The 57,671-nt window shown below is 61.6% G+C and carries 51 protein-coding genes and 2 pseudogenes (1 of these 53 running past the window's edge); 14 read left to right on the forward strand and 39 right to left on the reverse strand.

The annotated features are described in order from the left end of the window. The 3 genes and pseudogenes from AC5XE7_RS18910 to AC5XE7_RS18920 form a co-directional block, all read right to left on the reverse strand. Positions 1-138, reverse strand: a pseudogene (locus AC5XE7_RS18910) (3-oxoadipyl-CoA thiolase); the annotation flags it as partial. A gap of 1 nt (position 139) precedes the next feature. Next, positions 140-811 (reverse strand): 3-oxoacid CoA-transferase subunit B, encoded by a 672-nt coding sequence (locus AC5XE7_RS18915; RefSeq protein ID WP_495367259.1) that lies wholly within the window; start codon positions 809-811, stop codon positions 140-142. Next, positions 808-1,530 carry a 3-oxoacid CoA-transferase subunit A gene (locus tag AC5XE7_RS18920; protein ID WP_495367258.1) on the reverse strand — a complete coding sequence of 241 codons (723 nt, stop codon included), beginning with the start codon at positions 1,528-1,530 and terminating at the stop codon, positions 808-810. The genes AC5XE7_RS18915 and AC5XE7_RS18920 overlap by 4 nt, the downstream gene beginning before the upstream one ends. 136 nt (positions 1,531-1,666) lie before the next feature. Between AC5XE7_RS18920 and AC5XE7_RS18925 the strand changes: the two genes are divergently transcribed. After that, positions 1,667-2,428 carry an IclR family transcriptional regulator domain-containing protein gene (locus AC5XE7_RS18925; protein ID WP_495367257.1) on the forward strand — a complete coding sequence of 254 codons (762 nt, stop codon included), beginning with the start codon at positions 1,667-1,669 and terminating at the stop codon, positions 2,426-2,428. A 66-nt stretch (positions 2,429-2,494) separates the two neighbouring features. Here AC5XE7_RS18925 and AC5XE7_RS18930 read toward each other — a convergent pair whose 3' ends face one another. Beyond that, a complete protein-coding gene (locus AC5XE7_RS18930) occupies positions 2,495-4,060 on the reverse strand; it encodes a 4-hydroxyphenylacetate 3-hydroxylase N-terminal domain-containing protein (protein ID WP_495367256.1) in 1,566 nt (521 codons plus the stop codon). A gap of 159 nt (positions 4,061-4,219) precedes the next feature. Between AC5XE7_RS18930 and AC5XE7_RS18935 the strand changes: the two genes are divergently transcribed. From AC5XE7_RS18935 to AC5XE7_RS18950, 4 genes are all read left to right on the forward strand, one after another. Then, positions 4,220-4,846, forward strand: a complete 627-nt coding sequence (locus tag AC5XE7_RS18935; protein WP_495367255.1) for an FAD synthetase — start codon at positions 4,220-4,222, stop codon at positions 4,844-4,846. After that, the gene (locus tag AC5XE7_RS18940) at positions 4,843-5,364 is read left to right on the forward strand and encodes a flavin reductase family protein (RefSeq protein WP_239800673.1); all 522 of its coding nucleotides are present in this window, start codon (positions 4,843-4,845) and stop codon (positions 5,362-5,364) included. Before AC5XE7_RS18935 ends, AC5XE7_RS18940 begins: the two co-directional genes overlap by 4 nt. Positions 5,365-5,380: 16 nt before the next feature. Next, positions 5,381-6,325 (forward strand): LysR family transcriptional regulator, encoded by a 945-nt coding sequence (locus AC5XE7_RS18945; RefSeq protein ID WP_495367254.1) that lies wholly within the window; start codon positions 5,381-5,383, stop codon positions 6,323-6,325. Between the two features lie 97 nt (positions 6,326-6,422). After that, positions 6,423-7,571 (forward strand): muconate/chloromuconate family cycloisomerase, encoded by a 1,149-nt coding sequence (locus AC5XE7_RS18950; RefSeq protein ID WP_495367253.1) that lies wholly within the window; start codon positions 6,423-6,425, stop codon positions 7,569-7,571. On the opposite strand, the gene AC5XE7_RS18955 is transcribed toward AC5XE7_RS18950, so the two are convergent. Both AC5XE7_RS18955 and AC5XE7_RS18960 read right to left on the reverse strand, forming a co-directional pair. Continuing rightward, positions 7,572-8,459, reverse strand: coding sequence for a LysR family transcriptional regulator (locus AC5XE7_RS18955; RefSeq protein ID WP_495367252.1), 888 nt, complete (start codon positions 8,457-8,459; stop codon positions 7,572-7,574). 131 nt (positions 8,460-8,590) lie between these two features. Next, entirely contained in the window at positions 8,591-9,466 is an 876-nt protein-coding gene (locus tag AC5XE7_RS18960) for a dioxygenase family protein (protein ID WP_495367251.1), read from the reverse strand. A 256-nt stretch (positions 9,467-9,722) separates the two neighbouring features. Here AC5XE7_RS18960 and AC5XE7_RS18965 point away from each other — a divergent pair, with 256 nt between their 5' ends. Continuing rightward, positions 9,723-10,109 (forward strand): hypothetical protein, encoded by a 387-nt coding sequence (locus AC5XE7_RS18965; protein ID WP_495367250.1) that lies wholly within the window; start codon positions 9,723-9,725, stop codon positions 10,107-10,109. Further along, complete coding sequence (locus AC5XE7_RS18970) at positions 10,106-10,942, forward strand: alpha/beta fold hydrolase (protein ID WP_495367249.1); 837 nt, start codon at positions 10,106-10,108, stop codon at positions 10,940-10,942. The genes AC5XE7_RS18965 and AC5XE7_RS18970 overlap by 4 nt, the downstream gene beginning before the upstream one ends. 29 nt (positions 10,943-10,971) lie before the next feature. Here AC5XE7_RS18970 and AC5XE7_RS18975 read toward each other — a convergent pair whose 3' ends face one another. The 7 genes from AC5XE7_RS18975 to AC5XE7_RS19005 form a co-directional block, all read right to left on the reverse strand. Continuing rightward, positions 10,972-12,177 (reverse strand): NAD(P)/FAD-dependent oxidoreductase, encoded by a 1,206-nt coding sequence (locus AC5XE7_RS18975; protein ID WP_495367248.1) that lies wholly within the window; start codon positions 12,175-12,177, stop codon positions 10,972-10,974. Positions 12,178-12,254: 77 nt separating this feature from the next. Then, positions 12,255-13,274, reverse strand: coding sequence for a hypothetical protein (locus tag AC5XE7_RS18980; protein WP_495367247.1), 1,020 nt, complete (start codon positions 13,272-13,274; stop codon positions 12,255-12,257). Positions 13,275-13,367: 93 nt separating this feature from the next. Beyond that, complete coding sequence (locus AC5XE7_RS18985) at positions 13,368-13,682, reverse strand: hypothetical protein (RefSeq protein WP_495367246.1); 315 nt, start codon at positions 13,680-13,682, stop codon at positions 13,368-13,370. Next, complete coding sequence (locus tag AC5XE7_RS18990) at positions 13,679-15,973, reverse strand: FdhF/YdeP family oxidoreductase (RefSeq protein WP_495367245.1); 2,295 nt, start codon at positions 15,971-15,973, stop codon at positions 13,679-13,681. Before AC5XE7_RS18990 ends, AC5XE7_RS18985 begins: the two co-directional genes overlap by 4 nt. 160 nt (positions 15,974-16,133) lie before the next feature. Beyond that, complete coding sequence (locus tag AC5XE7_RS18995; RefSeq protein ID WP_495367244.1) at positions 16,134-16,433, reverse strand: DUF6522 family protein; 300 nt, start codon at positions 16,431-16,433, stop codon at positions 16,134-16,136. Continuing rightward, positions 16,430-17,671, reverse strand: coding sequence for an NnrS family protein (locus AC5XE7_RS19000; protein ID WP_495367243.1), 1,242 nt, complete (start codon positions 17,669-17,671; stop codon positions 16,430-16,432). Before AC5XE7_RS19000 ends, AC5XE7_RS18995 begins: the two co-directional genes overlap by 4 nt. Continuing rightward, on the reverse strand, positions 17,668-18,135 hold the full coding sequence (locus tag AC5XE7_RS19005; protein ID WP_495367242.1) for a group III truncated hemoglobin: 468 nt from the start codon (positions 18,133-18,135) through the stop codon (positions 17,668-17,670). The genes AC5XE7_RS19000 and AC5XE7_RS19005 overlap by 4 nt, the downstream gene beginning before the upstream one ends. A 399-nt stretch (positions 18,136-18,534) precedes the next feature. Between AC5XE7_RS19005 and AC5XE7_RS19010 the strand changes: the two genes are divergently transcribed. The 4 genes from AC5XE7_RS19010 (at position 18,535) to AC5XE7_RS19025 (ending at position 23,065) form a co-directional block, all read left to right on the forward strand. After that, entirely contained in the window at positions 18,535-19,644 is a 1,110-nt protein-coding gene (locus AC5XE7_RS19010; protein WP_495367241.1) for a TRAP transporter substrate-binding protein, read from the forward strand. A 616-nt stretch (positions 19,645-20,260) separates the two neighbouring features. Further along, entirely contained in the window at positions 20,261-21,118 is an 858-nt protein-coding gene (locus tag AC5XE7_RS19015; protein ID WP_495367240.1) for a crotonase/enoyl-CoA hydratase family protein, read from the forward strand. 34 nt (positions 21,119-21,152) lie between these two features. Continuing rightward, entirely contained in the window at positions 21,153-22,058 is a 906-nt protein-coding gene (locus AC5XE7_RS19020; protein ID WP_495367239.1) for a hypothetical protein, read from the forward strand. Next, on the forward strand, positions 22,055-23,065 hold the full coding sequence (locus AC5XE7_RS19025; protein WP_495367238.1) for an NAD(P)H-dependent flavin oxidoreductase: 1,011 nt from the start codon (positions 22,055-22,057) through the stop codon (positions 23,063-23,065). The genes AC5XE7_RS19020 and AC5XE7_RS19025 overlap by 4 nt, the downstream gene beginning before the upstream one ends. Positions 23,066-23,209: 144 nt before the next feature. On the opposite strand, the gene AC5XE7_RS19030 is transcribed toward AC5XE7_RS19025, so the two are convergent. The 13 genes from AC5XE7_RS19030 to AC5XE7_RS19090 form a co-directional block, all read right to left on the reverse strand. Beyond that, the gene (locus tag AC5XE7_RS19030; protein WP_495367237.1) at positions 23,210-24,934 is read right to left on the reverse strand and encodes an AMP-binding protein; all 1,725 of its coding nucleotides are present in this window, start codon (positions 24,932-24,934) and stop codon (positions 23,210-23,212) included. A gap of 23 nt (positions 24,935-24,957) precedes the next feature. Continuing rightward, entirely contained in the window at positions 24,958-25,830 is an 873-nt protein-coding gene (locus AC5XE7_RS19035; protein ID WP_495367236.1) for an ABC transporter permease, read from the reverse strand. Beyond that, entirely contained in the window at positions 25,827-26,786 is a 960-nt protein-coding gene (locus AC5XE7_RS19040; RefSeq protein WP_495367235.1) for an ABC transporter permease, read from the reverse strand. The genes AC5XE7_RS19035 and AC5XE7_RS19040 overlap by 4 nt, the downstream gene beginning before the upstream one ends. A 26-nt stretch (positions 26,787-26,812) precedes the next feature. Then, the gene (locus AC5XE7_RS19045; RefSeq protein ID WP_495367234.1) at positions 26,813-28,396 is read right to left on the reverse strand and encodes an ABC transporter substrate-binding protein; all 1,584 of its coding nucleotides are present in this window, start codon (positions 28,394-28,396) and stop codon (positions 26,813-26,815) included. 36 nt (positions 28,397-28,432) lie between these two features. Next, the gene (locus AC5XE7_RS19050; RefSeq protein WP_495367233.1) at positions 28,433-29,440 is read right to left on the reverse strand and encodes an ABC transporter ATP-binding protein; all 1,008 of its coding nucleotides are present in this window, start codon (positions 29,438-29,440) and stop codon (positions 28,433-28,435) included. Next, positions 29,437-30,456 (reverse strand): ABC transporter ATP-binding protein, encoded by a 1,020-nt coding sequence (locus AC5XE7_RS19055; RefSeq protein ID WP_495367232.1) that lies wholly within the window; start codon positions 30,454-30,456, stop codon positions 29,437-29,439. The genes AC5XE7_RS19050 and AC5XE7_RS19055 overlap by 4 nt, the downstream gene beginning before the upstream one ends. Before the next feature lie 318 nt (positions 30,457-30,774). Beyond that, on the reverse strand, positions 30,775-31,473 hold the full coding sequence (locus AC5XE7_RS19060; protein WP_495367231.1) for a GntR family transcriptional regulator: 699 nt from the start codon (positions 31,471-31,473) through the stop codon (positions 30,775-30,777). A gap of 174 nt (positions 31,474-31,647) precedes the next feature. Continuing rightward, complete coding sequence (locus tag AC5XE7_RS19065) at positions 31,648-34,986, reverse strand: carboxyl transferase domain-containing protein (RefSeq protein ID WP_495367230.1); 3,339 nt, start codon at positions 34,984-34,986, stop codon at positions 31,648-31,650. Positions 34,987-35,133: 147 nt separating this feature from the next. Beyond that, positions 35,134-36,204 (reverse strand): acyl-CoA dehydrogenase family protein, encoded by a 1,071-nt coding sequence (locus AC5XE7_RS19070; RefSeq protein ID WP_495367229.1) that lies wholly within the window; start codon positions 36,202-36,204, stop codon positions 35,134-35,136. Between the two features lie 3 nt (positions 36,205-36,207). Beyond that, a complete protein-coding gene (locus tag AC5XE7_RS19075) occupies positions 36,208-37,395 on the reverse strand; it encodes an acyl-CoA dehydrogenase family protein (RefSeq protein ID WP_495367228.1) in 1,188 nt (395 codons plus the stop codon). Positions 37,396-37,465: 70 nt separating this feature from the next. After that, positions 37,466-38,263: an SDR family NAD(P)-dependent oxidoreductase gene (locus tag AC5XE7_RS19080; protein WP_495367261.1), complete on the reverse strand. Its 798-nt coding sequence runs from the start codon at positions 38,261-38,263 to the stop codon at positions 37,466-37,468. 2 nt (positions 38,264-38,265) lie between these two features. After that, positions 38,266-39,039, reverse strand: a complete 774-nt coding sequence (locus AC5XE7_RS19085; RefSeq protein WP_495367227.1) for an SDR family NAD(P)-dependent oxidoreductase — start codon at positions 39,037-39,039, stop codon at positions 38,266-38,268. Positions 39,040-39,041: 2 nt separating this feature from the next. Then, a complete protein-coding gene (locus AC5XE7_RS19090; RefSeq protein ID WP_495367226.1) occupies positions 39,042-40,358 on the reverse strand; it encodes an acyl-CoA dehydrogenase family protein in 1,317 nt (438 codons plus the stop codon). A gap of 704 nt (positions 40,359-41,062) precedes the next feature. On the opposite strand from AC5XE7_RS19090, the gene AC5XE7_RS19095 reads away from it, so the two are divergent. Together AC5XE7_RS19095 and AC5XE7_RS19100 are read left to right on the forward strand one after the other, a co-directional pair. After that, positions 41,063-41,911, forward strand: coding sequence for an enoyl-CoA hydratase (locus AC5XE7_RS19095; protein WP_495367225.1), 849 nt, complete (start codon positions 41,063-41,065; stop codon positions 41,909-41,911). A 57-nt stretch (positions 41,912-41,968) separates the two neighbouring features. Further along, positions 41,969-43,072: a phosphotransferase family protein gene (locus AC5XE7_RS19100; protein ID WP_495367224.1), complete on the forward strand. Its 1,104-nt coding sequence runs from the start codon at positions 41,969-41,971 to the stop codon at positions 43,070-43,072. 47 nt (positions 43,073-43,119) lie between these two features. Here the strand turns inward: AC5XE7_RS19100 and AC5XE7_RS19105 are convergent, their stop codons facing one another. Beyond that, a complete protein-coding gene (locus AC5XE7_RS19105; RefSeq protein ID WP_495367223.1) occupies positions 43,120-43,749 on the reverse strand; it encodes a TetR/AcrR family transcriptional regulator in 630 nt (209 codons plus the stop codon). Positions 43,750-43,954: 205 nt separating this feature from the next. Here AC5XE7_RS19105 and AC5XE7_RS19110 point away from each other — a divergent pair, with 205 nt between their 5' ends. Further along, positions 43,955-44,749 carry an enoyl-CoA hydratase gene (locus AC5XE7_RS19110; protein ID WP_495367222.1) on the forward strand — a complete coding sequence of 265 codons (795 nt, stop codon included), beginning with the start codon at positions 43,955-43,957 and terminating at the stop codon, positions 44,747-44,749. Positions 44,750-44,860: 111 nt separating this feature from the next. Here AC5XE7_RS19110 and AC5XE7_RS19115 read toward each other — a convergent pair whose 3' ends face one another. The 12 genes and pseudogenes from AC5XE7_RS19115 to AC5XE7_RS19170 form a co-directional block, all read right to left on the reverse strand. Beyond that, entirely contained in the window at positions 44,861-44,998 is a 138-nt protein-coding gene (locus AC5XE7_RS19115) for an AMP-binding enzyme (protein WP_495367221.1), read from the reverse strand. A 7-nt stretch (positions 44,999-45,005) separates the two neighbouring features. Further along, positions 45,006-45,281, reverse strand: coding sequence for an AMP-binding protein (locus tag AC5XE7_RS19120; protein WP_495367220.1), 276 nt, complete (start codon positions 45,279-45,281; stop codon positions 45,006-45,008). Between the two features lie 15 nt (positions 45,282-45,296). Further along, positions 45,297-45,980, reverse strand: a pseudogene (locus tag AC5XE7_RS19125) (hypothetical protein); the annotation flags it as partial. Between the two features lie 209 nt (positions 45,981-46,189). Next, complete coding sequence (locus tag AC5XE7_RS19130; protein WP_495917932.1) at positions 46,190-47,716, reverse strand: class I adenylate-forming enzyme family protein; 1,527 nt, start codon at positions 47,714-47,716, stop codon at positions 46,190-46,192. Between the two features lie 142 nt (positions 47,717-47,858). Then, positions 47,859-48,293, reverse strand: a complete 435-nt coding sequence (locus AC5XE7_RS19135; RefSeq protein WP_495367219.1) for a PaaI family thioesterase — start codon at positions 48,291-48,293, stop codon at positions 47,859-47,861. A gap of 1 nt (position 48,294) precedes the next feature. Continuing rightward, positions 48,295-48,963: a histidine phosphatase family protein gene (locus AC5XE7_RS19140; protein WP_495367218.1), complete on the reverse strand. Its 669-nt coding sequence runs from the start codon at positions 48,961-48,963 to the stop codon at positions 48,295-48,297. Between the two features lie 77 nt (positions 48,964-49,040). Then, positions 49,041-49,514, reverse strand: a complete 474-nt coding sequence (locus AC5XE7_RS19145) for a MaoC family dehydratase (RefSeq protein ID WP_495367217.1) — start codon at positions 49,512-49,514, stop codon at positions 49,041-49,043. 555 nt (positions 49,515-50,069) lie between these two features. Beyond that, complete coding sequence (locus AC5XE7_RS19150; RefSeq protein WP_495367216.1) at positions 50,070-51,776, reverse strand: TRAP transporter large permease; 1,707 nt, start codon at positions 51,774-51,776, stop codon at positions 50,070-50,072. Then, positions 51,773-52,357: a TRAP transporter small permease subunit gene (locus AC5XE7_RS19155; RefSeq protein WP_495367215.1), complete on the reverse strand. Its 585-nt coding sequence runs from the start codon at positions 52,355-52,357 to the stop codon at positions 51,773-51,775. The genes AC5XE7_RS19150 and AC5XE7_RS19155 overlap by 4 nt, the downstream gene beginning before the upstream one ends. A 175-nt stretch (positions 52,358-52,532) precedes the next feature. Further along, positions 52,533-55,568, reverse strand: a complete 3,036-nt coding sequence (locus AC5XE7_RS19160) for an aminotransferase class III-fold pyridoxal phosphate-dependent enzyme (protein WP_495367214.1) — start codon at positions 55,566-55,568, stop codon at positions 52,533-52,535. Positions 55,569-55,653: 85 nt separating this feature from the next. Then, entirely contained in the window at positions 55,654-56,517 is an 864-nt protein-coding gene (locus AC5XE7_RS19165; RefSeq protein ID WP_495367213.1) for a helix-turn-helix transcriptional regulator, read from the reverse strand. A 64-nt stretch (positions 56,518-56,581) separates the two neighbouring features. Then, positions 56,582-57,671, reverse strand: partial view of a cysteine desulfurase-like protein gene (locus AC5XE7_RS19170; RefSeq protein WP_495367212.1) — the 3' portion only. It continues 167 nt past the right edge of the window; the window shows 1,090 of its 1,257 coding nt (coding positions 168-1,257); its start codon lies off the right edge, out of view; its stop codon occupies positions 56,582-56,584.

Genomic DNA, 57,671 nt, shown 5'->3' on the forward strand with positions numbered 1-57,671 from the left:
CCAGTCGACGGACGCGTTGCGCTCCATCAACGCCTTCAGCGGCACCGCGCCGAGATCGTCGGCGCGCACCGACGACAGCGAACCGCCAAAACGCCCGATCGGCGTGCGGATATAATCGCAGATATAGGCTTCACGCATGTCAGAGCTCCGGAACAGAAAGATCGGCAATGGTTTCCTCGACGACCAGTCCGGCTCCGGTGAGCCCCTGCAATTCGTCAAGACTGATGGCTGCCAGCTTTTCGCGCACAACGAAGCGCTGCGCAACGATGTCGATGACGGCAAGGCTGGTGTAGACGCGCGTCACGCAGCCGACGCCGGTGAGCGGCAGGCTACAGGATTTGACCAGTTTCGGGCGTCCGTCCTTTGTGACGTGATCAGTGATGACGGCCACGCGCTTCGCGCCATGCACGAGGTCCATCGCTCCGCCGACAGCCGGCACGCCCTTCGGCCCGGTGCTCCAATTGGCGAGGTCGCCGGTCTCTGCCACTTCGAAAGCGCCGAGGATCGCGACATCGAGATGGCCGCCGCGCACCATGGCGAAGCTGTCGGCATGGTGGAAGAAGGACGCGCCGGGGTTCAGCGTCACCGCCTTCTTGCCGGCATTGATGAGGTCCCAGTCCTCCTCACCCTCGGGCGGGGATTTGCCGAAATTGAGAATGCCGTTTTCGGTATGGAAGATCGCCTGTTTGCCGGGCGGCTGGTATCTGGCGACCATTTCCGGAAAGCCGATGCCGAGATTGACATAGGCCCCGTCCTCGATGTCCTGCGCTGCGCGCCAGGCGATCTGGGCGTTGGTGAGCTTGGTGGTCATGCGTATTCCACTCCCGCGCGGATCAGCGCTTCTTCCTGAGCCGCTTCGCGAACCTCGACGACACGGTCGACGAAAATGCCGGGCGTCACCACATGTTCGGGCTCGATCTGGCCGGCAGCAACAATTTTCGACGCCTGAACGATGGTGGTGGCAGCCGCCATCGCCATCAGCGGTGAGAAGTTGCGCGCCGCCTTGCGGTAGGTGAGGTTGCCGTGAGGATCGGCCAGTTCGGCCTTGATCAGCGCCACATCGGCCTTCAGCCAGCGTTCCTGCACATAGTTTCTGCCCTCGAACTCAGAGACGGGCTTGCCCTTGGCAAGGTCGGTTCCGTAGGTGGTAGGCGTGTAGAAGGCGGGAATGCCCGCACCGCCGGCGCGGATACGCTCGGCCAGCGTGCCCTGCGGCACCAGCTCCAGCCCGATCTCGCCGGCCAGATATTTTTCCGTGAAGGCGCGCGGATCGGACGAGCGCGGGAACGAACACACCATCTTCGCCACCATGCCTTCGTCGATCATGGCAGCGATGCCGATGCGACCATTGCCGGCATTGTTGTTGATCACCGTCAGGTTCTTCGGGCTTCCGGTGGCGCGAAAGCGGTCGATGAGGGCGTGGATCAGTTCAATGGGGGCGCCCGCGCCCCCGAAACCGCCGATCATCACGGCCATGCCATCCTCGATGCCGGCGATCGCTTCTGGAAGGCCGGCGACTGTCTTGTCCATGTCAGCATCCTTTCCGGACGGGCGAAATGAGGCCGGTCCTGCGCGCGCAGACTAGGCAGCGGCAGCCTCTTCCGGCAATGGCATTTGTGCGATATAGTGTATTTGTTGACTTATCGCACAAATGAAAAGGCAGGGCATGACCATTCAGGAGCGCGACATCATGGGCGGGCTGGCCAAGGGGCTGGCGGTGATCGAAACCTTCACAGCCGAACGCCCCCGCCAGTCGATCGCGGAAGTGGCGGTCGCCTCCGGGCTCGACCGGGCGACGGCGCGGCGCTGCCTGCTCACGCTCGCCCATCAGGGCTATGCCGATTACGATGGCAAGTTCTTCACGCTGAAGCCGCGCGTGCTGCGGCTCGGCACCGCCTGCCTCGCCACCATGCCCCTGCCGCAGCTTGTCCAGCCCCTGCTCGACGCGCTTTCCGAACAGCTCGGCGAAAGCTCCTCCGTGTCGATCCTCGACGGGACCGACATCGTCTACGTGGCCCGGGCTGCGCAGAAGAAGGTGATGTCGATTGCCCTGATGCCGGGCTCGCGCCTGCCGGCCTATTGCACCTCGATGGGGCGGGTGCTGCTTGCGGCCCTGCCCGGCGATCAGGCGCGCGCGCTCCTCTCGGCATTGCCTTTGCCCGCCCGCACCTCGCACACGCTGACCGACCCTGAAGCGATACTGAGCGAACTGGGCCGCGTGAAAAATCAGGGCTATGCGCTGATCGATCAGGAGGTGGAACTGGGGCTGCGCTCCATCGCCGTGCCATTGATCAGCGCGCGGGGCGTCACGGTCGCTGCCGTCAATGTCGGCGTCCCGGCCACGCAGGTCGGCGTGGAAGAACTGGTCCCTCTGTATTTCGAGGCTCTGCGCGGCCTTCAGTTCAACCTGCGCGCCGTTCTCAGATGACGACAAGAGCCCGCCACCGGAAACCGGCGGCGGGCTCTTTCACCTCCAGGCGATGCGAAGCGGAGGCTACTTTCCAGCCAGCGTGTGCAGCGCGTTGACGTCGTTCGGATTGATGAGGTCCTTGGCCACCCAGCCCTTGAGGTCGTATTCGGCCATGCAGCGGCGGGCCATGTCCTGCAGCATTTCAAGCTCGCCGGTCGCCTGCGCGGTCAGCAGCGTCTCGATACGCAGATTGTCCTGATTGCCGGCATAATTGCGCTCGTAGAGTTCGTGGCGTCCGCCGAATTCCGAGCCGATGGCGTCCCACAAAAGCTTGAGCAGCTTCACCCGGTCGATGGCCGCATAGCCGTTGGAGCCGCGCACGAAGCGGTCGAGATAGGGCCGGATTGCCGGGCTGGCGAAATCGGCCGCCGAAGACGGCAGGTAGATCAGGCCGGAGGCGACGTTCTGCTCGATCAGTTCCTTGATCTTCGGATAGGCCATGGCCGCCAGCACGCGATAGGCAAGGCCGTAATTCATGTTGGGCAGGTTGTAGCCATCGGTGCCCTGCCACGGGATCGGCGATTTCACCATCGCATCGGCAAGGCCGTGGAAGGTGTTGCGCCAAGCCAAAGCCTCGCCGACGGCCGCCTGAACCCCGCGGAAGGTGGACGAGCCGGTGGCCTCGACCGCCATGGAGAACAGGCCGGCGATGAAGTCGAGCTTCACCGCGAAGCGCGAGATGCCGTGCAGCGTGAAGCGCGGCACGAAGCCGGAGGCGGGGAAGAAGGCATTCACCTTCTCGGTGTCGCCATAGATGAAGATATTCTCCCATGGCACCAGAACCTTGTCGAAGACGAGGATGGAATCGTTCTCGTCGAGGCGTGACGACAGCGGATAGTCGAAGGGGCTGCCCATGACCGCCGCCTGCGCCTCATAGGACTGGCGGGCGATGAGCTTGACGCCGTCGGCATCCATCGGGACGGTGAAGATCAGCGCGAACTTCTTATCCTTGATGGGAATGCCGTAGTGGGCGATGAAATTGTAGTGCGTGAGCGCCGAGCCGGTGGCCACCACCTTGGCGCCTGATACGACCACGCCGGCATCGGTTTCGCGCTCCACATGCATGAACACGTCCGCCACTTCCTCGATCGGGCGGTCGCGGTCGATCGGCGGGTTGACGATGGCATGGTTCCAGTAGTCCAGCTTCTGCTGGGTGCGGCTGTACCAGCTGCGGGCATTGGCGGCATAGTCGCCATAAAAAGCCGAGTTCGCGCCCAGCGTGCCGAGAAAACTCGCCTTGTAATCCGGTGAACGGCCCATCCAGCCGAAAGCCGGCTGCTGCAGGTCCATAATGGCGTTCTTCGACCTCACCAGATCTTCCGAGGTTTTTGAACCGAGGAAGAAGGGATGAGTGAGCTTGTCCGACCCATTGTCGCAGGTCACGCCGATATCGGCCTTGTTGGCGTGGAAGCGGTCATACCAGCGCGCCACCATGCGCGCCGAATTGCGGAATGCCGGATGCGTCGTCACATCCCTGACGCGCTCGCCATAGATGTAGATCTCGCGGCCGTCGCGGATGCTTTCGAGGAATTCGCTGCCCGTATAGGCGTCTGTCTGGCCGGCGGTGATGTCAGGATTGATCTGGTCCAAGGTTTCCTCCCGTGCTGGATCGGGAAGAACTCTCTCATCACCCTCGCGCTTCCATAAGGTATCGTGCCTTACCTGTGCGGGCATTGCCGCAAGCTGCCTCCTCCGCCAGCCTGAAACCATCGGTGATCATGCCGCCAGCGTCGGGAAGGAGGAGTCCGGATGCCAGCATCGCTATCGCACACCCCGGTTTCAGCACGCCGCGCCAGAGGTGCATACCCCTCGGGTGCATCCATTGCCATCGGCGCCTTTGATGGCGTCCATCTCGGTCATCAGGCGGTGATCAGCGCCATGCTGCGCCGGGCGCGCTCACAGGGGCTGGCAGCTCTCGTTCAGACCTTCGACCCGCTGCCCAAGGTGGCATTCGGGCGGGGCCGGCCGATCTGCCCGCTCTCCGAACGGCTGGCACGCCTTTATGCCCTCGGCGTCGACCGGGTGCATGTGGCGGACTTCACGCCGGACTACGCCGCGCGCCCGGCCGAAGCCTTCCTCGACGATCTGAGCGAAATGGGCGTGCGGGAAGTCTATGTCGGCGAGGATTTCCGCTTCGGTTGCGGCCGCACCGGCGATCTTGCACTGCTGGCCACCCGCTTCTGCGTGACGACGGCCGAGAGCGTCACCTGCCCGCTGGGCGAGCGCATTTCCTCCACCCGCATCCGTGGCCTGCGCGCCAGCGGCCAGCCCGGCGCGGCCCGCGCCCTGCTCGGCCTTCTGCCCGGCGCCTTCGCCCTTGTGCAGGAAGCTGCGGCCCAAAATCTTTCTCCCCTCGATCTGGAGATGTTGTCGTGACCACACTGGCCCCAGCACCTGACGCCCCCGTTCTGGACGCCCCCGTTCTGGACGCCCGCGAATTCCGCAATGCCTGCGGCGGGTTCAGCACCGGCGTGACGGTGATCTCCACCCGCTGCGGCGAAGGCGACCATGCCATGACCGCCAACGCCTTCATGTCGATCTCACTCGATCCGCCGCTGATCGCCATTTCGCTGGCCGATACGGCGCGCATGTTGCCGAGGCTGCGCGCCGCAGGGGCTTTCGCCGTCAGCGTGCTGCGCGAAGGCATGGAGGATATCGCCTGGCATTTCGCCGGCAAGCCGCGCATCGAAGGTGCCGCCCCGTTCTCGGAACTCGGCGGACTGCCCGTCATCGATGAGGCGGCCACGGTGTTCGTTGCCGATGTCCACAGCGAGATGACGGCGGGCGACCATGTCATCGTCGTCGGACATGTGCATTCCATGCGCAGCGATCCGCAGGCGCGCCCCCTGCTTTTCCACGGCGGGCGCTTCGCCTGCCTGCCGGAGGTTGCATAACGATGCCTGGGACGAGATGAGCGCCGAGGATGGTGCCAACACGGCGCAGCCCTTCGACATAAGGCGGCTGCGCTACTTCCTCGCCGTAGCGCGCGAACTGCATTTCGGCCGCGCCGCCGACCGGCTCGGCATCGCCCAGCCGCCGCTGTCGCGCATGATCGCGCAGCTCGAACGCGATCTCGACGTGCAGCTCTTCGACCGCAGCCGCAGCCAGATCGGGCTCACACAGGCGGGCGAACTCCTGAAGACGCGGGCAAGCTACATTACCGAGGAAATCGAGCGTGCCGTGCGCGATGTGCGCCTTGTCGGAAAGGGCGGCTCGGGCGTCTTGCGCGTCTCCTTCGTCGGCTCGGCTACCCACGGCCCCTTCCCCACGCTGATCAGGCGCTTTCGTTGCGCCTTCCCGGAAGTGGATCTGCGGCTCAGCGCCATGAACAATGCCGAGTCCCACGAACAGCTCATCACCCGTGCCATCGACGTGGCCGTGGTGCGGCCCTGCCTCGACGACGCCACCCTGCGCCAGCAGCTTTTCGCGGAAGAGCCACTGGTGGCGGCCCTGCATGAAAACGCCGCCAAGGAGCTTGGCGGTTCTATCCGCCTCGCCGCGCTGAAGGACCAGCCTTTCGTGCTGTTTCCGCGCAAGCCGCGTCCCTGTTTCGCCGACATGGTGCTCGGCCTGTGCGGCGAGGCCGGCTTCCAGCCGCCGCACATCGTGTGGGCCCCGGATTACCAGACCGCCATCAGCCTCGTGGCCGTGGGCGAAGGCATCTCCATCGTGCCGGCCTGTTGCGAGGCCGCGCATCGGCCCGGCGTCAGCTTCTGCCATCTCAGCGACGCGCAGGCCCGCACCCGGCTGTCGATCTGCGCCCGCACCGACAACCAGAGCCCGCAGGTGTTCAAGTTCCTCGACTTCGCCCGTTCCTTCGCGCGCTCCCTCGCCAGCGGGCAGGCAGCGGCATGAGGTGGGCGGTATCGCGTCAGACCTGCCGAGTATTGGACAATCGACCGCACCAGCCCGAAACTCACGGCATTGATTGCACTGAAGAACTGGACGTGACGTGACCACCATTGATCATATCGAAAGCATCATCATCGACGTGCCGACCGTGCGCGGTCATGTCCTGTCGATGACGACGATGATGACCCAGTCGGTCGTTCTCGTGCATGTCCGCTTTTCGGACGGATCGGAAGGCTGGGGCGAAGGCGCATCGATCGGCGGCCTCTCCTACGGCCCCGAAAGCGTGGAAAGCATCAAGCTCGCCGTCGACAGCTACATTGCGCCGGTGCTGCTTGGAAAGGACGCCGACCGCATCGCGGCGGCTTGCGGGCTGATGGCGCGCGCGGTGAAGGGCAATCATGCCGCCCGCGCGGCCGTGGAAACGGCGTTGTGGGACGGGCTAGCGCACCGGCTCGGCACATCGGTGGCGCAGCTTTTCGGCGGCCGCATCCATGAGCGGCTGCCGGTGGCGTGGACGCTTGCTTCCGGCAACAGCGAGACCGACATTGTCGAAGCCGGGCAGATGCTTTCCGAACGCCGGCATCGCGATTTCAAGCTGAAGATCGGCAAGCGCAAGGTGAAGGACGATCTCGCCCATGTCGCGGCCATCGCCCGCGCCGTCGGAGATCGCGGCACCATCCGCGTCGACGTCAATCAGGCGTGGAGCCTGACCGAGGCCCGCTACGGAGTGAAGGGGTTGCAGGAGATCGGCTGCGTGCTGGTCGAACAGCCGGTGCCGCGCGAACGTCTCGACGGCCTGCGCGCCCTTACACAGGGCTACGAGATCGCCATCATGGCCGATGAGGTGCTGCAGGGCCCGGCGGATGCCATGCACGTCGCCTGCGAGCGCGCCGCCGATGTGTTTGCGGTCAAGGTGTGCCAGTCCGGCGGGCTGCTTCCGGCCGCCGAGGTCATCGCCATTGCGCGCGCCGCCGGCATCGGCCTCTATGGCGGTACCATGCTGGAAAGCGGGCTTGGAACTGCCGCTGCCGTGCAGCTCTTCTCCACCGTGCCGGAGCTGGCATGGGGCACGGAGCTGTTCGGCCCGCTGCTTCTGACCGAGGAAATTCTGGCCGAACCGCTGGACTATCGCGACTTTTCCGTCGCGGTTCCCACGGGCCCCGGCATCGGCACCATGCCCGACCCGGACAAGGTGAAATTCTATCGCCGCGACCGCAGCGACAGCCTGCGCGCCGTCGGCGCGCCCTGATCAGACCACCTTGCGCGCCACCTTCTGCGCCAGCGTCACGAAATTGTGGACGTGGATGCCCTGCTCGTCGATGCGGTGATTGACGGAAATGCCGGTGCGAACCGTCAGGCCCGCGATCTCGTGATAGCGCACGCCATGACGCTGCGCCGTGCCGACGGATGCCGGCACCAGCGCCACCCCCTCGCCCACAGAGACCAGTGCGATCGCCGTCTGGAAATCCATGGTGAAGACCCGGCGTGAAATGTCGGCGCCTACGCTTTCGCAGGCTTCGATCACCACATCGGCAAACGAGGGGCGCGGATATTCCGGGTAGAGAATGTAGGAAACAGCCCCAAGCCCGGGCAGAGAAACGGGTCCGGGCGCGGTGATCAGCGCATCGGGTGCGGCCAGCACCAGCGGCTCGTCGATGAGCTTGCGGGTGACAATCTCGCTGTCATTCAGCGCCGGGCGCGCGATGGCGAGGTCGATGTCGCGCCTGATCAGCGAGCGCTGGAGCTGGGCGTTGTTCATCGGCACCAGCGACAGGTTCACTTCCGGCCAGGAGGCGCGGAACGACTTCAGGATCGTCGGCAGCATGCCGTAGGTGGCCGAGCCGACGAAGCCGATGCGCAGGCGCCCCTCCGCGCCCTGTCCGATGCGCCGGATCTCCAGCCTTATGTCGCCAAGCTCTCCCAGCAGGGCCGAGCCGCGCTCATAGAAGCGCTCGCCGGCCTGCGTCAGCGAAATGGCGTTGCGGCCACGGTTGATGAGCTGGGCACCGAGATCGGCCTCGATCTGCTGGATCTGGCGCGACAGCGGAGGTTGCGCCATGCCCAGCCGTTCGGCGGCACGGCCAAAATGCAGCTCCTCGGCAAGGGCGATGAAATATTCGATCTGCTTCAGGTTCATGCATCTGCTCCCTGTGCTCCAAGCTGACGAAATGCCGTGTTGATGGCAAGCCGCGCGTCCGGGCCGGTCCCAACGCAAAATGCCGCGCCCTTCCGGGGCGCGGCATTCATATATGCTTGGGAAGGTGAAGCTTATTCGGCCGCCAGCCTCTGCGCTTCGGCGTGCGGCCGCAGCGTGAAATCGAAGCGGACGTAGAGGTCGGTGTCATCGCCCGGCCGGCCCTTCTCGAACTTCGCGACGAGGCTGTTCTTGACCGCGAACACGGAGTCTTCGTCCAGCCATGGGCTGTCGGCGTCGAAGACCTGACTGACCAGCGTGCGATAACCATCCTTGGCGAGGATGAAGTGGAGGTGGCCCGGCCGGTTCGGGTGATGGCCCATATAGCGGATGAGTTCGCCGGCGGTCTCGTTGTCCGGGATCGGATAGGGCACCGGCCGCACGGCGCGCAGAATGAAATGACCATCCTCATCGGTCTCGAAACGGCCGCGCAGATTGTATTCGGGCTGGTCCGGGTCGTGGTTCTCGTAGAGGCCGTTCGGCGCGTCTTCCCAGATGTCGAGCGTCACGCCGGCCAGCGGCTTGCCTTCCGTGTCGGTGACATAGCCTTCGACGAGTACGGTTTCCTCATCTTCGAAATGCTTCTGCACGGTCGACGCGCCCTTGGGCAGCACCGGCGGATTCTCGCGGTAGAACGGGCCGAGCACGGTGGATTCGCTCTCGCTGCCATCGATCGGATTCGACAGCATGTCGACCAGAACCTCAACGCCCAGAATGTCGCCGAGCAGGATGAATTCCTGACGCTTGTCGTCGCACACCTGGCCGGCCCGGGCGAGGTAATCGCAGGCCTGAAGGAACTCGTGGTGCTGGAGTTTCACATCGCGGCAAAAGCCATGCAGATGCTTAAGAAGCGACGTCATGATCTCGCGCTGGCGCGGCGGGATTTCGCCATGCCTGCCAAGCGAGTCGATGACGGCGTCGGTGACTGTGTCGATGGTTACGTTGCGCATGCCTATCCTCCCGGGTCTGCGATGACGGGCCCTGCCTGCCCGCTGTACCGTCCCAACTATTCACGCCTCCCCCGGCGCCGCCAATGCACCGGCCGGTATCGCCCGATACCCCGTCCTTCCCTGCCCTCCGGCGCCTGCGGCGCGCCGGTATCGGGACATACCCCGACCGGCATTGCCTCGGGGGTGCTGCTGCTCTTGATGGAATGATGCCGCATTGCTTCGGGCAGGTCGATGCGACTCGGAGGACAAACACATCATGCTTGAAACCCTGTTGACGATGCAGAAGCGCCACAACGCCTCGCCGCATATTCTGCGCCTCGGACGGCTGTTTTGCGAAACCGTGCTGATCGAGGTCGAAGACCAGTCGTTCTATCTTCAATTCCGCGACGGGCAACTCATATCGGTCACGCCCGGTCCTTCGGCAAAGACACCGTGGCGCTTCGCTCTGCGCACCGACAGGCAGGCGCTCGAAGCCTTCTGGGAGCCTCTGCCCGCACCCGGTTTTCATGACATCTTCGGCCTGGTGAAGATCGGCCGCGGCCGTATCGACGGCGACATTCTGGCGCTGGTGAAAAACCTGCGCTTCTTCAAGGAGTTCATGGTGCTCGGCCGCCCTGCAGCGAACGGGGAGCAGCCCGCATGAGTTTCGAGCCAATCACCGGACGCTACATAAACATCACCGTCGCCGGGCTCGCGCAGCGCATCTATGTCGAGATGGCCGGCGAAGGCCGTCCGGTCCTGTGCCTGCACACCGCGGGTGCCGACACGCGCCAGTGGCGGTATATTCTCAACGATGCGGAGCTTGCCGCCGGGCACCGCTTCTTCGCCTTCGACATGCCGTGGCACGGCAAATCCCTGCCGCCGCACGGCTTCGAGACTGACGAATATCTGCTCACCACGGAAGCCTATATGGAGACGGTTCTGGCGGTTGCGGATGCGCTTTCGCTGGAGAAGCCCATTCTCGCCGGCTGCTCGATGGGCGGGCGCATCGCGCTCCAGTTCGCTGCACTGCATCCAGAACGCTTTTCGGGCTTCATCGCCATCGAAGCCTCGGATTTCCAGCCGGCCTGGTACGACATCGACTGGTTCCACCGGCCCGACGCGCATGGTGGGGAAATGGGGGCAGCTCTTGTCTCGACCAACATTTCACCTCACGCGCCGCCGGCAGACCGCTGGGCGACGCTGTGGATGTTCATGCAATCCGGCCCCGGCGTGTTCCGTGGCGATCTCTCCTTCTACACGAAGGATGCGAGCCTCATCGAACGGCTGCCCCTCATCGATACCAGCCGAACACCGGTGCATCTGCTGGTGGGCGGTTATGACCTGACTTGCACGCCCGACGATGCGAAACGCACCGCCGACGCCATTGCCGGCGCGACGTTGACGGTCATGCCTGAGCTTGGACATTTCCCGATGTCGGAGCACCCGCAGGCATTCCGGCCCTATTTCATGGATGCACTGAAGCGGATGGGTTAAGCGGCGATCCCGCTTCACCGCCTCTCACTTCACAGGGCAAAAATATCCGCATCGGTATCCTCAGCCCCGGCAAGGCTGGTGCGGATCAGTTCGGCGCCGATGCGGGAGAAGGTGATGCCGTTGCCGCCATAGCCCATCAGGGCAAACAGGCGCGGCTTGCCGGGAACCGGGCCGATCAGAGGCAGGCCGGTCGAAGTGTTGCCGAAGCTGCCCGCCCATGCGAATTCCGGTGTCGGATCGAGGTCGGGAAGCAGCTTTCCAAGCTTTCGGGAAATGCGCTGCGTCTTCTCCTTCAAAAGCGCGTCGCGCTTGTCCTCATCCTCGAATTCCGCATCCTCGCCGCCGCAGATGACGCGACCGTCATGGGTGGTGCGCATGTAGAGATAGGGATCGGAAGCCTCCCAGATCAGTGCTTCACCCGGCCACAATTTCGACTTCGGCTGGCGTCTGGTGGCGATCGCCCAGGTGGAAATGATCTGGTGACGGTCATCGCTGACGACGTCCATCAGCTCATAGCCGGTGGCCAGCACCACATGGTTTGCGGAGATTTCATGGCCCGAGCGCGTCGTGACCTTCACGCCATCACGCCTGTGCACGATCTTCACCGCTTCCTCCGGCGCATGAAGGCGCGCGCCGCGCCGTTGCGCGGAAAGAAGCAGGCCGCCGGTCAGCTTGACCGGATCGAGCGCCAGATTGCCCTGCGACAGGATCGCGCCTGCACGATCGATGCCGAATCCGGAACGGAGCTGCGAGGCGGTAAGATAGCGCGCTGAAAGCCCGGCGGCGGCACGCATTTCAGCTTCCTCGCGCAAGGCCGAGCCCGTCAGCACATTGCCGGCGAGGTAGAGCGTGGGACGCGGCACCATGTGGCAATCGATGCCAAGCTCGGCAATGCGCTCGCGCAGATTGCCGACAGCCAGCCGCGCGCGCCGCCATGCCCGCAGCGCCTTGTCGGCGCCGATCTTTTCCTTCAGCTCGCCCAATGGCGTGTCGACCTCATACTGGATGAGTGCCGTCGTTGCCGGCGTCGATCCGAGCGAGACGCCGCGCCTGTCGATCATCACCACATCATGACCGGCCTCGGTCAGCAGGTCGGCCACCATGGCGGCCGAGATGCCCATGCCGACGATCAGCACATCGGTCGAAACATCCCCGGTCAGTTTCGACTCGACCGGTCTGCGGCTGCGGTAGGACATCCACACGGGAGTGCCGCTTCTGAGGTCAAGCTTGCGCATGAGCCGTCTTCCAATGCTGCGATGACAAATGGAATTCGGGCGCGGGTTCCCTCGGGAAACCCGCGCCCGTCGCCCGATCAGGCGAAGTGGTAGCGGTCGCGGCTGCGCATGCCGAACAGGCCTGCGAAGGACGCGACGGCAGCGCCCACAAGCGAGGCCAGGAAGCCCCACAGTGCCGCGCTGGAGGCGGCGGAGCCGGCGGCATCGGCCTGACGACGGGCTTCCGCTTCCATCTCGTCAAGACGCTGTCGGGCATTGGCGAGCGTCTGTTCGGCCTGATCGATGCGGGTGGTGATTGCATCGCGAGCCTTGGTGTAGGTTTCGACGGCCTTGTCGGCAGCCTGTTCGGCTTCCTCGCGGGTCATGCCGTTGTTGACCAGCCCGGTCACCACGTCGTCACGGTTGATGTCGCCGGCAACGGAATCGACCCGCGCCTTCAGCTTCTTGCCGAGATCTTCGGCGATACGGCCAAAATCACCGGGGTTGAAGGCAAGCTCGCGGCCGGCGCTGGTCACATCCTCGCGTGCCCCTTCAAGAACCGGTTCGAGGTTCTCCGGCTGCAGGGCTTCGATCTGCGTGTTGCGAAGCTGGCTGCGCAGGTCGCGGCGGGTCTGATCGAGATCGAATTCGCCGATCAGCTTGTCATCGACCGCGCCGGCAAGGGTGGACGCCGCACCGCCGGCAGCGTTACCAGCGGCACCCGCCACGCTGCCAGCCGCCGAAGCAACCGAGCCGACGGCCGAAGCCGTGGTGCGCGCGGCACCCGAGATCGCCATGACGCTGAGCACGATCGCCACCAGCATGGCGACCGCCCATGTCAGGAACCCATGGGTGAAACCGGCGTTCCCGGCCAGCCGCCCGGCGACAAAACCGCCGGCCGCAAGGCTGATCAGAACGGCCACCGCCGAGGAAAAGCCGACAGCCATGCCCACGCCTTCAAGAGGATTGCGCGCCTGCGCATCGACCATGCCGAGCCCGAGCGAGGTGGTGAGCATAGAAAGCAGGATGGATACGGCCAGCACGGTGACCGCACCGGCAATGATCGCCCCCCACGAAGCCACGCGCGCATGTTCGTGGGTCGTCGTTACTTCTATCATGTCTGAACTCCACCAGATGTTGCCTTGAGCTGGCTGAACAACCATCACGTGGAAAAGTTCCGTTACGGAGGGTTTACGTTGCGGCAAAACCGTTCAGGAGGGCGGAATTCCAAACGCGGCAAGCAGGCGCGCACCTTCGGGCCCGGGTTCGTAGAAAGTCCGCATCGTGCGGGCATCGCGTCTCGTGACGCTGAGCAGTTCACCGGTTTCTTCGAGCGCCGTGATCTCGCGCAGCACCAGCGCATGCTCGATGTCGAGCAGACGCGAAAAGCTGCGGCTGTCGCGGGCGATACCGAGATGATGTGCGGCCAGAATCCCCGCCTGCAGGGGACTGAGGCGCGCTTCCAGCCGCATCAGCCGTTCGGTGGTATCGACGAAGGCTTCGGCGTCCGGCTCCGTGCGCGTCACGCCGCCTCTGGAAGACGGAATGTCACCATGACGGATTTCGAGGTCGGCGTGTCGCTTTCCTCGCCGGCGCTGCCCAGCGGCACAAGAACGTTGAGCTCGGGATAGTAGCCGGCGATGCTGCCGCGTGGAATGTCATAAGGCACGAAGCGGAAGCTCGGCGCCACGCGCTCGATGCCGTCGTCATGCACGCCGACCACGTCGACCCGGTCACCCGCCTCCGCACCCATCTCGCTCAGATCCTGCGGGTTGATGAAGATCACCTGGCGCTCGCCATAGACGCCGCGATAGCGGTCGTCGAGCCCGTAGACGGTGGTGTTGTACTGGTCGTGCGAGCGGAATGTCTGCAAGGCAAAGCGATTGTTTTCACGCCGAGCCCGCTGGTGCACGGTCTCCAGCGGCAGCGGCCCGGCGAAGAAGGTGGCCTTGCCGGCCGGCGTGTTCCATTCCCGATGGGCGGCACTGTTGCGCAGATGGAAGCCGCGCGGCTTGCGCAGGCGCTTGTTGTAGTCCTCGAAGCCGGGAATGGTGGCGGCGATATGGTCGCGGATGCGGTCATAGTCCTCAGCCAGCGCCATCCAGTCCACCTTGGCGGAACCGACGGTGGCGGCGGCAATGCCGGCGATGATCGCCACTTCGGAGCGCAGATGGCGCGAAGCGGGGCGGTTGATGCCGCCCGATCCGTGCACCATGCTCATGGAATCCTCGACGCTGACGAGCTGGGACTGTCCCTGCGCGTTGACGTCCATCTCGGTGCGGCCGAGGCAGGGCAGGATGAAGCTGACCTCGCCCGGCATGAGATGCGAATGATTAGGCTTGGTGGCGATGTGGACGGTGAGCTTCTGCTTCGCCAGTGCCTTGGAAACCAGCGCGCTGTCCGGCGTTGCGCGGGCGAAGTTGCCGCCGAGGCCGATGAAGGCCTGCGCAGAGCCGTCGAGCATGGCGCCGATGGCCGCCAGAACATTATGCCCGTCCTTGCGCGGGGCGGTGAAGCCGAACTCCTTTTCCAGCGCATCGAGGAAAGCCGCCGGCGGCTTCTCGTTGATGCCGACGGTGCGGTCGCCCTGCACGTTGGAATGGCCGCGCACCGGGCACAGCCCCGCTCCCGGCCGGCCGACATTACCGCGCAGAAACATGAAATTGGAAATCTCGCGGATGGTGGCCACCGAATGCAGATGCTGGGTCACGCCCATGGCCCAGGTGCAGATGACCCGATCGGCGCTCATGTAGACTTCCGCCGCCCGCTCGATCTCGGCGCGCGTCAGGCCGGACTGGTCCTCGATCTCGTCCCAGCCGGTGGCCTCGACCGCGCGGCGATAATCCCCGAAGCCCGCGCAATGTTCGGCAAGGAAGGCATGGTCGAGAATGGAAGGTCGGCCGGCCGCCACGGCCGCATCCTCGGCCGCCAGAACCACCTTGGCCATGCCGCGCACGGCAGCCATGTCGCCGCCCAGCGCGGGCTGGAAATAGTGGCTGGCAATGTCGGTGGAGCCGCCGCGGATCATCTCGATCTTGTCCTGCGGATCGGAGAACCGCTCCAGACCGCGCTCGCGGATCGGGTTGAAGACGACGATGCGCGCACCGCGCATGGCCGCACGCCGCAGGTCGCCCAGCATGCGCGGGTGGTTGGTGCCGGGGTTCTGGCCGATGACGAAGATGGCGTCGGCCTCCTCGAAATCCTCAAGCAGAACCGTGCCCTTGCCGACGCCTATCGACTGCCTGAGGCCAACGCCGCTCGCCTCGTGGCACATGTTCGAGCAATCGGGGAAATTGTTCGTGCCATACATGCGCACGAAGAGCTGGTAGAGATAGGCCGCCTCGTTGCTGGCCCGGCCCGAGGTGTAGAACTCGGCGCGGTCGGGAGTGTCCAGCCCGCGCAGGATGGTGCCGATCTCGGCGAAAGCCTGTTCCCAGTCGATCGGCAGGTAACGGTCGCTGGCCGCGTCGTAGCGCATGGGATGGGTGAGCCGGCCGTTGAGCTCCAGCTCATAGTCGGTCAGCGCACGCAGATCCGTCACCGTATGGGCGGCGAAGAATTCCGGCGTGGCACGCTTTTCCGTCGCCTCCCAGGCAACAGCCTTGACGCCGTTCTCGCAGAACTCGAAGGAGGAGCCGTGCTCCGGATCGCCCCACGCGCAGCCGGGGCAGTCGAAGCCGTCCGGCTGATTGGCCTTGAGCATGGTGCGCGCGCCGGTCAGCGGCGAACCGCTGGCCAGCAGCTTCTTGCCGCAGCTTTTCAGAGCACCCCAGCCGCCGGCGGCAGCCGATTTCTTGCCGATGAATGTCGTAACCATGCCTTATAGATCGTGCATCCGGACGATGCGTCAAGGCGGCTGACCTAATGGTACGATAGGAGTTTTCTATTGAAAATAGGCTGGAGAAACAACCAGCTACCGCAAAAACGATGCTTTTGGCGGCATGGTGCGAACGAGCATCAGCCGCCTGATTGCGCGCTCACGCTCCCGCCGGCCTTCCACTGCGCAGGGGTACGAACTCGAGGTGCTCGTCGGAAATCGCGCCATCCGGACCGACGATGGCCTGCCACCTACGGTTGCCGCAGCGCACGGTGAGCCGCCATTTGCCTTCATCGTCGCCCTCGCCGCGCTCGACGGTGCTGGCCACCATGCCGCGCCGCATGAAATCGCGCAGGGTTTCGGCCGGCCAGCCGAAATGCTTCGCCAGCAGATCGGCGTCGAGGGTAAATGCGCCGGCTGCGTCGCGCGCCACGAGACGATGTCGGACTAAGGCGGTCATGCAGGTCTTCCCGGCGGTTGCGAGGCCTGCCTGGGTTTCAGTTTCGGCTGCAGCAACATGCCTCCATAGCGCAGGCAAAAGCCGAAAAAAGCAAGTGCCCACAAGCCGGCCGACAAGTGCAGAAGACCGATCTCGTCCGGCATGAAAGCGGCAATGATGCGCGCCAGCGCGGCAAGCACGATCGCCGCATAGATCAGTCGGGTCGGCACATCGGCCCGGAGGTCACGCCCGGTATGACCGAGCGTCGCGCGGGTCATCACGGCCAGCGTCATGGTGCCGATGGCGCCGACGCCAAACGCGTGAAGGGCGGCAACCGCCGGAACGCTGGCCGGGTCGAGCGCCGAGATTCCGGCCAGCAGCAACCCGGCAGGCACGAAGAGGTAGCCGAGGTGCAGGATCAGCACCAGCGGATCGCGCAGGGTGCGGTCTCCCGCCCAGCGGGCAAGGCGGGCGAGATGAAGAACCCCGGCCAGGCACAGGATAAGGCCCGCCATCATGCCATCTGGAGCAACCGTCCACAAAAGCAGGGCAATGGCGCAGATCAGCAGCGTGATCTTGTCGAAGCCGTTGAAAGGAACCGGCAGCCGGCCGGGATTCTCACGCACCATCCAGTTGCGGGTGAAGCTGGGGATGATGCGTCCCCCTATGATGACGATCAGCATCACGGCAGCGCCGATCGCCAATCTGCGCGCGTAGTCGCTGGAGCCGCCAAGGCCCGCTTCGACGTGGAACAGCACGTTGGCCAGCAGGAACACGGTGACGGGAACCAGCACCATGAGGTTGCGCCAGTTGCGCCCGGCGACGATCTCCTTCGCCGCGGAAGCGGCAACGGAGACGAGGAACGCGCAGTCGATGATCGCAGCGGCGATCCAGCCGATCTCGGCGGAGAAGAAGACGGCGAAGCGACCTGCCAGCCACAAAAGCACCAGCGCCAGCAGCGGTGCGCCCCGCACCGGCAGGCGGCCGGTCCAGTTGGGAATGGCGGTGAGCAGGAAGCCGGTGATGATGGCCGCCAGATAGCCAAACATGGTTTCGTGAACATGCCAGTCCACCGGCGTAAATGTGCTGGAGGTCTCGATGGTGCCGCTGAAGATCGGCAACCATGCCAGAACGACCAGACCCGCATAAAGCGCACCGAGCAGGAAGAACGGCCGGAACCCGTAGGATAGCAGGGCGGGCCACTCGCCTCCGCGTCTCTCTCCTACGCCGAGTGGCAGATGCTTCGCGCGGGCCGTCATGACAGCGTGTCCTCAAGGATGGGCCGGATTTTCAGCGAATCCTCCCCATGGTGGAAAGCAATGGCCAGCCGAAAGGAATGCGCGACGCGCATGGCCCTGTCCATGAACAGCGCCGCCACCTCCGGCGGGCAAAGCTTGCGAACGGTCGCCCTGAACAGGGTGAGCCAGCGCCGGAAATGCGCCTCACCAAGTCCCGGGAGCCTTAGATGAGGCGCCAGAGGGCGGCCATCGTAGCGGCCGGTGCGCAAAAGGGTTGCCGACCAGAAGTCACACATCTTGTCCAGATGGTGAGGCCACTCCTCCGGCGCGATTGCGCCCATGAAAATCGGCCCCAGCAATACGTCCTTGCGGATTTCATCGTAGAATCCGTGAACGACCGCGACGATCATCTTCTCGTCCAGAACCTCGGGCAGCGGCTTGCCATCCACGACGATGGTGCGTTGCGGGGCGGGGCGTCCCTTCATACCGAATTCTCCATGCCCGCTCCTGCGGCTTCACCTGCGGCATCGGCGCCGGCAATGTTTTCGCTCCCGCAAGGCCTGCGGGTGCACGGACCCGGTCATCCGTCTCACCGCTTTCCTATTAATGGCGCCTGATGTGGCCGAATACAACAAGTGCAACGCGTGTGGGACTTTGTGTCTCGCCGGTCGTGAACTGGCAAAAACTTCAACACAGCAGCCTGCCGGCCATTTCATACTATAGTCGAAGGTCTCATCCTGATCGATCGCCCGACAGCCCTTGGCGCTGGACTCGATATTGACCGCGTGTAATGTCTTGCCGAAAGCTGGCCTGACAAATCAAATACTTCCTTTCGGAGGTATTCGTTGCAGGCTGGTGCAGCATCAGGAAAGGGAGGAGAATTTATGGATCGCCGTTCATTCATCAGGAAGGCCGGCACGACCGGCGTGGGAGCCGTTGCCGCCGGTGCGGCACTTGCCACCCCGGCCATTGCCCAGAGCAACCCGAAGATCACATGGCGGCTCGCCTCCTCCTTCCCGAAATCGCTGGAAACCGTTTATGGCGGCGGCGAGGTGATGGCGAAGATGCTGTCGGAAGCAACCGACGGCAATTTCCAGATTCAGGTCTTCGCCGCCGGCGAGCTGGTGCCCGGCCTGCAGGCCGCAGACGCTGCCAGCACCGGCACCGTCGAGGTGGCGCACACGGTGGGCTACTATTACTGGGGCAAGGACCCGGCATGGGCGCTGGGTTCCGACGTGCCGTTCTCGCTCAACGCGCGCGGCCGCAATGCCTGGCACTATCATGGCGGAGGCATCGAGCTTTACAACGAATTCCTCGCCAAGCAGAACCTGTTCGGCCTGCCCGGCGGCAATACCGGAACCCAGATGGGCGGCTGGTTCCGCAAGGAAATCAACACGCTCGACGACCTCAAGGGCCTCAAGATGCGCATTGCCGGCTTTGCCGGAGCGGTGGTGGAGAAGCTCGGCGTCGTGCCGCAGCAGCTTGCCGGCGGCGATGTCTATCCGTCGCTTGAAAAGGGCACCATCGACGCCGCCGAATGGGTCGGCCCCTATGACGACGAGAAGCTCGGCTTCCACAAGGTCGCGCCCTATTACTACTATGCCGGCTGGTGGGAAGGCGGCCCGACCGTCCACTTCATGTTCAACAAGGACAAGTACGAGGAACTGCCGGCCGCCTACAAGGCGATGCTGCACACCGCCTGCCGCGCGGCGGATGCCGACATGCTGCAGAGATACGATTACCTGAACCCGAAGGCGCTGCGCTCGCTGGTCGCCAATGGCGCGCAGCTTCGCCCCTTCAATCAGGAAATCCTTTCGGCCTGCTTCGATGCCGCCAGCGAGATTTACACGGAGATGAGCGCCAAGAACGAGGAATTCAGGAAGATCTGGGAGTCGATGGCCGCATTCCGCAAGGATCACTATTTGTGGGCGCAGGTGGCCGAATACAATTTCGACACCTTCATGATGGTGCAGCAGCGCGCCAACAAGCTCTGACGGCAACCAGCCAAAGGCAAAAAAACCCGGGGCAAGGCCCCGGTTTTTTGTTTGCGGCTTGCCTCGCGAACCGATCCGAGCCTTTTGCGATCCAACCGGATGGTAATAACCCGCGGCAGCAGCACGCAATGGAACGCGCCCCCGATACCGGCCAAGTTGCCACAAGAGCACTGAATTTGGGGAAGCTCCTACAGAGCCCGTTATTAGGGCCGAAGTCATTCCACCTACACCCGCCTGCCGCCCCGAGATATCCTGTGCATTTGCGCGCTGCTCACCGTAAATGGCGGGCGAGGCGAAGCTCGCTTGCTGGCTAAACCGCAGACCAGATGCAACTTTGAAAACCTTCCAGTGAAAAACGCCCGAAGGCAGACACCGAAGCAAACCGGTATCTTATGTCGATTGTTGACAGATGACTGAGTTACTGGTCTTTTGCGCACATGTTTCGATGACTGATCACAGGTCGGGCAATCAGCTGCCTTACCTCCTGGCCTGAAGGCTTCGAGGCAGAGTGTCGGCCTGCGTTTGACATTGTTCGGCAAACCTCGGCCATGAAATCGTACGCAGCTCACAGCACGGAGCTGCATTTGCTGGATGTGCAGTGGAGGAACCGCGCAAAATGCCTGAATTCAACACAATGGATCTGTCCATCAAAGGCGGCGTGGCGGAAGTCACATTCAATCGTCCGGAGCAGATGAACACATTCAGCGCAGCGATGGCGGATGACTTCTATCGTTTACTGGATTTCACCGATGCCGATGACGAGGTGCGTGCAATCATCGTAACCGGTTCCGGCCGTGCCTTCTGTGCGGGCGCGGATCTTGGCAACAAGGGCGCCACCTTCGATTACGAAAAGCGCGGAGAGAAACTCGAAGGACACCGCGACCGCGGCGGGCAGGTCACGTTACGCATTTTCGAGAGCCTCAAGCCGATCATCTGCGCGGTCAACGGTGCGGCTGTCGGAATCGGCGCGACGATGCAACTGGCGATGGATGTTCGTCTCGCCTCGTCGGCGGCAAAGTTCGGATTTGTTTTCGCCCGTCGCGGTATTACGCCTGAAGCCTGTTCGTCATGGTTTCTACCCCGGATTGTCGGCATCTCCACCGCGCTGGAATGGTCGTATACCGGGCGCGTCTTCGGCGCTGCCGAAGCGCTGGACAGAGGGCTTGTCAGATCCCTCTACGAGCCGGATGAGTTGCTGTCGGCAGCGCGCGCTCTCGCTGCCGAAATTGCCAGCAACTCGGCTCCCGTATCCGTTGCCATGATCAGGCAGATGATGTGGCGTCTGGCCGCGACCGATCACCCCATGGAAGCGCATAAGATTGACAGTCGAGCCATCGCTCAACGTGGCAAGTCCGAAGATGCGCGGGAGGGTATCGCGGCGTTTCTGGAAAAGAGACCAGCAGTATTCCCCAACAGAGTATCGTCCGATATGCCGGACGTCTTCCCGTGGTGGCCCGAACGGACCTTCAGCTGAGGAGGATTTCATGAATTGCTGGTTTGAAACTCCTTTGCAGGAAGACGATGGGGAGATTTCGGGGCCGCTGCGAACACCTCTTCAGATGCTCGGCGCCCAGAGCTATGACGCTCATGCCTCCATTCACGATGACAGCACGGCGCAAAAGCTGGGCTTCAAGGCCGGGACCATCGAAGGTCCGACGCATTTCAGTCAGTTCGACCCGATCGGCGTGAAATTTTTTGGCGATGCGTGGTTCACTCATGGCTGTGTTTCAGCCCATTTCCGGCATCCCGCCTTTGAAGGTGACAGGCTCCGCGCTTTCGCCCGGCGTGATCCGCAGGAACCGGCGCGCGCCTCTATCCGGCTGATGCATGAAGACGGGCGCGAGATGCTGACAGGGTCTCTTTCCGTTGGTCCCCGACACCCGCAAACCGCACTGGACACGCGTCTGGCCAATCTCTCACCACTTAAAAATCCAATCATACTGGCGGATGTCCGCCCCGGTATGACACGGCCCCGTCAGCCTGTGATGATGGCGCGCGACCAGCATATGGGACATCTGTATCCGTTTTCGCTTGCACAGAAACTGGAGCGCATCACCGAACCTTCACCGGCTTATGCGGATGGCAATACATGGGGAGGAGCCATCATCCCCTTCGAGATGCTGAGCGTGTTGTTTTGCTATACGAACAAGGACGATCCGTTCCCGGTCAGGGGACCGGCGGTCGGCCTTTTTGTGGATGAGGAAATCAGACTGCTGGACGGGCCTGTCTACGCCGGTAAACCCTATGAAGTAGAGAGGGAAGTCGTCGCACTTTCCGGCAGCCGACGCACGGAAAGCATGTGGGTCCGTTCCACGCTATATCCAGTCGGGAAGACAAAGCCGGTGGCCACGATGCTCCTGAACCTCGCCAGCCTGAAATCATCCTATCACGGCTATGAGGAGTCGGTCGCATGACATCGTTGGAAAATCGTTTCACCCGCATGTTCGGAATCCAGCATCCCATCGTTCAGGGTGGCATGCAGTGGGTGGGACGAGCCGAACTGGTTTCGGCCGTCGCCAATGCCGGCGCGCTGGGTTTCATCACCGCCCTTACCCAGCCGACACCGGAAGCGCTGGCACAGGAAATCCGCCGCTGCCGCGACATGACGGATCGTCCCTTTGGCGTCAATCTGACGACGCTTCCCACCATCAACCCGCCTCCTTATGCAGAATACCGCGACGCATTGATCTCCGAAGGGGTGAAGATCGTCGAAACCGCCGGGAACCGGCCGACCGAACATCTTGAATCCTTCCGGGCGGCGGGGGTGAAGGTCATCCATAAATGCACATCGGTCAGACATGCCCTTTCGGCCGAGCGAATGGGCGTCGACGCCATTTCGATCGACGGTTTCGAATGTGCCGGCCATCCGGGTGAAGACGACATTCCCGGCCTGATCCTCATTCCGGCAGCGACGCGGAAACTGTCGATCCCGGTGATCGCATCGGGCGGCTTCGCAGATGGCAAGGGGCTCGTTGCGGCACTAGCGCTGGGCGCCGAAGGCATAAACATGGGCACGCGCTTTCTTTGCACGCAGGAAGCCCCGGTTCACGAAGCGGTAAAGGCTCGGATCGTGGAGGCTGACGAGCGTGCCACCGATCTGATTTTCCGGACCTTGCGCAATACGTCGCGCGTGCAGCGCAATGCCGTGAGCATGGAAGTGGTCGAGCGGGAAAAGCAGGGCGCGACCTTCGAGCAGATCAGGGAGCTAGTCGCGGGCCAGCGCGGCAGGAAGGTCTACGAGACCGGCGATCTCGAGTATGGTGTCTGGTCTGTCGGCCTTGTGCAGGGCCTCATCCACGACGTGCCCACGGTCGGGGAGCTTGTCGAGCGCATCATGTCCGAAGCGCGGGAGATCGTGGCGAACCGTTTGCCCGGACTGCTTGCGTCATCGGCGCAACCGGTTACCGCAGCCGCTGAGTAAGCCACCCGAAACAAAAAAAGGACCGCCAGTCGGCGGTCCTTTTTGTTCATGGCAAATGCAAAGCATGTCTGACGGGCGCACGTTCTTTGCGATTGCGTTTCTTGCCCCTGCGTTGCCTGGAGCCTGCGGAGTGGGCCTGCCCCGTCAGGAATGCGCGTCCGCAACGGGGTTTTCGAGCAGGGCCGGAAGCTCCGTCTTCCGGACTTTGCCGGTGGGGGTGAGCGGCAATGCGTCGATCACAATGATTTCCGGCACTTTGTAGGCGGCAATACGCTGGCGCAGCCAGTTCGCGATATCGGTTGCGGACACACTATCCTTTTGACCGGGCTTCAGCTCGACAAAGGCGACGGGGATCTGCCCCTTCTCATCATCGGGCCGTGCAATCACGCCAGAACCAACGACTACAGGATGCTTGCCGAGCAGAGCCTCGATCTCCGCCGGAAAGATGCTCATGCCCTTGACCTTGATCATCTCCTTGCGGCGGCCGAGATAATGGAGATAACCGTGGCTGTCGATGAGGCCGATGTCTCCCGAATAAAACCAGCCATTTCGCAAGGCCGATGCGCTTTCGTCGGGACGGTTCCAATACCCCTTCAACAGCGAGGGTGAGCGAATGACAATCTCGCCTTCCGCGTCCAGAGGCACGATGGCCCCGGTCTCGAAATCGCAAATCTTGAACTCATTGCCCGGAACGGGAAGGCCGACGAAAATCGGCTGAGTCTTCAGATCGTAATCGTCATCCTGCATCCCCGTGGTGAAGGTATTGGACGTGTGGGTCTCCGTCATGCCCCAGGCGGACTCCGACAGGATGGTTCCCGTCAGTTCAAACCATCTCTGGCGATACTCGATGTTCAGCTTCTTGACAAAGGACGTCACACGCACGGAGCGCAACGAAGACAGATCGAACTCTCTGAACCGTGGGTGATCCATCAGTTCGACGGCGCCATCAACCATGAGCGCCATGTTGGTCGCCCTGTAGCGCGACACAGCCTGCAATATCCCGACGGGATCCCAACGCGTCATCAGGACAAGGGGGCAGCCCGTAATCGTCGGATAGATCAATGCCGCGTTTTCCCCGGCGATCCAGAACTCGGGAAAATAGCTGAGCCAGACAATGTCTTCGGCCGCTCCCATGGCCACGGACCAGTTGGCGGCCCCGGTGAAAACCATGTCGCGCTGGGTGTGAATGCAGCCCTTGGGCAACCCGGTTGTGCCGCCGGTGTAATTCAGGGCCGCCGGCGAATCCAAATCCGCACCCTCGACCCGGTTCGCAGAAGCGCTGCGGACCGCGGAGAGAAAATCGACGGCATCGGGGCATTCGACCGACGCGGCCCGAACGAAATCCGGCACCTGAATTGTCGGATCGGCGGGCAACATATGCGACAGGCTGGTGGAAAAGACATGTTCCGGAGCGACTTCCCCGCGCACCGCCCGCACAAGCGGCATCAGCGTATCGAGCGTGACCAGCACCTTCGCCGAGGAGTCCGTCAGGTGATAGGACAGCTCAAACTCCTTGGAGAGTGGACTGATAGGCACATGGATGGCGCCGAGCTTCAAAATACCGAAGAATGCAATGTGAAATTGCGGACAGTTCGGCATGAAAATCGCGACACGATCGCCTTTTTGCACCCCGCAATCCAGCAAAACATTGGCAAAGCTTTCGCTCAGCCGGTCCAGCTCGGCAAAGGTGAACTCAGTGCCATAATAGACCAGCGCCGTCTCATCGCCTTTCACCTCACCCCAATGGCGCAGATAATCTGTCAGGGGACGCTCTCCGAGCGGATAGGTGACGTCTATGGGAACCAGCTTTGGCCATGAGGCCGCACGGATACGATCGAGTTCGTCCAGATAGCTTTGTTCGTCAATCATGGTTTATCTCCCCAGCTCCCAGATCATGCGCGCGAAGTCGGATCGAGTGCCTGTCGCAGGGACTCGCCCAGCGCGTTGAAGGCCATTGCCGTAATGAGGATTGCGATTCCGGGCGCGTACATCTGTGTCGGTTCGATTTCTATGTAGAGATAAGCGCGGGCGATCATCGAGCCCCAGCTCGAATCCGGCGCCTGCATTCCAAGGCCAAGAAAACTCAGGCTCGCCTCGGCCAGCAAGGCTACCGCCATCAGCATCGTCAGCTGCACGATAACCGGCTGGATCGCGTTGGGCAGGATATGCCGCCGCAGTATTCGCATCGTGGACGCCCCGAAGCAGCGCGCGGCATCGACATAAAGCTCCTGCCTCAGCACCAGCGTGCGGGCACGAACAAGGCGCGCCAGTTGCGGGGCAAACACGATGCCGACCGATATCATCGCATTGGTAAGCCCGATCCCCAGAGCTCCGGTCACGGCTATGGCCAGAACGATCGACGGGAACGACAGGAAGGTGTCGATCACGCGACTGATGATCGTATCCGTCCAACCACCTGCATAACCTGCGATCAGGCCGATGGGGATGCCGAGAAGTGCAGCAACGCCGACAGCGATGAAAGCGGCATAGATCGAAGCGGAAGCGCCATAAACGAGCCGACTGAAAATATCGCGCCCCAGGTCGTCGGTACCAAGCCAGTGGGTGCCCGAAGGTGGCTCAAGCATGGCTACATAATCTTGTGCCGTGGGATCGAATGGAGCAACCAGCGGGGCGAAAATCGCGCAGCCGATGATGACGGTAAGCGCAATTGTGCTGAGCAGGGTGCGCATGTCGCTGACAATGAACCGCGCCACAGGCCCAAGACGCCATGAGGATGATGGCGGCGAAAGACTCACATCGGTCATTTCTGGCTAATCCTTGGATCGAGGACGCTGTAGAGCATATCGGTCAGAAGATTGACGATAATGACCGTCAGAACCATCACAAGAACGATGCCCTGCACGACCGGGAAGTCCCTCTGCAAAGCAGCGTTGACGATGGAATTCCCCATTCCCGGAATGGCGAAGACCACTTCAACGACCACCGTGGCGGCAAGGGTGCGATTGATCAGCAGGCTGATTACGGTGAGAAGATTCACACTCACATTTCGCAGTCCGTGCTTCCAGAGAATGACCGCCGGCGACAGCCCCTTGGCATGAAGGGTCCGTACATATTGCGATGACAGGATCTCGGTCAGGGAACTGCGCAACTGCCGCGCCACCTCGGAGATCCCGCTGGACGAGAGTGCAACTGCCGGCAGGGTCGAGTACCAGATCGCACTTCCTATATCTTCGAAGGGTGAGACGAATCCGGTTGCGGGGAACCACATCCGGTTGAGCGCGAAGGAAGCCACGAAGATCATGGCGATCCAGAAATTCGGCAAAGCAATGCCGATCGAAGATATGGTCATGACGAAGCTGTCCAGCCGCGAACGCGGGCGGCTGGCGGCAAGAATACCCAGAGGCACACCTATGCCGACAGAAAGCAGGATGGCGTAGAAAACGATGAAGAGCGTGTTGGGAAACACGCGCATCACCGTATCAAGCACGGCCTCCCCGGACAGCAGAGAAAGAGAAAGATCTCCCTGTACTGCCTTGCCAAGCCAGGACAGGTACTGGACGAGAAAGGGACGATCGAGACCGTATAGCTGGCGAATCTCGGCGATCCGCTGCTCGCTGGCGCTTTCGCCCGCCAATGTGATCGCCACATCGCCCGGCAGCAACTTCATCAGGGTGAACACCATGAAAGTTGCCAGCAGCACCACGGGAATAGCCTGCAGCAACCGGCTGGCAACAATCCTGCCTTGGCTCTTGCTTAACATATTGTCCTCAAGCGTATGCGCCGATCTCAGTTCGACAGCGTGACCTGGCTGAATTTCGGCTTGCCGGGCAGATTGCTGTAGAAATTCTCGACGTTTGCGGTGGTGACATCCACTTCATAACGAACCGAAAGCGGGATACAGATCGCCGATTCATGAGCCAGTTTCTGGGCTACTGTGAGAGCCTTGGTCCGCTCGCCCTGATCGCCCGTGGCGCGGCTTTGCGTGATTGCTTCATCGAAGCCCTCGGGAGGAGCAACCTTGCCGGTGTTGAAGTACGACTCCCTGGAAAACAGCAGATCGTAGCTCATGCTGGGATCAGGCCGGCCCGTCCATGCCGAAAAGAGGACGTCGCCCACCTTCTCCTGTCCGAAGTAGCGGCCTGAAGCTTCTGCAATCGGTGCATTGGTGAAGCGCCCCCGGATGCCGAGCCGCGAAAGCTGGTCCATGATCAGTTCCTGCCTCTGGACAGAGGCCTGATCCGCATAGCCCCGGAAATCGAGTTGCAGGCCGTCAGCAAAACCGGCTTCCTTCAAAAGCGCTCTGGCCCGATCCGGATCATAAGCGGACAATTCGGCCGCTTCCTTTGAATAGGCCCAATGCGACTCTGGCAAAAAGGTTGGCGCAGGCTCGCCCACGCCCGCCTGGGTCGCAAGTACGAAGGCATTGCGATCGATACCGATATTGAGGGCCTTCCGAACCCGCTGGTCCCGCAAAGGGCCGCGCGAGGCGTTCAGGTAGAGAGTATAGATATACAGCGTCGGGCTCTGGATCAGCTTCAGCCGCTTGTCACGCTTGATGATGGGAAGCTGGCGCTCGGACAGCTGATAGCAGATATGCGCCTGTCCGGACTGAACAGCCCGCAAACGGGTTGCCGCTTCGGGGATGATCAACAGATCGATCGCCTTTACACCCGGGGCATCATCGCGCCAGTACCCTTCATAAGCTTCGCCTGACACACGCTCGCCATCCGTCCAGCTTACAAATTTCCACGGACCGGCACCGACGGGCACCCGGTCGACACGGCCATCTTCACTTTCCTGAAGGGCTTTGGCCGAAACCATCATGCCCGCACGATCGGAAAGAATGAGAGGCAACGCGCTGTCGGGATATTTCAGATGCAGCGTCACCTGAAGCGGGCCCGTCACCTCCACGCTTTCCACGCTTTCGAGGTCAGCCCGGATATTGGACACCTCCGCGCTTCTGTTGCGGTCGAGATTGACCTTCACCGCCTCCGCATCGAACGGAGTTCCGTCATGGAAAGTAACGTTCTCCTGCAGGTCGAGAACGAGCGTCTTTGGATCGGAGAACTCAAAAGTGCGGGCAAGTCCCGGGCGCGGCGCCAGTGTTTCCGGCTCCCAGTCGATGAGCGTATCGAAAAAGTTGAAGAGCAGAACGTGATCCGAACCGGCTCCGCCGGTTGCAGGGTCGAGGCTTGAAGGATTTGCGGATGCAGCAACGATCAGCTTGTCCAACGCCTGCGCTTTTGCCCGGTCAGGAAAGCCAATGGCGCCGATGGCAGCGGTGCTGGCCAGGCCTATGAGAAAATGGCGACGACGCAGGTTGGGCAGAAACTTGCCGATCGCACGCTTTTCATTATCAGAGATCGTCATTCGAAATCCTCCCTTATGAACTTAGGTCCCAATCCTCTAAGCCGCGGCAGTGAGATTCAGAGTTTCGGCAAAGTGACAGGATACGAACTGGCCGGGCCGCAACTCGCGCCAATCCGGAACCTCCACTTCGCAACGCTTTTCGGCAAACGGACACCGTGTGCGGAAACGGCACCCCGCTGGTGGCGAGATCGGGCTCGGTATTTCGCCGGTAAGCGCGATCCGCTGGTTCTTGCGCAGATGAGACGGGAGCGGCTCGGGCTCGGCTGAAAGAAGCGCTGCCGTATAGGGATGCAATGGACGATGCATCACATCTTCCGTCGTCCCAAGTTCCATGAAGCGGCCAAGATAGGTCACCGCCACCCGGTCGCTGGCATGTGCGACCACCGAGATGTCATGAGCGATAAAGGCGAAAGCTATCCCGTAATCTTTTTGTATCTTATTGAAGAGATTAAGAATTTCTCCGCGAATGGAGACATCGAGCGCAGCGACCACTTCGTCGCAGACAACAAATCTCGGCTCAAGCGGCAGGATGCGCGCAATATTGGCGCGCTGCTTCTGGCCGCCTGAAAGCTGATGCGGATAGCGTGTCGCAAGATCCGGGCGTAGGCCGACGCTTTCCAGCGACTCCAGCGCTTTGCGGTGCATTTCGCTCCTGCTCAAACCTCCCTGAATGATCATCGGCTCAAGGAGGCTCTCCAGAATGGTCATGCGGGGATTGAGAGAGGCATTCGGATCCTGAAAAATGATCTGATAGCGACGGCGACGCTCGCGATATACCTTGCGCGGCAAGTTGCTGAGCGGTGCGCCTTCATAGAGGATCGTACCCTCCGTAGGCTCGAGCAGAGCAGCCAGCGCACGTCCTATGGTCGTCTTGCCCGATCCGGACTCTCCGATAATTCCAAAGGTTTCGGCCGGCATGATCTGGAAGTCGACACCGTCCACCGCTTTCACGGTCTCCGAACTGCCAGTAACCGGAAATCTGATCCGGAGCCCCCTGACGTCAACGACAGGCGCGCGCTCCACTCCATCCGAAACCGCCGTCATGCCGAGGCTCCTTCCAGATTGATTTGGTCGTTTCGCCAGCACCGGACAAGGCGATCGGCATCCACCGAATCAAGCGATTGCGGTCTGGCGCAGCCCTGTGTTTCAAAAGCGCACCGCGCGCGAAACCGGCAACCGACAGGCATGTTGTCCGGTGCGGGCACACGGCCCGGAATGAATGCCAGCTCGCCGCGCTTCTGATTGAGCTTCGGGAGAGAGCGCAAGAGGCCCGATGTGTAGGGATGACGGGGCTTCATAAGAACGTCATCGACAGGAGCGTCCTCCACCACCTGCCCCGCATACATTGTCAGCATGCGCGTGCAGGTTTCCGCCACCACCCCAAGATCATGGGTGATGAACAACAAGGCCGTTCCGGCTTCCTCGCTCAGGCGATAGAGGAGATCCATGATCTGAGCCTGAATGGTGACATCGAGAGCGGTGGTGGGCTCGTCGGCGATGAGAAGCTGGGGCCGGCAGATAAGGGCCATCGCAATCATGGCGCGCTGGCGCATTCCGCCCGACAACTGATGCGGATATTCGCTATAGCGCCGCTCCGGCGCCGGAATGCCCACATCGCGAAGCGACTGGATAACCGCCTCCCGCCGCTCTGTGCGGCCAACCTTCTTGTGCACGCACAAGGCTTCGCCGATCTGATCGCCAATGGTGAAAACCGGATCGAGCGCGCTCATCGGCTCCTGAAAAATCATGGCGATTTGATTGCCACGAACCTGACGCAGCCGACGCGGCGACATTTTCAGGATGTCCTCGCCATCGAAAATGATCTCGCCTTCCGTCCGCGCCGTATGCGGCAGAAGCCGCAGCAGGGACAGACCCGTCAGCGACTTGCCGCAACCGCTTTCGCCAACGAGCCCCACACGCTCGCCACGGCGGATGGTGAAAGAAACATCTCTCGTCATCTGCAGCGGGCCGAAGCCGATGCCCAGGCCACGAACCTCGAGAAGATTCTCGTTACCGGCGGTCACGTCAGCAACTGCGCGCGCTTTCTCCGTGGCACTCATCGCGAACCGTCGAGCTCAGCGCCACACGCAATGGCATTTGGCCGAGCTGCCAGCGGCGGAAAGGTAGAGGCGGGTCGATACGCAGAAAAAGTCGCGCACTCATTTCGCGCTGATTTTCGGCCCATTTCTCTCCTCCCATTATGCTCGTCTTTCCTCCGACCACGCCCGCCTCCCGCGAACGTCCGAGGAGCGCATTGAAACGCTCATACGGTCAATTGTCAACCGAAGACAATTATCAAAGAGTGCAAGAATTCCTCTTATGCTCCAATGGCGTTGCAGAGGTCAGGGTTGGCTTCGGAAAGTTAGACGGACGGCTGGCTATTCCGCCACGAGATAGCGTTTTGTCTCGGACAGGATGGCCAGAGCTCCGTCACGGCTTTCCTCAAGCATCGTGCGCAGCTTGTTTTCGGCCGCAGTGCCATCGCGCTTTTCGATATCGTGAAAGATCGATTCGAACTGCTCGGCGCGAAGCTTGCGGGCCGGCTTGGTTGCATAATCCAGTGGTTTCGCCCAGATCGTTGTCCAGAGAGTCTGGTCGTTCAGCTCGCTCATCAGTTGGACCACCAGTTGGTTGCCGCTGGCGCGGGAAACGGCATGAACCGCCCGGGTCATGCCAAGGCCAAACGCCCCATGATCAGCGCGGCTATCGTTCGCAATACGGATCAGATCGTCAACGCGCTGGCGCAACTTGTCCATCGAAACGGCATCGACTTCGCGTTCGCACATCGTGCGAACTGCAAGACACGCCAGAGCAATACGCACATCGAAGAGGTCAGCGATCGATGCAAGCGAGATCGACAGGACATAAGCCCCCTTGCGCGGCGTTATATCCAGCAGGCGACGTTTCTGGAGTAACCGGAAAGCCTCGCGCACGGGCCCCCTGCTGACACCGAACTGCTCGGCTATCTGCTGCTCAATCATCCGTTGTCCGGCGGTGAAGCGCCCGTCAAGGATCATGACACCACAGGCGTCTGCAATCTGTTCGGGAATGGTCTTGGGGCCTGCGAGTTTTGTCACCGGGATATCCGTCCGCTTTCATGAGAGCCACACGCACGCATGTGTCCATTCTCTCAGTCATACGACACAGAAATCCGTAAGATCAAGATGAAGTGTCAATTGCCTACAATTGACACTTCATCAAAAGCCTCACCCGATACGGGAGAAAGTCCGGAAGGTTTTCCTGCCGATTCTTCACCACGTATCCACGAACGGACGCTTCCTGCCTGACAGGGGTGGACGCAAGCGAACCGACCGGAGTCCGGACAAAATCCATTTGCGGGTTTCCACAGGGTCAATGACCGCATCGATCTCGAATGTCGATGCAACCGAAACGGCCTTGCCCTGATCCCGGTATTCTTCAAGCAGTCGCTCGTAGAGGGCCTGACATTCTGCGGGATCGCTCACCTCTTCCAGTTCGCGGCGGAAGCCGAGCCTCACGGCACCTTCAAGGCCCATAGGACCGAACTCCCCTGTCGGCCAGGAGACGGTGAAGAAATTGTCGAAGGTGCCACCGCCCGCCATCGCCATCGCGCCAAGACCGTAGAACTTGCGCAGCACCACCGAGAAAAGCGGAACGCTGATTGACCGCCCGGCGACGAACATCCGGCAGACGTGGCGGACCAGGCCCGTTTTCTCCGCCTCAGGCCCCACCATGAAGCCGGGCGAGTCGCACAGGGAGATGATCGGGAGGTCGAACGCATCGCACAGTTGCAGGAAGCGAGACGCCTTGTCCGCCGCCGGCCCGTCGATGGCCCCACCGAGATGCCGAGGATTGTTGGCAATGACACCGAAAGGCTTTCCTTCGATGCGAATGAGCGCCGTGACGATTCCAACGCCGAATTCGCGACGCAGTTCGAGAACGGAATCCACGTCCGCAATCGTTTCGATCGCGTCGCGGATCTCGTAGACCCGCAAACGGTTTTCAGGGACGACATGGCGCAACCGGCGCTGATCATGGGCCTCCCAGTCCGATGTCGCGCCCTGGAAATAACCCAGATATTTGCGCGCCACCCGGCAGGCTTCGGCTTCGTTTGCCACCCGAATGTCCACAACGCCATTTGCCGTCTGCACATCGATAGGACCAATCGCCTCCGGCGGAAATATACCGAGTCCCCCGCCTTCGATCATCGCGGGACCGGCCATGCCGATATTGCTGCTTTCATCGGCGATAATGACATCGCAGCATCCCAGCAGGGCAGCATTTCCGGCAAAACAGCGGCCGGACGCGATGCCGACAAGCGGGACCTGACCGCTGAGGCGCGCAAAACTGGAAAAGGTAGGGTTCGATATGCCGGCATAGGTGGCGCGCTCGGTATCTCCCGGACGACCGCCGCCGCCTTCCGCGAACAGGATCAGGGGTATTCCCCAGTCGCCGGCCGCATGGAAGATGCGATCCAGCTTGCGGTGATGGCGCTGCCCTTGCGTGCCGGCGAGCACCATGTAGTCGCCTACTGCAAAAGCGCACCGTGCCTGGTTCTCGCCGAACTCGGCGGCATTCACCGTGCCGAGCCCGGTCAGCATGCCGTCGCCGCTTGTGTTCTGAAGCAGATCATCGAGTGTCCGGCGCTGACGTTGGGCGGCGATCGCGAGTTCGCCGAATTCCGTGAAGCTGCCTTCATCGCAAACGGCCGCAAGATTTTCCCGGGCCGTCTGTTGGCCCCGCTTATGACGTTTGGCAACCGCATCGGGACGGTTTTCGTCCTTTCCATAACCATGGAAGACCTGCACTTCGCGCAGATCATCACGAATGTGGTCGAGATCGATGACATCTTCCGCCGCAGCCGAAGCTGCCTGTTCGCCGTCGCGTTCGATGGCAAGCACGGGCGCCCCGCTTACCAGCGTCTGACCGCCAGCGGTATAGATGGCCACGATCCGACCGCTCGCGGGAGCGGCTATCACATGCTCCATCTTCATGGCTTCGAGCACAGCGAGCTGCTGGCCGGCCACCACGTCCATGCCTTGTTCGACATCGACCGACACGACCGTCGCCGGCATCGGGGCGCGGATCGTTTCCGCTCCGGGAATCTCGACATGGACTGCCGCTTCACCGACCGCCGTATCAGTCGACCAGGACGCCTTCTCCGGCAAGAACTCCATGGCGGCCTGTGCAAGATCTGCTGCATGGGCCTCAATGAAACGCGTCGTCAGATCGTTACCCTGCACTTCCGGTCGCGCGATCAGGGCGCGCAGCCATGGAATGTTCGTCTCAAGGCCATCGATCCTGAAATCGCGCAAGGCACGATCGACCTTGCGCAAAGCGGCAGGCCACATATGCGACCGTGAATGGATGATGACCTTGGCCAGCAGGCTGTCGTAGCTGGCCGACGTGCAATAGCCGGCATGTGCAAAACCATCGACACGAACGCCAATGCCGCCTGGCTGCTCATATCGCTGCAAAGTGCCGCTGGTGGGCACCGCATTCCCCTGCCCGTCCATCTGCTCCATGTTGACGCGAGCCTGAACCGCGTAGCCCGCAGACGGTTGCGGGGCATCTTCCAGCCCCAGTTCGCTCAACGTCCTGCCGCTTCCGATGCCCAGTTGCAGCGCAACGAGGTCCTGCCCATAAGCTTCCTCGGTAATCGTGTGCTCGACCTGAATCCGGGGATTGGCCTCAATGAAGAAAAAGCGCTCCTGTCCGCCGTCCACATCCATGAGGAACTCGAAGGTCCCGAGAGAACGATAGTCCACGCTTTGCGCCATCTGGAGGGCGCGGTTGGTCAGAAGGTCGCGCTCGGCGGGACTGAGCGAGGGGCTGGGCGCAATCTCAAGCACCTTCTGATGTCGCCGCTGGAGCGTGCATTCGCGCTCGCCGAAGGCAATGCATTTGCCTGTGCCATCACCCAGAACCTGAACCTCGATATGCCGCGCGCGTGGCAGGAAATGCTCGACATAGACATTTGGATCGCCAAAAGCGGCTTCCGCTTCGGATCTGCAGCGCCGCCAAGCATCCTCGACATCTTTGGCCTTGCTGACGATACGCATGCCGCGCCCGCCGCCACCTGAAATGGCCTTGATCAGCATGGTCGCGCCCGCCGGCAGGGCTTCGAAAAACGCTTTTGCCTCGCTCAGGTCGGTTGATCCAAGCGTACCGTCTATGACCGGAATGCCGAGTTCGCGGGCGCGCGCTTTCGCTGCGATCTTGTCTCCCAGCAAGGCGAGAGCTTCCGGACGCGGACCTATAAAGGTCATTCCCGCAGCCTCGACCCTGCGGGCGAATTCAGCGTTCTCCGAAAGGAAGCCGTATCCGGGGTGAACAGCATCGGCACCGGCCTTTTGGGCAACATCGAGCACCGTATCGATATCGAGATAGCCCTTTGCGCCCGTAGCCTTCAGCTCAAAAGCCTCATCGGCGCCGGCGACATGCGGAGAACCGGCTTCGTCGGACGTAAAAACCGCGATTGTTTCAATGCCAAGTTCTTCAGCCGTACGGAAGATCCGAAGAGCTATCTCTCCGCGATTGGCCACAAGCAGCCTTTGGACAGAACGGTCCGCACCGAAATCCGCCCCAAGATCTCCAGACAATGATGACATCCGGTCTTTCCCTCTTCCAGAAAGCAATACAATCCATGCGTCTCGCTGGGTCCGGGCCGCAAGACATCAGGAATTTCGGAACCCACAACCGTCGGTTCCAGTATAATCAGATGGGAATGTCACCCCATCGCACAGGCGCGCCATTTTTCACGCAGCATAGGACTGCATGACCTCCTCAAGGCAATGGTCCGTGTCGCCCAACTGGTGATCGATCATGACAAGACGTTTGGAGTAATGCGAACCGGCATATTCCCAGGTCATGCCGATGCCGCCACTCATCTGGATCGTCTCCTCCGCAACCAGACGCGCAGCCCGGCCGATGAGGTTCTTTGCCATGGCCGCCTTCAGGTCTCCGTCAGGTCCATCCAGAGCATCGGCAGCCGCAATCGTGATCGAACGGGCCTGTTCGATTTCGGTCAGCAGATCGACGGTTCGGTGCTGAAGGGCCTGGAAGCTTCCGATGGCAACGCCGAATTGGCGGCGGGTTTTGAGGTAGTCCAGAAGAAGCTCATAGGCAAACTGCATCGCGCCAACCGCTTCCGCACACAGGGCCAGCCGCCCGGCTCTGATCACGCTGTTCAGCAGCGCCCCGGCGTCCCTGGCGAGCAACACGGCCGGAGTTTCGTCCATCAGAACCTCGGCCGCGCCACCTCCGTCAATCATGCCGTAAGGCGCGATGCCAGCTGCACGGGGATCGACCTCGAAGACGGCCGGCTTGCCATCCAGCAGTGCGGCAATGAGGAGCCTATCCGCCACCTGCGCGCCATATACCGCGGTCTTGCGGCCCGAAAGAGTAAAGCCCACCCCATTTGCGCGCGCACAGGTGGCAATGCCGGCAAGGTCATAGGGGGCATCAATTTCGGAAATGCCCACCGCGTAACGGATTGACCCGTCGACAAGGCCGGCCTGATCCTTACCCACCGCGCCCAAAACACGGCTGGCAAGAAGGGCTGGCAGAAAAGGTTCTGGACACAGGGCGCGGCCCAGCGCTTCGAACACGACCGAGATATCGAAACCCGTCCCGCCAAAGCCGCCCTGCTCTTCCGGAACCAGAGCCCCCGGAATACCCATCTCGGCCAGTTCCAGCCACAGCCCCGCATCGGTGTAAGGCGCGGTATAAGCGACGCGGTTGCGCGTTTCCCAATCATACCGGCCGGCAAGGAAGCGACTGAGCGTTTCAGACAGCATCTGCCGGTCTTCAGTCATATCGAAATTCATGGCTTACAATCCCAGCATCGCTTTGGTCAGGATATTTCGCTGGATCTCGTTCGATCCGCCGAAGATCGATGTCTTGCGGTTGTTGAAATAGGTGGCGGCATTGGCCTCCGAGTTCAGCGGACCGAACATGAGATCTGCTTCGGTTATCGTTCCCGGGAATGGAGCGGCCACAGGGCCGAGCGCGCGACGGGCCAGATCACGCAGTTCCTGACTGACCTGCGTTCCCTTGATCTTGAGGATGGAAGTTTCCGGCCCGGGATGACCCTGTTTCTGCGCCTGATACAGCATGCGCAGATTCGTGATCTTCATCGCTTCCAGATCGATTTCCACGCGGGCGATGCGCGCTGCGAACAGCGGGTCCTCTATAAGAGGTTTGCCTTTGCGGATCATCCTGCGTGCAAGTGATTTCACCTCTTCCAGTGCCTGCATCGAGATGCCGACGCCCGCAATATTCGTGCGCTCGTGGCTCAGGAGGAATTTGGCGATCGTCCAGCCCTTGTTTTCCTCTCCGACGAGATTGGAGACGGGCACACGCACATTGTCGAGAAAGACTTCGTTGACCTCATAGCCACCCTCGATCAGACGGATGGGGCGCACCTCAAGCCCCGGCGAGGGGATGTCCATCATAAGAAAGCTAATGCCCTCCTGAGGCTTGCCTTCCTTTTTTGTCCGCACGAGGCAGAAGATTTTGTTGGCGTGCTGCCCAAGGGTCGTCCATGTCTTCTGCCCGTTGACGATATAGTGGTCGCCATCGCGTTCGGCGCGCGTTTTCAAACTCGCAAGATCCGACCCTGCACCGGGTTCCGAATAGCCCTGCGCCCACCAGTCTTCGCCTGAAAGAATCCGTGGCAGGATGCTGCCTTTCTGCTCCTGCGTGCCGAAATTCTGGATCACGGGCCCCAGCATGCTCGGGCCAAACGGCACGATGCGTGGTGCGCAGGCCCGATTGCATTCCACATCGAAGAGATAGCGCTCCACCGGCGTCCAGCCGGGTCCGCCATATTCTTTCGGCCACGTCGTTCCCAGCCACCCCTTGCGGCCGAGAATTTCATGCCACTCCTGTAGGACAGCGCGCGGCAATTCGGCGCCTGAACGGACGGCCGCGCAAATATGCTCTGGGAGGCTGGCGTTCAAAAAGTCCCGGACTTCCTGCTGAAAGTCCAGTTCCTGTTGCGTAAACCTCAAGTCCATTCAGGTGTCCTTTCCTGCGCGACAGAGCACGTCAAAGAGGCTGCGATCCGCTTGCCAACGCCACCGCGCATCATGCATTTTCCTGCGGGGTTTCGACTGATGCGGTCTCTCCGAACTGCCTGTTCAGCTTGCGCATGCCGCCAATCCAGCGATCGTAATCGTCGGCCTTGCGGCGCATGTAGGTTTCGACTTCGGGGTGCGGCAGCGCCAGAAACCGGCCTTCGCGGACAGCTGCGAGCCCAGTCTCGGCGACAACATCCGGCTCGATCATGCCATTGATACTCGCAACGCCTTTTTCGCGCCCCTCCGTCATGGCCGTGCGCACGGCCTGCGGACACAGAACCGTAACGCCGATGCCGTCATCGCCATAGGTCAGCGCCAGCCATTCCGCGAGCCCCACAGCCGCGTGTTTGGTGACGCCATAAGGGGCCGATCCCACCTGATTAAGCAGTCCGGCGGCCGAAGCGGTGATCAGGAAATATCCACCCCCGCGCGCCTTCATCAAAGGCACCAGCAAGCGCGCGGCGCGCACATGCGCCATGACATTGATGTCCCAAATCTTCAGCCACCGCTCATCGGCGATGTCGAAGCCACCGCGCATGATGATCCCGGCATTACCGCAGAAAAGGCCGATCGGCCCGATTTCGGCTTCCGTGCGGTCAATCAGGTTGCGAACGCCATTCTCGCTGGAGATGTCTCCCACGATGGCGGTGCCATTCACCGCGTCCGCAGTGGCTTGCGCGCCCTCAGCGTCGAGGTCGGCGCACACGATGTGCGCGGCTCCCGACTTTGCCAGTGCCAGTGCAAGCGCGCGACCAATGCCGCCCGCCGCACCCGTCACCACCGCAATCTTGCCGGCGATCTCCATGATCAGGCCCACATGTTGGAGCCGCCGCACAGCGTCAGCGCCTGTCCCGTCATGAAGCTGCTTTCATCCGACGCAAGGAAGACCGCGACGCCCGCGAAATCCTCCGGCTCGCCAAAGCGGCGCAGCGGAACCTGGGTGCGCGCCCGCTCCTCGGCTTCCGGCGAATCCCACAGCGCACGGGCAAAATCGGTTTTCACCACACCGGGGCAGATCGCATTGGCCCGAATGCCCTGCGGCCCATATTCCAGCGCAAGGTTGCGGACGAGGCCGATCAGCGTCAGCTTCGACATGCCATAGACACCGAGCATCGAAGAAGGCTTCAAAGCCCCCACGCTCGCGGTAAAGATCAGCGAACCACGCTTCTTCTCAGCCATGTCCGGAACGACCAGCCGGGTCAGCCACAGATTGGCCTGCACATTGGTTTTCATGATCTTCTCATAGGCGTCGTCGGGTATTTCCGAGATCGGCCCGTAATGCGGGTTCACGCCCGCATTGCCGATGAGAATGTCAATCTTCCCGGCGACCTCATGTGTTTTGGCGACCAGTGCCCTGAGATCCTCCTCACGACCGGCGTTAGCCGCCACCGCATAGGCGCGCCTGGCCCCGCAATGATCGTTGATTTCATCGGCGGCGAGATCGAGCTGGTCCTGCTTTCGGGAAGAAATCACGACCGTGGCACCGTGCCTGGCAAGGCCCAGCGCCATCTGCTTGCCCATGCCCCGCGACGCGCCGGTCAACAGCGCCACGCGACCTGTGAGATCGAACAATCCGGTCATGCTCATGGTCCCTCGAAAATGCCGCTGCTGCGTTGCTGGGCGACTGCGGCCTGCCGCGAATTCGAAGCCTCGAAGGCGGCACGTTCGGCACGTGCGACCACAGCGTGGTGCACCTCATCCGGGCCGTCGGCGAGACGCAACGTACGCTGTTTCATGTACATCTCAGGCAGATCGGTCCACTGGCTGACGCCAGTCGCGCCATGAACCTGCATCGCATCGTCGATGATCTTGCAGCAGCGCTCCGGCACCATCGCCTTGGCCATCGAAACCCAGATACGGGCCTCCTTGTTGCCGAGAACATCCATGGCACGCGCGGCTTTCAGCACCATCAGACGCATCGCCTCGATCTCTATCCGCGAGCGGCTGATCGTCTCCATGTTCTTGCCAAGATCAATGATCCGCTTGCCGAAAGCCTTCCGGCTGAGCCCGCGTGCAATCATCAGATCGAGCGCCTTTTCCGCTGCCCCGATGGAGCGCATACAGTGGTGAATACGGCCGGGTCCCAGACGTAGTTGGCTGATCTCGAAACCACGTCCCTCGCCCCACAGGATATTGGCCTGCGGCACGCGCACATTGGTGAAGCGCAGATGCATATGCCCGTGCGGCGAATGATCGTGTCCGAACACCTTCATTGGCCCGAGGATCTCGACACCGGGCGTATCCATGGGCACCAGAATCTGGCTCTGTTGGCGGAAGGTGTCAGCGTCGGGTGACGTCTTGACCATGACGATCATGATCTTGCAGCGCGGATCACCGGCACCCGAAATGTAATATTTCTCGCCGTTGATGACCCATTCGCCATTTTCCAGAACCGCCGTGGTCGAGACGTTGCGCGCATCGGACGAGGCGACGTCCGGCTCGGTCATGGCAAAAGCAGAACGGATTTCCCCGGTCAGCAGCGGCTCGAGCCAGCGCTGTTTCTGCTCAGCGGTGCCAACGCGCTCAAGCACCTCCATATTTCCGGTATCGGGGGCCGAGCAGTTCAGCGACTGAGCCGCCAGCGGGTTCTTGCCCAGTTCGAAGGCGATATAGGCATAATCGAGATTGGAAAGCCCCTCACCGGTCTCGGCATTCGGCAGGAAGAAATTCCAGAGACCGGCCGCCTTTGCCTGGCGCTTCAGGTCCTCGATGATTTCCAGCTGGCCGGGAGCGAAGGTGAATTTTTCGGGATGGTTCTGACCAAGCCGCTCATATTCCTCATAAGCGGGATCGCAATTCACCCGGATATGTTCCACCACCCGTTCCAGCAATGGCTGTGCCTTTGCCGACATACCGAGATCGTTCAAAGTTTTCGCGCTATCTGCCAGCTGCCCGCTCATGGCCTGGTGCTCCATCTTATTCATCAGTGCTTCCAATTCGGCTTACGTTTATCGGTCAATGCAGTGACACCTTTCCGGTCGCTCTCAGGCCGGCACAGATCGTTCAGAATTTCGCAGAAGGAAGAGGGGCAGGCGTAAAAGGTGATGCTGTCCACCCATCGCGTGGCGGATGCGCAGCACCTCCCCCGACAGCGCGAAGCCTTTCCGCAATTGCTGCGATGCAGAACCGTTCCCGTTTATGAACTCCACCACCTGACGCCCCCCCAGAACTGGCCGTGCAGATGGGCCAGAGCCGGTTTCAGGTTGAATTCACCGTGCCCGGTGCAGAGCGTTGAACCTCTCCGCCCGACCTCATATCGATGCAGGATGTGCGCATTTAATGCCTGAGCACCGGCCCGAGCTGTGGCCATTCAATCCTCCCGATTTAAAGCCCGGCGCGAATTTCGCTTCGCCTGCCGGCCCGCGCACCCACCTCCGACCGGGCGCTCATCCAAGGCAAAAATCAAAGCCTGACAAATGTCAGGATACAATGGCGCAAAGGCCAGTGACAAGCGTCATTTTCGCCTTCCAATTGATTTTGTCAACAGTTGACTATATTGCTGCAATGCGATTGACGGGTTAAACAAGCGCACCTACAAAATGCCCTGACAATTGTCAGCCGTCCGGCCATCGATGGATGATCGGGACGTTTTCCAGAGGGAGTAATGGAAGTGAGAGGGACAGCGGATTTGCTAGTGGACACGCGTGACGGCGTGGCGACCCTGACACTGAACAGACCGGAGCGTCTCAATTCCTGGACACCGGATCTCGCCGATGCTCTGCGACATGCGGTCGCCGCGGCCGCGGCTGACAAGTCCATTCGCGTGATCGTCATTACCGGAGCCGGCCGTGGTTTTTGCGCGGGCGCTGATATGGAAGCGCTCGACAAGACAGCAGACCGGGGACAAAGCACGGGCCGCGAAATACTCTATCCGGAGGACGTGTCCTTTCCCGATGCACCCGGCCCCGATCTCGGAAATCTGTATCCCGGCCGCTTTGGCTATCTCTACAATTGTCCGAAGCCGGTGATTGCCGCGATCAATGGTCCCTGCGCCGGCATAGGGCTGGTTCTCACACTGTATTGCGACCTTCGCTTTGCCGCTGAAGACGCCAAATTCACCACAGCCTTTGCGGCACGCGGCCTCGTTGCCGAACATGGAATAGCCTGGCTGTTGCCTCGCCTCGTCGGTGAAGCACACGCGCTCGATCTGCTGTTCTCTGCGCGCAAGTTCGACGGGGCGTATGCGGCCGGGATCGGATTGGTCAACGCGGCCCTTCCACAGGACAAGCTGATGGAGCATGTGCGTGAGGTTGCCGCCCAACTGGCAACGACCTCGTCGCCGCGATCCATGGCCATCATGAAGCGACAGGTTCGGCTGGCCTGCACACAAAGCTTTGCAGAAGGGCTGACGCTCGCCGATCGCGAAATGCAGGAAAGCTTCAAATCAGATGACTTCCGTGAGGGTGTGAAAAGCTTTGTTGAGCGCCGCGCACCAGACTTCACCGGTATCTGACCTTTCAAACAGCATGACGAACTGCATCGCGGGCACGGGCTCCGCGAAGAGGCAAATATGACGAAATTGTATTCACGTTCAGCGCTTCAGCTCGTTGAGCCGCTCGAAAAGCACCGCTTCAACGAAGAGGCCTTCTCACGCTGGATGGCGGCGGCGCTCAACGAAGGCCAACAAGCGATCACGATAAGCCAGTTTCAGGGCGGGATGTCGAACCCCACTTTTCTGGTCACCCGCACGGATGGCAAACGCTACGTTCTGCGCAAACAGCCGCCGGGGGAACTTCTTCCGAAAGCCCACGCTGTCGACCGCGAACATCGCATCATGGAAGCGCTGGGACCGACGCCGGTGCCGACCCCGAAAATGATCGCCTACTGCAATGACACAGGCATCATCGGCGTGGAATTCTACCTGATGGAGTTCGTGGAAGGACGTATTCTACCCAATCCCGCAATGGTTGACCTTCCCCGCGCAGAGCGTCCGATGCTGGCGCACGCGCTGATCGAAACTCTTGCCGCCCTGCACCGGGTTGATTACGCAGCCTGCGGCCTGCTGGATTTTGGACGTCCCGCCAACTATCTGGAAAGGCAGACATTGAGATGGGCAGGCCAGTATGAAGCGGCCAAATCAGCCCTACCCGCGGATTTCGATTACAGCGACATGGACTGGCTGCGGGACTGGCTCACACAGCATTGCCATGTGCAGGACGAATCCGCCATCACGCATGGCGATTTCCGCATCGGCAACATGATCATCCATCCAACTCAGCCCCGGATCATCGCGGTTCTGGACTGGGAGTTGTCGACACTTGGCCACCCGATCTCCGATCTTGCCTATCTCTGTCTGCCGTATCACATGCACGGCATTCTGCCGTATGCGCCTGACCTCGTGGCGGAAGGTTTGCCGGAAGAAGCCGAAATGCTGCAGAACTACGCCATGCTGACCGGTCGCGACCGCATTCCGGACTGGCAAATCTTCGTGGCATTCAACTGCTTCCGCTGGGCGGCCATCGTTCAGGGCGTCGCTGCGCGCGCAGCGCAGGGCACGGCCAGCAGCGCCAGTGCCGATCCTGCACGCGACGGCGAGCGCGCACGGCGTGTTGCGCAGGCCGGCGCGATGATTGCACGGCGCTACGAACAGGAAGGGCCGGCAGCCGCGTTGTGACCGGATGCGGCCTCCCCGTTCTTTCCCCTACGGTCACCCGGGGATTATCAACGGCTCCGCAAATCCGGCCCGACCGGACTTTCGAGAATACGCAAGATCATCGCCGCGGCTCCGACCGAGACGAGTTGCACCAGCAGCTCCGAGCCCGCTCCCCGCGGGTAGAGCCAATCCCGCATCGGCGCGAAAGCCGCGAGAAAGACCGTTAGATTTGCCGCGACCTGTGCCCGGATGTCATCGGTCGCCAGTCCGGCCCTGGTCGCCAGCAGCGCCGCGCTGTCTTCCAGCAGCCTTTCCTCACGATTGCGCATGGCAGCGCGGTCTTCCTTACGCATATCCGGCACCGAACGATAAATCAGCAGCGTTCCTTTGCGCTTCTTATCCCAGGTCTCGCGAAAATATTCCGCAAGCACATCTTCGAGTCCGCGATCGGCCTGCTTCAGCAGATCGGGCAGCATCGGCACATCGGTTCTGAACCAGAGCTGGTTCAGCAACCTGCGCAAGGCGTCATTCTTGTTCGCCACATAATCGTAGATGCTGGCATGATTAACGCCCGAACGCCCGCAAATGTCGCGAATGGTGGTGGAAGCGAAGCCCTTCTCCAGAAACAGATCAAGCGCCGCATCGCAAATCTGCTCGCGCCGCCGCCGCACGAGCTCTTCATTGCGCACGACATCCACTGACGCTTCGGCCAGAACATTGCCCGTCTCGCCGGTGGGCTCGTCAGGCAGCGTGTTTCGGGTCATCTGCAACTCCAGGGCATACGGAATCTGACATCATTACCGCGCGTTTTTCAGCGCCTCAACCCGAAGGCCATCTTGCCCCAGCCGGCCCCAGTGCGTAAACAGAAAACTGACAAACGTCAGGAATGAGTGGAGGAGCAAAATGCCGGAGCAGATTCTGCTGAAACGGGAGGGTGGTTTACTGACCATCTGCCTGAACCGTCGGGAACGCCGGAATGCCATGACACCTGATATGACGCAGGCGCTGACGCAAGGGCTGGCAGAAGCTGCCGAAGATGACGAAATCCGCGCGGTCATTCTGACCGGAGCGGGCGGCCATTTCTGTGTCGGCGGTGATGTCAAGGCGATGAATGAGCGGGCCGGAGCCGGCCTTGCAGCCGGCCGCCGCATTCACAATCTGCGCGAGCGCATGAGTGCGGCCAGCTATCTTCATCTGATGCCCAAGCCGACGATCGCTGCGATTGAAGGCTCTGCTGCAGGCGCCGGCCTGTCGCTGGCACTCGCCTGCGACCTGCGCATATGCGCCGAAGATGCAAAACTCACCACGGCATTCGCAAAAGTCGCTCTGTCAGGCGATTTCGGCGGAAGCTATTTTCTCACACAGATGGTCGGTGCCGCGAAGGCCCGCGAGCTATATCTGCTTTCTGCAATTCTCTCCGGCAAGGAGGCTTTCGATCTGGGAATCGTTACCCGCTCGGTTCCCACCGATCAGGTTCAGAGTGTGGCCAGTGAACTCGGCCAGTCTCTAGCCAACGGCCCGACGCTGACTTATGGCCGGATGAAATCCAACCTTGCCCTTGCAGCCAGCGGTGCTGGCCTCGCCGTCTGCCTCGATCAGGAAGCACGCAACCATACTTTGTCCATGCTGACCGCGGATCATCGTGAGGCGGCGCAGGCTTTTGTCGAAAAACGCCTAGCAAAATTCCAGGGTAAATAGGCAACCGGTCCACGAGAGTTTCGCGGATCAGCCTTCGGGCTATTGGCAAAGCATTTCTTTGTTTCAGCTGCATTTGTGCGACGCCAGATTTTTCCATCTATGCAAAATGCTCTATCCTGCAAAGTCCTGTCCTGCCCGTGCCTGCAATTCCATCCACTGAATCTTCCCGCTGTCCGACTTCGGCAGCGCGTCTACGAAGACGATTTTCCGGGGAACCTTGTAGGTCGCCATTTCCTGACGACACCACACGATGATCTCATACCCAGCTCATTGCCAGCATCGCCGATGATAGGGGCATCGACGCCGAAAACCGGGATGCCCAACACTGACGGCGCGGCGCATCGAGCGGGTTGATTATTACTGCCGTCATCGTCCCGGTCATTCCATAGCCTTCAATATAGTCGATGCCGGTCAGCGCCTTCAGCTTCTCCGCAACCTTTGCCGGCATCATCGTACCGCCGCCGCCCACGGTTCTCAGACTTGTCAGATCCTCCCGACGAATGTCCGGATCGGCGAGAAGGTCGATAACCATGGGGGCGATATTGCGCTAGCGCCCCCCATACCGACGGATCAGTTCCCCGGCAACGCGTCGATCCCAGCGAGACATCAGCACAATGGTTTCTCCGCTGAAGATCGAGCTATTCATTGAGCTCTGCATGCGCGTGACATGAAACGGCGGAAGGACGGCAAGCGTGGACACGCTGAAATCACCGGCGTTCCAGATCACACCGCCAACCAGAGTGGTCATCAGCGTATGGTGGGTATAATATAGCTTTTCTGTCGTCCGGTCGTTCCGGACGTGTAGCGAATAACCGCCATGTCGTCGGCATCGGTGGTGAGTGGGGCGGGAGCAAGACCGACAGCTTCTATGGAAGGCCAGCTGCTTATCCCTGATATTCCGCCCCCCGTTCCGGCTCTTCCAGTCGGGTGGGCAGCGCAATATCCGGCATAAGGTCAGCCATGTCGGCACAGGCTGCGGCCAGCACATGATGAAGCCCTGCGGCCCCATCGACCATGGTTCATATGCCCCAGAAGCTCCTGTCCGACCAGCGCAACGTCCGCGCGGCTGTCTGCAATCAGGTGCTTCAGCTCGAAGTTTCGATTCATCGGATTGACCGGCACGACCGGCATCCGCTCGCATGATGCCATAAAAACCGATCAGGAACTGAGGGCTGTTTTGCATGTAGAGGAGAACCCGGTCTCCTCGCTTTACACCGGCAACCTGCCGAAGCCAACCGGCAGCGCTTCAACCCGGCTCTGGCAATCCCGACAGGTGAATACGCGGCCATAACAGAGGATCGCCGGCCTACCCGGCGTGGCCTCAGCGGAAAGCCGCAAACTCTCGCAGACATTACGACGTGGCACATCGGATTATGCGGGGAACCCCTGCGGGCCACTGCCGCGGTCTGGTGATTTGCATGACGGCCTCCCGACTGGGGCTCAGACCCAGCCGTCGCGAAGCTCGCGTTTCAGCACCTTGCCGATCGGGCTGCGTGGCAATTCATCGAAAAGCCTTACCTCGGCGAGACGCTGCATGCGTCCAAGCCGGGCATTGACAAAGGAAAGCAGATCATCGGGGGTCGTGGTTGCCCCGGACTGCATCACAACGCAGGCAACCGGCGTTTCGCCCCATCTGTCGCTCGGCACACCGATGACTGCGACATCTCTCACATCGGGATGCACATCCACAACCGCTTCGAGATCCGCAGCAAAAATGTTGAACCCGCCGGAGATGATCATGTCCTTGCGACGATCGAGCAGCGTCAGAAAGCCGTCTTCGTCCAGCCGTCCCATATCGCCCGACCGGATGAACACCTCGCCTTGCGGGCTTGTCCATATTGCCTCGCTGGTGGCCTCAGGCGCCTTGCGATAACCTCTCATCATGGTCGTGGAGCGTCCGACAGCTTCGCCGATCTCTCCCTGCGGAAGAACATGTCCTTCCGCATCGATGATCCGGATGGTCGCGCCGCCGCCAGCTTTGCCGACGGTATGCCATTTGTCCGGGAAAGCCGAGCAATCCAGAACAGCGCTCATCCCGCCTTCCGTCATGCCATAGACATTGATCATTCTGCCCGGCCACTTCTCAAGTACCCTGCTGACTATGGCAGGCGGTAGTGGAGCGCTGGTCGACAGCTTTGCGATATAAGCAGACAGATCATAGCGATCGAATTCCGGGAACTCGATCAGACGCCGGATCTGTGCAGGAACCATAATGCTGTGCGTGACCCTGTGGCATTCGGAAAGTTCCAGAAATCCTTTCTCTTCGAACTTGCGCATCAGAATGGCCGTGCCGCCACGCGCCAGCACCGGGATAAGCGTCGCCAGCGTGGTGTTGGAATAGAGTGGCGTCGAAAAAAGCGTGACGGAGTTCTCATCCAGGGCGAAATTGCGGAAACGGTTTACCTGCATGTCACGGAACCGGACATCGTGCTCGATGCCCTTGGGTGCACCCGTGGTGCCGGAGCTGTAAATGATGTCGAAAAGCTGGTCGGGCACGATTTCGCGCGGCGCGGCGGGGGGATAGGAGTGCGCTGCCCGAACGAACGCCGAAAGTTCCTTCGCCTGACCGATAGCGGCCGGCATTGCCGAGGTTTCATCCACAAAAAGAACATCCGCCGCGCTGTTTTCCACCATCCGTACCAGCGCATCCGGATGCGCCGAGGTTGGCAGGGGTGCAACCGCGACGCCAAGCGCCGCGGCTCCCATATAAAGCAGAACATGATCGGCGGTCGCCCCGGCAAGGGTGGCTATCACATTCCCGGTGCGCAAACCCGCATCCTCGAGCGCCGCTGCTATACGATCCATTCGCTCCGAGAATTCAGCTGCTGTCAGGGTTGTTTCCCCCTCGATCAGCGCAACATGCGCTGGGCGGAGCGCCGCCCAGGTACGAATGCGCCGCGGAATGTCGAGAACCGCTTCCGCTTGAGGTATAACAGGCGCGAGCACAGGTGAGATCGTCATGTTCATGCCGCGTATTCCTCCGGACAATCAGCGCGCTGCAAGTTCACCGCCATTCGCGTGCGATGGGGGGGGTGCGAATGGCCACTTGCCGGCCGCCCTGCGTTTCAGGGTTCGCCGCATCAATTCCGCCGGCATAATCCCTTGATGTTTAGTTGCCAACGCCAGTGTAGCGAAAGACCCCCGTGCCGCTGGCGATCAGCGTGCCGGTGGAATCGGTGATCCGGCCTTCTGCGAAAAAGGTCGACTTACCGCCTCCTGTCCGACGGCCCTCCGCGATCAGAACCTCGCCCGATGGGCGGGAAACGAAATGCGTCGTCAACGACAAGGTCATGGCTTTTCGTCGAACCGCGAGATCGCCTGTGTAGCTGCCGCTGTAGCCCATCACCGTATCGAGGAGCACCGCGTAGACGCCGCCGTGGGGAATGCCATAACGATTGTTCAGATAATCCTGCAGAGGCAGTTCGAACACAGCCCGGTCGGCAGACCAGGCCTTCATCACAAACCCCATGTGGCGTTGAAAAGGATAGGCTGGCTCCGTCAGCACCACACCCTCATCGCCGGAAGCCGCATCGGGCTGTGTCATTTCATGCATAGGTCATCAGCCTTTCATCTTCTCTACTTCCCAAATAGGGGAGCTCGTTGAAGGCATGCAGAAACAGGCCATTCGCAGACCCGACGAGCGTAGAAACCGCGCAGTTGCGCATCTGAAGCTGCAAGAAGATCATCTGCGCCGCGGGCGCATCCAGGACGCTGATGATTATCCGGCTGATCGCACCGCCACTGCTGACGGCCATCACCCGCCCCTTTTCCGCAAGCATCGCTTCCCGCGCGCTCAGCACGCGCGAAGAGAAATCGCGCCAGCTTTCCGGCGGATTGTCGATTTCATCCCGCTGCCAGGCAAGCACGATTTCCCGCAACGCACGGAAGTACAGGCGACGGTCGCCCCGCACATCCAACGGCAATCCTTCCGGACCGTACCGGGCGGCGATAAGCCCGCCGGCGCTGAACTCGTTCAGTCCTTCATGAACGATGGCAGAGGAGGGATCAAGGCCAAATCCGGCCGCCAGGCCTTCCAGAGTTTCGCGATGGCGGCGCTGGGCGCCGATGTAGATCTTATCTGGCCGCGCTGTTGCGCGCTGGGCAAGACTTTTCCCGAGCGCCAGTGCCTGCTCATGACCAAGCTCTGAAAGCACGTCATAATCGGATTTACCGAACGAAGCCTGGGCGTGTCGGACCAGCATAATCTCAGGCATGAACTAATCTTCTTTCTGCTGACCATTCCCGGGTGGATGAGGTGTGGCCGCCAGTTTCAGCCACCACCAGAGAGGTGTCATGCGGCAATCTTTTCGAGATTGCGCAGCCCAAGCCAATTCGCCACCAGTGCCGGCCGTTCGGAGCCGTCGATCTCGACTGTGATTTGCCAGTCGATCAGAACGGCGTCGGCACCCCGGGGTTCGATCGAGCGGACAGCAAAGCGGGCACGCACCCTTTGCCCAACCTTTACAGGCGCGACGAAGCGGACATAGTCAAACCCGTAATTCACGCTGGAGCGAACATTCTTGAGCGGGGGTAACGCCTCCTTCGCCATGGCTGGGAACAGGGACAGCGTCAGCAAGCCGTGAGCGACCGTTCCGCCAAAAAGTCCCTCGCGCCAGGCACGCTCCGGATCGATGTGAATGAACTGCCGATCGCCTGTCAGCTCAGCAAAGGAATTGACCAATGCCTGGGAAATCGAAATCCATTCCGACACCGCCGGAAAGCGGTGCAGATGCGCCTCGAGTTCCCCGATGGAAATCTCCTCCACACCCACCTCCCTATTCCTGACAAATGTAAGGAATAACTAGCGCCAAATCACCAGATGCACAATGGGTTTTCACTTTTAGGAGCTGGGACGCTCGACAAGATTTGAGTTATCAACTTGATTATAATGAATATTTATAGAAACATCCTCACTAGCTTACCATATAATTTAGTCGACTGTTGACGAAAAAAGCCCTCTTGCGGATATTGTGAAAACCTCGAAATCATCGGAATAACGGAATCGTTAATGCCGAGTTCAAACTGCGAAGCCCTACCTCGAAAGGAAACCATTCCGTCCGTCCGGATGGACTGCGCGACATTCATGTGAGAACAGCGGGTTCAAACCGGGAAGTGTTTATGGGCAAACGGCACGAAACCGCACCAGTTTTGCTGTGGTGAGCGGACGACAGCAAATGATTTGCCACAGTCGCGATGGCTGACCCTGAGGCCAGTCACAGGCCGATTAATCCCGCTACCGCCTCCGGGTCGACATCACCGGGCAACGTTCGCAATCCGGCACGCTTGACACTCTTCGAAACAGCAGGACGCCTTACCTCGCCTAATTGAAGCTTGGTGGCTGGGAAAGGTCGGGAGCCGCAGGTGCTGAAGGTGCGCCAGGCGGAGACAGCCCAAACCCGTCGCCGCCGAGCGTCGGCAGGTCCGGCATCCGGATCTCGATGGTGCTGGGATCGACCACCTTGCCCTTGTAGTGCATGACCATTGCGGGAACAGCGATGGTGAGCGCGACCATGAAGATCTGGATGCCGACGAACGGCACCGCGCCCCAATAGATCTGCCCCGATGTTACAGGCGCTATCTTCTGGCGCGTGATCTTGTCGATATAAGACGAGCGCGGCGCGACGGAGCGCAGGAAGAACAGCGCAAAGCCGAAAGGCGGGTGCATGAAGCTGGTCTGCATGTTGACGCCGAGGATCACGCCGAACCAGATCAGGTCGATGCCCAGGCTTTCTGCAGCGGGGGCCAGCAGAGGCACGATGATGAAGGCGAGCTCGAAGAAATCGAGGAAGAAAGCCAGAAAGAATACGAGGATGCTGACCACGATGAGGAAGCCGAGCTCGCCGCCCGGCAGCGAGGTGAGCAGATGCTCGACCCACACATGCCCGTTCACGCCATAGAAGGTGAGCGAGAAGACGCGGGCGCCAATGAGGATGAACAGCACGAAGGACGACAGCCGCGTGGTGGAGGCAAGCGCCTGCCTGACCAGATCGAGCGAGAGCCTGCCCTTGACCGCCGCCATGACCAGAGCGCCAACCGCGCCCATCGCTCCGCCTTCGGTCGGCGTCGCTATGCCGAGGAAGATGGTGCCGAGCACCAGGAAGATGAGAGCCAGCGGCGGGATCAGCACGATCACCACCTGCTGCGCCAGCCGCGACATCAGGTTGATGTTGAGGCCCTTGTCGGCGATGGCCACGAGATAGATCACGACGACGCCGACCGAGCCGCCAAGTATGTCGGCATTGGCGCCATGCGTGGGTTCCAGATAGTGATAGGCGGCCCATCCGATCGCGCCGGCAAACAGCAGCGCGGCAAACAGCGAGGTCGCGCCATGGCCAAGGGTGCGCGCTTCGGCCGGCAGTGCCGGCATGGAATTCGGCCGCACGAACGACATCACCAGCACGTAGAGCATGTAGAGGCCCGTCAGCACCAGACCGGGGATGAGCGCGCCCTTGTACATGTCGCCGACGGAGCGGCCGAGCTGGTCGGCCAGCACGATCAGCACCAGCGAAGGCGGGATGATCTGGGCCAGCGTGCCGGACGCCGCGATCACGCCGGAGGCAAGCCGGCGATCATAGCCGTAGCGCAGCATGATCGGCAGCGAGATCAGGCCCATGGCAATGACCGATGCGGCCACCACGCCGGTGGTCGCCGCCAGCAGCGCACCGACCAGAATGACGGCGTAGGCCAGACCGCCCCGGATCGGCCCGAAGAGCTGCCCGATCGTGTCGAGCAGGTCCTCCGCCATGCCGGAACGTTCCAGCACGATGCCCATGAAGGTGAAGAAAGGTATGGCCAGAAGCGTCTCATTGGCCATGACGCCGCCATAGAAGCGGTCCGGCAGGGCCGTGAGCAATGGCCAGGACAGGTTGATCGACCCTCCCGACAGTGGCGCCAGCTCGACGCCGATGAAGAAGAACAGCAGTCCGTTCGCGGCGAGCGCAAAGGCAACCGGATAGCCGAACAGCAAAAACACGATCAGCGACAGGAACATGATCGGCGCCATGTTCTGGGCAATGAATTCGATCATGAGCGAACCTCGTCAGCCAGTGCCTTGGCGTCGAGCTCGGCCTGTTCATGTGCGGCTATGAAGGGGTGGGGATCGTCCATCCGACCGCGCATGACGGCAATCTTCTTGATGATCTCCGATATCCCCTGGAACGTCAGCAGGACGAAACCTGCCAGAAGCAGCGCCTTGGCAGGCCAGATGATGAGCCCGCTGGCGTTGGTCGACATCTCGCCGCTGCGCACCGACCGCAGCGTATAGGGCACGAGGTAGTAGACCATCAGCAGGCAGAACGGCATCAGGAAGAAGAGATGGCCGATGAGGTCGATCCAGTGCTGCACGCGGCGCGACCAGAGGCCGTAGACGATGTCGATGCGGATGTGCTCGTTCTGCTTGAGCGTGTAGGCGGCAGCGAGCAGGAAAGCCGCGCCAAACAGATACCATTGCAGCTCAAGCCAGGCGTTCGAAGACATGTTGAACGTCTTGCGCACCACGGCATTGACGGAACTGACGAGAATGGAGGCGAGGATCAGCCAGGAGACCCATTTGCCGATGAATTCGTTGACGCGGTCGATAGCCCGGGACAGAGCGAGAAGCCCTTCCATGCAGTCCTCCCTGATGCGCACGCGCGTTGTCTCCCCCGGATCCTGAGCGCGGCCTGAGGCAGAAACCTATGACTTGCATGGCAGTAACGGTCAACAGCAGGCACGCAAGGGTCTTCGCGTTACTCACCGGAACACGCAACGTCATGCGACGAAAGTCGCATGACGTTGCCGATTTTCAGGGCCTTGTGGCGCGCAGCGTCGCCCCCGCCTCCCTCAGGCTCAGATCCAGCCTGTCGAGCAGCATGTCGATGTCATCCGCACCGATGGTCAGCGGCGGCCGGATCTTGAGAATGTTGTCGGCCGGACCTTCGCGGCCGACAAGGATGCGCATGTCGCGCAGGCGGTTCATCACATAGTAAGCGAGGTCGGTGCCGGGCGCACGGCTCTCCCGGTCGGTGACCAGATCGAGGCCGGTGAACAGGCCGATGCCGCGCACATCGCCGACGATCTCGTGCTGTTCGCCCAGCTCCCGCATGCCGGAAAGCAGGCGATCCCCCATCAGCCGCGCATTCTCCTGCAACCCCTCGTCGTCAACGATGTCGAGCACTTCGGACGCGATGCGGCAGGACAGGTTGGAACCGCCGAAGGTGGAGAAATATTCCGGCCCTTCGGCGAAGCGGGCGGCGATTTCGCGCGTGGTGATGACCGCGCCCACCGGGTGACCGTTGCCCAGCGGCTTGCCGAGAACCACGATATCGGGCCGCACCTTCTGCTGCTCGAAACCGAAATAACAGTCGCCCAGACGGCCAAGTCCGGTCTGCACCTCATCGGCGATGCAGATGCCGCCCGCTGCCCGGACGCGCCGATACACTTCCGCCAGATAGCCTTCCGGGAGAATGATCTGGCCGCCGACGCTGGGAAAGGTTTCGGCTATGAAACCGGCCAGCCTGCCGCCGTTGCGCCCGATTTCGGCCAGCGCCTCGTCCACCTGCGCGGCATAGCGTGCGGCCCGGTCCGGATCATCGCGGCGGAAACGGCCGCGATAATCATCCGCCACCTCGACAAGATGCACCCATGGCCGCCTGCCGTGCATGCCGGGCTTGTTGAACTTGTACGCGGAAATGTCGATCGCGCCCGTGGTGTTGCCATGATAGCCATGATCCGGCGTCACGATGTCGTAGCCGCCGCTGGCGGCGCGGGCCAGCCGCAGCGCCAGCTCATTGGCTTCCGAGCCGGAATTCACGAAGAAGCAGATCTCCAGTTCATTCGGCAGCCGTGCCGTCAGGCGCTCGGCCAGCGCCGTCTGGGCGGGATGCAGATAACGGGTGTTGGAGTTCATGCGCGCAAGCTGGTCGCAGGCCACGGCGCGGATGCGCGGATGCGCGTGGCCGACATGCGGCACATTGTTGTAGGCGTCGAGATAGGGCCTGCCCCACTGGTCGAAAAGGTGATGGCGCCAGCCGCGCAGCAGCGTAACCGGCTGGCGATAGCTCAGCTTCAGATTGCTGCCGAACCGTGCCTTGCGCCCGGCCAGAAGCGCATCCGTGTTGATCACCGTGCAGGCCACACGGTCGTCGGGCAGGTTCAGCAGGGCGGCCGGGTTCGGGCAGATCGCCTGCCACAGCGTCCAGTCGTCCGGATCGGCAACGCCCGGCCAGTCATGGCCCATGCCGTCCAGCGTCAGCGCAAGCTGGAAGTGCAGATGCGGCTCCCAGCCGCCATTGCCCTCCGGCGCGCCCAGTGCGGCGAAGGCCGCTCCGGCCGCAATTTCGTCACCAACCCTGAGGCTTTCGCATAGGGCAGGATCGAGATGGCCATAGAGCGCATAGAAGATGTCGCCCTCGTCCGTGCGGTGTTCGAGAATGGCAACCCCGCCATAATCGAGCGGGCTGGCGCGATATTCCACCATCGCCACCCTGCCGGCCAGCGGCGCATGCACGGCCTGTCCGGCCGGCGCGAAAATATCGACCGCCATATGGATGGTGCGGCGGTTAGATGCCTTCCACGGCCCCTTGCGGAAGGCATGGTCGGTGTAGATCAAACGCGGTTCGGCATAGCGGCCAAGGCGGATGCGATCATCCGCATGGCCGGTCAGGCAGCGCGCCTCATCGGGGCGGAGGCTGAATGGGTTTTCCGGAACAATGACATCCTCGACCGAGAGGCTCGCAACCTCCGCCTCATTGAGGCCTGCTCCCATGACCGGCGCGAAGCTGCCGCGCCGGGCATCGAGCCACGCCATGACCCGTTCGCTGCCTTCCGTTACCGGCAGGCCGCATGCCGCGCGCAATCGCGCTCCCATGAGGGAACCGTCAATCGCCGCATTTTCAAGCAGCCGCCACGCCGGAGCCTGTGAGATCGTGACATAGGGATCGTCTGGCTTGCCAGCCGATTCGATAGCCGAGTTGACGACGCTGACGGCCAGCCGCATGCGCAGCAGCGGCCAGATCAGGTCGATCTCGCCGGCGGCAAGCGGCACAACGCCATGATAACCGGCGACAAGGGCTGCAAGCGCCTCTTCCGGCTTTTCGTGATCGAGGATCGCGTAGGCACCGGCAATGGCGAGCCCGCAGACACGAGGTGCCACGGTCATGTCCCCGAAATCGATCAGCCCGCTGATCTTCGCCGGCTTCGTCAGGCTCGGTTCAATGAGGATGTTGTAATCATTGAGATCGTTGTGCAGAGGCTGTACGGGCAGCGCCGCGAGCCGGGGAAACACGCGCTCGTAATCAGCCAGAATGGCCTCCACCAGCGCCCGGCGCGGACCGTCGCCCAGCACATCCGGATGGGACGCGATCCATCCGGCTTTCATAAGATCCCACTTCGCCGCTTCCTGCGCGGGCCCGAGCGCGAACCCCGCAAGCGCGCGGTCCAGCCGCGCCGCTATCTCGCCGAGTTCCGACAGCAGAGCAGGACTTTGCGGTCCCAGTTCGCCCATGGCGATGCCCGGCAGCGCGCGCTGCACCCAGACCAGCCTCGGCTGTCCCCGGTCATCGTCGACCATCTGCCAGAGCCGGCCATCCGGGAACGGCAGGATTTGCGGCAGGGGCAGACCGGGATCGGCGGCACGAGCAAATGCGATGGCCGCGCACTGTCGCTCCACCAATGACGCATCCGCCTGCGGGCGCATCGCCTTCACGATAATGTCGCCATCAGCGGTGGGGCCACGAAAATTGAGGTCGTGCTCTCCGCCGAGCCGTCTCAACGGCCCCGTAAGCGCGAACTGCCCCGTCGCGCCGGGAAGCCACTCATGCCCAATAGCCTGATCGTTCATAAGCCGTCTCCTGAACCTGCTGAGCGGGTGGTATCAAAGCCTCATACCTGCCTGTTATCCACCCAAAGGAGGAACCGCTGGATAGCTACCTTCGCTCTCCCGCCAGCACATCCTTCTCCTGAAGCGAGCGGATGAACAGCGAGAACAGTTCCTGCTGCGTGGCAAGGCCGAGCTTGGCATAGAGGTTCTGGCGATGGGTCTTCACCGTGGTGATGGAAATGCCGAGGTTGCGGGCGATGGAGTCGCCCGAATGACCCTTGAGGATCATGTGGGCCACCTCGCACTCACGCGGGCTGAGCGTGCCCTTGCCGAAGTCGACAAGCAGATGATCGAGCGGCGAGATGCGACGCTCATTCCGGGCCGGGCGTGGGCGATGCTGCCAGATGGCGCGAAAGACGGAACCGACAAGCGGCTCCACGGCACTGAGGACTGCACAATCCTGATCGCTGAAACCGCCCCGGCTGGCGAGCCGGTACAGGCTGATCTCCCCCAGTTCGGCCTCGGGAAGCTCAATGGCGATCACCACTTCCTCCCGGCCCGCAGGCCAGCCCCAGGTGCGGTAGCCAAGCTCCTCGTCGGAATATTGGCGCACCTTGAAACGGCTGTAGTGGTCGGAAGAGAAATAGTTGTCAGGGGCCAGATCACGCAGGCGGTAGACGCCGGCCTTCAACCCGGCCAGATAGGCATTGTAGACCGGGTTGAGGATATAGGTTCCGTCGAGATAGAGATCCATCGCCCGCCTGGCGGTCGGGTCGTCGAACGTATCTCCGATGTGATCGGGCGGCCCCTCACGCCTGTAGGCGACCGACATCACAAACTCGAACGGCACGATGCTTCTGATGGCATCGAACAGGAGATGCGGGGCGTCGGCACGGTCGCAACGGTCGAGCGCCCGCGCGAGGCGGGCGCTGAATACGGCTACCGTGCCGCTGTCACTGTGCAAATCCAACCGATCCAATTCCCTGCCCGGATCGCCATCAGGCGATTGCCGGTCAGGCTAGCACGTCGGCCTTCTACGCAACAAGCTCGGCAATGGCGGCCAGCGTGCGCTCCACCTCTTCAAGCGTGTTGTAATGGGCGAGCCCAAGCCGCACGACGCCTTCATTCTCGGCCAGCCCCAGGAGCCGCGACGGTTCGAGCGCATAATTGTGCCCCGACCATGCCCAGATGCCCTTCCCCGCCAGTCCCTCAGCTATCGTGTGGGTGGACAGGCTTGCATGGGTGAAGGACACGGTGGGCACACGGTGCTTCAGCGCTGCCGGATCGGTGATGCCCTGCACGGTTACGCCCGGCAGCGCCACCAGCCCTTCGATGAGCCTGCGGGTGAGACCATCCTCATAGGCGGCAAAGCTGCGATAGGCGCCAAGCAGCTTTTCCCGGCGCGACCCGGCATGGCCCGTGGCCTCGCCAAGCCATTCGACATAGGAAACGGTGGCGGCAAGGCCGGCAAGCAGTTCCGTCTGCGGCGTGCCGGCCTCGTAACGCTCCGGCAGGTCGTCGCTGGCGCAGCGCACCTTGTAGGGCTCCAGCTTGGCCAGAAGCTCCTCCCGGCCCCACAGCACGCCAAGATGCGGCCCGAAGAACTTGTAGGACGAGCAGACGAGGAAATCGCAGCCCAGCGCATGCACGTCGGGCAGGCGGTGCGGCACAAGCTGGACGGCATCGACATAGACCAGCGCTCCAGCCTTCTTCGCCACAGCGGTGAGAGCCGCCACGTCGTTGACCGAGCCGGTCATGTTGCTGGAGAAGTTGAGCGCCAGAAGCCGTGTGCGCTCGCTCAGAAGCGGTTCCAGATCGGCCGGTTCGATACGCCAGCTCTCGCGGTTGAACGGCAGCCATTTCACCGTCAGGCCAAGATCGCGGGCCAGCAGCAGCCACGGCGACACGTTGCCCTCATGGTCCATCTGCGTGAGGATGATTTCATCGCCCGGCCGGAACAACCGGCCGATCGAGCGCGACAGATGCAGCGTCAGGGCCGTCATGCTCTGGGCGATGACGATCTCGCGATGAGAGGTCGCCCCCAGCATGTCGGCCATCGCCTCATGCGCATCCTGCCAGATGGCTTCGGCCCGCTTCGAACCCTCGAAGAAACCGCCGAGATTG

The organism is Aquamicrobium sp. YD-1-mutant5 (assembly GCF_059509755.1).

What these genes read in the sequence shown, in the direction of transcription:
- AC5XE7_RS18980 (WP_495367247.1), bottom strand. Translation starts at nt 13,274, where the DNA reads ATGATAGAAGTAACGACGACCCACGAACATGCGCGCGTGGCTTCGTGG.
- AC5XE7_RS19160 (WP_495367214.1), bottom strand. Translation starts at nt 55,568, where the DNA reads ATGAACGATCAGGCTATTGGGCATGAGTGGCTTCCCGGCGCGACGGGG.
- AC5XE7_RS19120 (WP_495367220.1), bottom strand. Translation starts at nt 45,281, where the DNA reads ATGGTTATCGACCTTCTCGCCGATCCGGACATTCGTCGGGAGGATCTG.
- AC5XE7_RS19000 (WP_495367243.1), bottom strand. Translation starts at nt 17,671, where the DNA reads ATGACGGCCCGCGCGAAGCATCTGCCACTCGGCGTAGGAGAGAGACGC.
- AC5XE7_RS19100 (WP_495367224.1), top strand. Translation starts at nt 41,969, where the DNA reads ATGACGAAATTGTATTCACGTTCAGCGCTTCAGCTCGTTGAGCCGCTC.
- AC5XE7_RS19070 (WP_495367229.1), bottom strand. Translation starts at nt 36,204, where the DNA reads ATGAATTTCGATATGACTGAAGACCGGCAGATGCTGTCTGAAACGCTC.
- AC5XE7_RS19015 (WP_495367240.1), top strand. Translation starts at nt 20,261, where the DNA reads ATGCCTGAATTCAACACAATGGATCTGTCCATCAAAGGCGGCGTGGCG.
- AC5XE7_RS19055 (WP_495367232.1), bottom strand. Translation starts at nt 30,456, where the DNA reads ATGAGTGCCACGGAGAAAGCGCGCGCAGTTGCTGACGTGACCGCCGGT.
- AC5XE7_RS19050 (WP_495367233.1), bottom strand. Translation starts at nt 29,440, where the DNA reads ATGACGGCGGTTTCGGATGGAGTGGAGCGCGCGCCTGTCGTTGACGTC.
- AC5XE7_RS19085 (WP_495367227.1), bottom strand. Translation starts at nt 39,039, where the DNA reads ATGACCGGATTGTTCGATCTCACAGGTCGCGTGGCGCTGTTGACCGGC.
- AC5XE7_RS19025 (WP_495367238.1), top strand. Translation starts at nt 22,055, where the DNA reads ATGACATCGTTGGAAAATCGTTTCACCCGCATGTTCGGAATCCAGCAT.
- AC5XE7_RS19090 (WP_495367226.1), bottom strand. Translation starts at nt 40,358, where the DNA reads ATGAGCGGGCAGCTGGCAGATAGCGCGAAAACTTTGAACGATCTCGGT.
- AC5XE7_RS19045 (WP_495367234.1), bottom strand. Translation starts at nt 28,396, where the DNA reads ATGACGATCTCTGATAATGAAAAGCGTGCGATCGGCAAGTTTCTGCCC.
- AC5XE7_RS19075 (WP_495367228.1), bottom strand. Translation starts at nt 37,395, where the DNA reads ATGGACTTGAGGTTTACGCAACAGGAACTGGACTTTCAGCAGGAAGTC.
- AC5XE7_RS19010 (WP_495367241.1), top strand. Translation starts at nt 18,535, where the DNA reads ATGGATCGCCGTTCATTCATCAGGAAGGCCGGCACGACCGGCGTGGGA.
- AC5XE7_RS19080 (WP_495367261.1), bottom strand. Translation starts at nt 38,263, where the DNA reads ATGGAGATCGCCGGCAAGATTGCGGTGGTGACGGGTGCGGCGGGCGGC.
- AC5XE7_RS19005 (WP_495367242.1), bottom strand. Translation starts at nt 18,135, where the DNA reads ATGAAGGGACGCCCCGCCCCGCAACGCACCATCGTCGTGGATGGCAAG.
- AC5XE7_RS19065 (WP_495367230.1), bottom strand. Translation starts at nt 34,986, where the DNA reads ATGTCATCATTGTCTGGAGATCTTGGGGCGGATTTCGGTGCGGACCGT.
- AC5XE7_RS18960 (WP_495367251.1), bottom strand. Translation starts at nt 9,466, where the DNA reads ATGCGCAACGTAACCATCGACACAGTCACCGACGCCGTCATCGACTCG.
- AC5XE7_RS19030 (WP_495367237.1), bottom strand. Translation starts at nt 24,934, where the DNA reads ATGATTGACGAACAAAGCTATCTGGACGAACTCGATCGTATCCGTGCG.
- AC5XE7_RS19150 (WP_495367216.1), bottom strand. Translation starts at nt 51,776, where the DNA reads ATGATCGAATTCATTGCCCAGAACATGGCGCCGATCATGTTCCTGTCG.
- AC5XE7_RS18975 (WP_495367248.1), bottom strand. Translation starts at nt 12,177, where the DNA reads ATGCGCAAGCTTGACCTCAGAAGCGGCACTCCCGTGTGGATGTCCTAC.
- AC5XE7_RS18955 (WP_495367252.1), bottom strand. Translation starts at nt 8,459, where the DNA reads ATGAACCTGAAGCAGATCGAATATTTCATCGCCCTTGCCGAGGAGCTG.
- AC5XE7_RS18995 (WP_495367244.1), bottom strand. Translation starts at nt 16,433, where the DNA reads ATGACCGCCTTAGTCCGACATCGTCTCGTGGCGCGCGACGCAGCCGGC.
- AC5XE7_RS18945 (WP_495367254.1), top strand. Translation starts at nt 5,381, where the DNA reads ATGAGCGCCGAGGATGGTGCCAACACGGCGCAGCCCTTCGACATAAGG.
- AC5XE7_RS18935 (WP_495367255.1), top strand. Translation starts at nt 4,220, where the DNA reads ATGCCAGCATCGCTATCGCACACCCCGGTTTCAGCACGCCGCGCCAGA.
- AC5XE7_RS19095 (WP_495367225.1), top strand. Translation starts at nt 41,063, where the DNA reads ATGGAAGTGAGAGGGACAGCGGATTTGCTAGTGGACACGCGTGACGGC.
- AC5XE7_RS19155 (WP_495367215.1), bottom strand. Translation starts at nt 52,357, where the DNA reads ATGGAAGGGCTTCTCGCTCTGTCCCGGGCTATCGACCGCGTCAACGAA.
- AC5XE7_RS19035 (WP_495367236.1), bottom strand. Translation starts at nt 25,830, where the DNA reads ATGACCGATGTGAGTCTTTCGCCGCCATCATCCTCATGGCGTCTTGGG.
- AC5XE7_RS19110 (WP_495367222.1), top strand. Translation starts at nt 43,955, where the DNA reads ATGCCGGAGCAGATTCTGCTGAAACGGGAGGGTGGTTTACTGACCATC.
- AC5XE7_RS19040 (WP_495367235.1), bottom strand. Translation starts at nt 26,786, where the DNA reads ATGTTAAGCAAGAGCCAAGGCAGGATTGTTGCCAGCCGGTTGCTGCAG.
- AC5XE7_RS19140 (WP_495367218.1), bottom strand. Translation starts at nt 48,963, where the DNA reads ATGCCTGAGATTATGCTGGTCCGACACGCCCAGGCTTCGTTCGGTAAA.
- AC5XE7_RS18925 (WP_495367257.1), top strand. Translation starts at nt 1,667, where the DNA reads ATGACCATTCAGGAGCGCGACATCATGGGCGGGCTGGCCAAGGGGCTG.
- AC5XE7_RS18920 (WP_495367258.1), bottom strand. Translation starts at nt 1,530, where the DNA reads ATGGACAAGACAGTCGCCGGCCTTCCAGAAGCGATCGCCGGCATCGAG.
- AC5XE7_RS18915 (WP_495367259.1), bottom strand. Translation starts at nt 811, where the DNA reads ATGACCACCAAGCTCACCAACGCCCAGATCGCCTGGCGCGCAGCGCAG.
- AC5XE7_RS19130 (WP_495917932.1), bottom strand. Translation starts at nt 47,716, where the DNA reads ATGAACATGACGATCTCACCTGTGCTCGCGCCTGTTATACCTCAAGCG.
- AC5XE7_RS18965 (WP_495367250.1), top strand. Translation starts at nt 9,723, where the DNA reads ATGCTTGAAACCCTGTTGACGATGCAGAAGCGCCACAACGCCTCGCCG.
- AC5XE7_RS19135 (WP_495367219.1), bottom strand. Translation starts at nt 48,293, where the DNA reads ATGACACAGCCCGATGCGGCTTCCGGCGATGAGGGTGTGGTGCTGACG.
- AC5XE7_RS18990 (WP_495367245.1), bottom strand. Translation starts at nt 15,973, where the DNA reads ATGGTTACGACATTCATCGGCAAGAAATCGGCTGCCGCCGGCGGCTGG.
- AC5XE7_RS18970 (WP_495367249.1), top strand. Translation starts at nt 10,106, where the DNA reads ATGAGTTTCGAGCCAATCACCGGACGCTACATAAACATCACCGTCGCC.